Source organism: Clostridium bornimense, assembly GCF_018917145.1.
GTDB classification, from domain to species: Bacteria; Bacillota; Clostridia; order Clostridiales; family Clostridiaceae; genus Clostridium_AN; species Clostridium_AN bornimense_A.
The window spans coordinates 115,344-173,014 of sequence record NZ_JAHLOD010000001.1; the positions used below are offsets into that span (position 1 = coordinate 115,344).

A 57,671-nucleotide genomic window follows, 5' to 3' on the forward strand; every position below is an offset into this window, starting at 1 on the left:
CACGGTAATAGTTGCTATAAATACTAAAGTTAAAATTACATATGCAACTTTCTTAGTAACAGATAAAGCTTTGAATTTATCTATAAATTTTCTAAAAAAACTCTTTATCTTATCCAACTTATACACTCCTTACTATAGTTGCATTGATAATATTTCTTTATAAGCATCAACAAGTTTATTTCTAACCTCTACTGCTAATTGAAGAGATTCTTTTGCTTCCTCTGCTGAAATCATAACATTATGAATATCTTCTTCTTCACCATTAATAAAATTAATAGTTTTATTTTCTGATTCTACTATTTTATCGTTAACTGCCTGTATTTTTTCTCCTAAAACATCAGAAAAACTTACACTAGATGTATTTGTATTACTTTCTTTATTATTATTTGATGCTACACTATTTACTTTGTTTAAATACTCTGTTGGTATGTATTTATTCACTATCATTTTTTCGTATCCCCCTATTTACCGATTTCTAATGCTTTCAAATACATATTCTTTGTTGTACTTATTACTGTTGTATTTGCTTCATAAACTCTACTTGAAGCAATTAAATCCGCCATTTCATTCAATATATTCACATTAGGCATAGCTACATATCCATTTTCATCTGCATCTGGATGTGTAGGATCATACATTGTTTTTAAATCACTAGTATCATCGACAATAGCAGATACCTTTACACCATTTCCATTAAAGCTGCTCTTGTTCTTTGCCGCTTTTAAATTTTCTTCAAAAACTGCTATTTTTCTTACATAAGGACCTCCTGATTCTGTCCTCGTAGTATTTACATTTGCAACATTTGAAGCTATTGTATCCATTCTTAATCTTTCTGCCGATAATCCAGAAGAACTAATCCGTAAAGTATTAAAAACTCCTAAAGTCATATTTTCCCTCCTATAAAGTAAACTAATTTCCTCTAGCTATCTTATTCATAGCAAATCTATTATTTAACGCTGTTGTTAAAGATTCATACATCATATTATTAGCTGTTAAATTAACCATTTCTGTATCAATGTCCACATTGTTTCCATCACTTCTAGTTGATGTGCTTTTATCAGTAATAATCCTTTCATCTCCTGATTCACTACTACTTGATATATGTTTCTCACTGCTAGTCTTTAGACTAACTGATTTTATCGTATTTTGTAAAGTATCCTCAAAAGATACATATTTTCTCTTATAACCAGCTGTATTAATATTTGAAATATTATTAGCTATAACTCTATTTCTTAAAGCTGATACATTTAAATCATCTTTTAAAAGATTATACGCTACACTTGAAATATTATTAGACAATTTTACCCCTCCCTACGTTATACATTATACACTGTTTTTTTTCTCCTTTAAACAAGTTGTATCAGCGTTTGCATCTTTATATTTTTACATTTTATTGCTTTATATCAATATTCTTGAACCTTCAAAAGAATTGACTTATTTTTTAATTATTTATATAAATTTTATTATAATATATAATATTTATTTAACATATTATGTTAAACACTATTATTTTTGTCGAACGATTTATTGTTTTGTATAACGTCATCATAATTGAATTTAATAATTAAAACAAAAAAATAGTCGTAATATGCAGTAAAAAAAATCATATAAAAAGTTGGCAAGTCACTTTTTATATGATTTACATAATATATACGCTAAATATTTTTTTGAACAATATCTTTATTAAAATTATTTACTTTGCTTCTGTCAATATAATGTATAATATCAACGTATCTCAAGTCTTCTTCTTTCATATTTTCTATTACATTTTCTACAACTTGAAAATCTTCAAAAGTATCAACACAAACCCTATAATCTCTATTTAGCTCTTCTACACCTTTAACATACCCTATATTAAATAATTCTTTATTTTCATAAATAAATAATGTTACATGTTCTTTATATTTATTTATTACATTATTATATTTCTCATTAACAATATTATAAACTCTTAATAAACTCTCTTTTGTAAATACTTCAACATCAAACCCTCTAACAAAAGTATTTGGTACATCTAATCTTACATAATCATATTTATACATAATAAGTTCTGTAATTACATTATCTACAATGATAGGATCTATAAGCGGACAATCTCCAGTAATTCTTATTATAATATCTCCATTGTACTTTTCTGAACACTTAACATATCGTTCTAATACATTTTCTTCACTACCTCTAAAATAGTCTATTTTATACTCTTTGGCTACATCAACCAACTTATCATCTTGTTTTTTATCAGACGTAGCTAATATTATTTCATCTATATACCTACTTCTTTTTAATCTATTTATAGTATATCCAATAAGAGGTATCCCTTTTATTGGTTTTACAACTTTTCCAGGCAACCTTTCTGACCCCATTCTTGCCTGTATTATGCATATAATTTTCATAAATTCCTCCTAAAAAAAGAGGTATCTTATAGATTATACCTCTTAATTCTTATTAAATTCCTTGAAGTATCCTTAATACATCTTGCGGAAAATTATTTGTTTGTTGCATTATAGAAATTCCAGCAGTAACAAGTACATCATTCTTTGCTAAATTCATCATTTCTGTTGCAACATCTGCATCAACTAAAGAACTATCTGCTGCCTCTAATCTTACCGATATTTCCTGTAAATCATTATAGCAACTCTCAAATCTATTTGATACCCCTCCAAGTTTTCCTCTATGTAAGCTTAACTTATTTATAGCTTCATCTATTATAGATAATGACTTTTCCATATCATTTATATCTATATCTTGTAAATTCATATCAGAATTTTCTCCTGAAGGAAATACATCTAAATTCATATTAGTTACAGGTATTTCAATATATTCTCCTGAATTGGCTCCAGATGGTACCTTTAATGATTTTGTAATATTTCCATTAATTACATTGACATTATTCATACTGGTATTATTCACAAGATCATTAATACCTTTTTTCAACTGTTCAATTTCTTTATTAATCATCTCTTTTTCATCATCTGTCTTTGTCCCATCACCTTGAATAGTTAATTCTCTCATTCTTTGAAGGCAATTTGATACTTCATCTAGTCCACCTTCAGTTGTTTGTATTAGTGAAACACTATCCTGTGCATTTCTAGATGCCATTTGAAGGCTTCTTATTTTCATCTTTATGCTTTCAGATTTTGATAAAGCACTAGGATCATCTTTAGCTGCACTTACTTTTAATCCTGTGGAAATATTATTCATACTACTAGATTGAGCTACTAGACTTTTCTTATATGTTCGATATGTACTTAAAGACGCCATATTATGCATTAATCTCATATAATCACCCACCACTTTCAACATTTAAATAATCTATTTGATTTCATCACTTCATACTAAATTTAATATATATATTATATAGTCGATTTTTTCTCGTTTTTCTTTAGCATCATTTAGATATACTTATAAAAAAGATCTGTTGCATAATGCCACAGACCTTTTTCTATATATTATTTATTTCTTTGAACTGTTTCTAAAGAAGACTTTATACTATTTGTTCCTTCTAAAATCTCATACTCAAGAACGTCCCCTAAAAGATTATAGTCGCTATTTTCAAAAGCTTCTATAGCCAACTTTAATTTTGCATTTACATCTTCTAAATCTACTTTACTAGTTTGAAGATCTTTTGTCCCTGCTGCAACATCTATAACCCATTGTATTGCATCTAATATCTCTAATAAAAGTTTAGATCCATCTGCTATTTTATCACTTCTAAAAAGTTCTGCACCATTTGATATAGCCTTTTCTAATCTATCACAATATTCAATAGCTTTATCTACTACTTCTACTAATTCCTTGTTATCCATAATAATATCCTCCTAAGCTTCTATACTATAGTATTTAAATATCTTATCTAATGCTTTAATTACTGATATCACATCATTTTTACTCATTGATACATGTAATGGTAACGTAATTATTCTTTCATAAAATTCTTCACATACTGGGCAAATTCCTCTTTTATATCCTAATTTTCTATAGTAAGGATGAAAATAAACAGGAATATAGTGAACATTTACTCCTATATTCTCTTTAATAAGTGCACTATATATTTCTCTTCTCGTACAATTAAGTCTTTCTAAATTTAATTTTATTACATATATATGTTCAGAGTTAAACCCACCTTCTGTATCCTCTAGTAAAGTTACATACTTATTATCTTTTAAAATCTCAGAATATAATGAAGATAATTCCTTTCTCTTATCAATAAAAACATCTAACTTCTTCATTTGAGATATACCTAATGCTGCATTAATATCAGGCATTCTATAATTATATCCTAAATCAACTTGTTCATAATACCATGGATCATCTTTATTTTCCATAAGTTCAATATTTCTAGTTATTCCATGAGATCTCATTTCAATAAGTTTTCTATAAAATTCAAAATTATTAGTAGTTATTGCCCCTCCTTCACCTGTAGTAATATGTTTTACAGGATGAAAAGAAAATATCGTCATATCTGCATTATTACCAACATAACTATCTTTATACTTAGCACCTATTGCATGAGCAGCATCTTCAACAACAATTAAATTATGTTTTTTTGCAACACTCATTATTTCATCTATTTTTACTGGATTACCTCTATATGAAACCGCTATTATGGCTTTTGTCTTATCTGTTATTTTCTCTTCAATTTTGCTTACATCAATATTGCCTGTGTTTTCTTCAATATCAACAAATACCGGCGTAGCTCCCACATATAATATACAATTAGCTGAAGCAGCAAAAGTCATAGGTGTAACTAGTACTTCATCACCTTTACTTATTCCTGCCGCTAATACAGCACAATGAAGAGCTGCTGTACCACTTGTTACCGCAACAGCATATTTCGCACCTACTTTTTTTGCTAAAGATTCTTCAAAATTCTTCACATAAGGTCCTGTAGTTAAATAATCACCTTTTAATACTTCTACAACTTTAGATATATCTTCTTCATCTATATATTGCCTTCCATACTGTAAAAATGTATCTCTAACTGGAGTTCCACCATTAATAGCTAACTTTTCCCTCATTCATCTCATACCTTTCAAAAATCTATAAGTCTCTTCTATACCTTCTTCTAAGGTATACTTAGGCGACCATCCCATCAAGTTTTTAGCCTTTTCATAATTACATTTTAATTTCATAATTTCACTTTGAGGATGTATATGTTCTACATGATTTATATTAATCACATTTTTTGAAACAATAGCTGCTAATTCATTAATAGTAACATCTCTACCAGTTCCTGCATTTATTATTTCCCCATTTGTATTATTATTATAACCTGCATTTACTACAAAATCAGCACAATCTTTTACATATAGAAGGTCTCTTGTTTGTTCTCCAGTTCCATATATATTTATATCTTTTTTATCTATAAGAGCATTAACAAAAATAGCTACAACACCACCTTCTCCACCAGTTTTTTGAAAAGGTCCATATGTGTTAAATGGTCTTATAACTGTTGTAGGCAATTTATATGCATTAAAATATGACAAAACCATATTTTCTGCTGCTATCTTACTTCCTCCATAAGGTGATATTGGATTAGTTGGGTGAGCTTCATCTATTCCCTTGTCATCACATTTATCATAAACCATACAAGTACTCATAAATACAACTTTAGTATCATGAATTTCTTCATTTTCATCAATACTCCACTTTTCTCCAATCATTTTAGAATTTTTACCAAACATCTGCACTTTTGCTTTTTCTAAAATATTAAATGTTCCTACTGTATCATTATAAAAAGTAGTTCTAGGATCATCAATTGAGTCTTGTACATTTATTGATGCTGCAAGATGATAAATTATATCGTACTTTTCTTCAAACAATTCATCTAATTTCTCCAAATCCTGTATGTCGCCTTTAATAAACTTAAATCTAGGATTTTTTTCAAACTCTTCTATATTAGATAATCTTCCATTACTTAAGTTATCAAAAGCTGTAACAAAATGATTTTCTTCTAGAAGCTTTTTCACTACCCATCTTCCAATAAATCCAGCTCCACCAGTAACTAATATATTCATATGTAAAACTCCTCCATTATTTAATTAGGTTCCAACTCATAGGAGTACCTTTCTTTATATCTATCTTTGCTTCCTTTCCAATTATATCATCAATATACTTAGTTTCCATACCAAAACCAGGTCTAATACTTCTAACGTTTTCTTCTGTGAATTTTTCTCCACCCTTAATATCTTTAACTACAAAAAGAGATCTACTATGCTCTCTAGAACTTCTTTGCTTTTCTGTTAATTGGTATGTAACCTTTCCTAAAGCTTTTTCCATTTCTCTAATTCCATCTACCATAGATTTAAACTCTTCTGGTTCCATAGAAAACTTAGAATCCGGACCTCCATCTTTTCTTCTAAGAGTAAGATGCTTTTCTACTATCTTGGCACCCAATGCTACAGCTCCTAAACTTATAGTATTACTCATTGTATGATCAGACAATCCGACTACTACATCAAAAGTTTCTTTCATATTTGGTATAACCTTCAAATTTATATCTTCTAAAGGAGATGGATACGCAGAAGTACATTTTAGTAATGCAATATTGTTATTTCCAACTTTCCTACAAGCATTTACTGCTTCTTCAATATCTTTTAAAGTCGCTATGCCTGTTGATATTATTACAGGTTTACCTTTTGATGCAATGTACTCAATAAATGGTATATCATTTATTTCAAAAGATGCTATCTTATATGCTGGTACATCCATTTTTTCAAGAAAATCTACAGAAGTATAATCAAATGGTGATGAAAAACATATAAGACCTTCTTCTTCTGCAATTTTCTTTAATTTAGGTTGCCAATCCCATGGAGTATATGCTCCTTGATATAACTTATGAAGTGTAGTACCATCCCATATAGTGCCTTGTTTTATTTGAAAATACTCGTTATCGCAATCTAATGTTATGGTATCAGGAGTATATGTTTGTAACTTTATCGCATCTGCGCCCGCCCATTTTGCTGCTTTTATAATTTCTACAGCTCTATCAAAATCCTGATTATGATTAGCAGAAAGTTCTGCAATAACAAAAGTTCTATCTCCACCTATCTCTTTATTATCTATGTAAAAACTATTCATTGATACCCCTCCATACTTATTCTATAACTATTATCGTAATATAATATTTATCCTTGAAACAACTTTTTCTAATTAACAAATAAAAAGGATATTATAAGACATAAATTTTATCTTATAATATCCCCATTATTTCGCTAATAACTCTTTTATAACCGTTACCATCTATAATACTTTTACCTTTATTACTAAAAAAACATCTCTTTTCATAATCTAAACTCACGATATTCTTTTTTATATTATTAATATCAGAACTTAATATAATATTATTTTCAGATAAATATTTTCCTAGATTTACTTGATTTTCTGCTAATGTAATCCCTATAATTGGCAACCCTAACTTTAACCCTTCGTAAATAGTGCTTCCACATCCACATATAAGTATATCACTTTTTTTCATAACATCACTGATTATAGAATTCTTATGTATAACAACTTTATTACTTTCATATTTTTTTAATGATTGTTCATGGCGAAAAGCTTGTCCTATAATAATATGTATAGTAAATTCTTCATCTATTAACTGTTTTATTATTATTTCAGTTAAATTTCTATCATCACTTCCACCTAAAGTTATCATTATATTTTTCACATCACTATTTACTTCTATCGGTGTTTTCATCCTAAACTCTTCTCTAAGCAAAGTATAATCATTTCCAAGTAATAACTTAGTACCACTATTACATTTATATTTTAACTCTTTTGCATAGGCATTTTGATTTAATACTATATTTCCATAGTAAAAATCTAAAGTGCAATTATCATCAAATAAAATAACCTTATTCTGTGTTTCTAATGTTTTATAATACTCCGTATTCAAATTATATTTATCAACAATTATAATAGAATCTATTATTGTAAATATATCTTCTTCTTTTGAAATTACTTTGACTTTAAACCCTCTATTTTTTATAAACTCTATTCCATGTATGTTATTTTTATCATCTAAACATACATACGTTATCTTATATTTCTTTTTTAATTCATTTGCAAGGATCATCGTCCTCATTATGTGACCCATTCCTATTGATGATCCACCATCTGCTCTAATATAAATAACTTTTTTCTTCATCATTTTTAATCACCTGAAGTTCTACCTAAATTGTATATGATTAATTATTAATTATTTTATTTAAATCAATATAGTCGAATGAACAATTCAGAACAAAATCACTAAACTTACTTATATTTTTATTTCTTGCAATTTCTTTCCACTCGGTAAAAGAATATACATTATTACTTTTGTACTCTATATCCGTTATTATCAACTTTTTTTCAAAACTACTAGCTAATATAGTTTCAATAATATTCTTATTACTAGTTGTACATTCCAATAATATATTGTCTTTATTAATTTTTAATGTCCTTGAAATAAACTTTTCATACGCCTCATCACAAGTTTTATAATGAATAAATTGAAGTTTAATATCTTTAAGTGTTCCTACAGGATATCCTAACTTCTCATCAAATATAACTTCTAATGAATTAACATTATCCATATATTCATTAAAATTTGAAACTAGTTTCTTATAATCATTATCTTCAACTGATAACCAAATAAATGGTGAATTATATTGAATTCCTAATGTTTTATATAAATATGCCCCCCAACAATGATTGGATATAATTGTAATATCATTCCCTATAATATTACGGTTTTCTTTTATTTTTAATAAATTTAATATATTATGATATCCAAAGTAATTTATAATCTTATTTTCATCAATATTTTTTTGTAGCAATAATTTTCTTATTTCACTAGAATATTCACTACAAATAATTATATAATCATATTCTATATTCATTTCTGTTACTTGTTCTATATTCTTTACAATGTACCCATCAATATATTTCCCAACTTGATATGTATCAACTAATGCTACTATATCTATAAGTGAGCTATTAATTTCTTTAAATTTTTGATATGAACTCCCAACTCCATATAAAACAACTTTTAACATAACTATACCATCCATAAAAACTTATATTAATATATTTCAATACTTTCACTTTAATATACTTACATATATTTTTTATACAAAATATATAATAATCTACATTTATCATATAAAAGACTTTAAATAACTATATTCATTTATTCGTACTATAATGTGTTAGAATCTTTCTTAATATTCTTTCCGTTATCTTAGGCTCTTTTACATTACTTATATTATATGATGCATCCATATAACTTTTATTTAAATTTAAGGCTTTTTCAAAGTATATTACCGCTTCGTCATATTGAAGCATTAAAGATTTACAACATCCAATATTGTTTAAACTAGCTATATCTTGAGGATTCAATTCAAGGGCTTTTTTAAACTTTATTTCTGCATCTTTTATATCATTTTTTTTATACAAAATTATACCTTGGAGAAAATATTTTCTATAATCTTCAACTCTAACTTTTTGTAATACTTCATACGCATTATCCAACTTATTTAATTTCATTAACACAGTAACAAAATCTATATAGTTTTCATATTCATCTTTTTCTCTAATCATAATTTTGTCGAAAATAAATTTAATATTATATTTATTATATATAGATTGTTCATCTTTTAAAAAACCTACTATGTCTCTAGATGTGTTATTACTATGTCTTCTAATAAATACTTCTGTATTCTTATCAAAAATACATTCTCCAATCATAGATAACTTCAACCATAAATCCCAATCTTGAGAATACTTTAAATCATCATCAAAACCATTAACTTGTACTAGCTTTTCTTTATTTATTAAAACCCCTGTCGTTGATAATATAGGATTTCTTACAAAAAGATCTCCTGTAAAATTAGTACATATATCTTTATAGTAATTAATCTTATCAGAAATACTGTTTCCTTCATTATCTATTTGTACAAAACTTGGAAATATAAATGAAATATCTTTATATTGTTTTACACTAATAATCTTACTATAGTTTTTAACTAAATTTTTATCTAACATGTCATCATGATCTACAAAAAGTATCCATCTATTCTTAACTTTATTTATAGCAAAATTTCTTGCTGCTGATGGTCCTATATTTTTATCTAAAAAAAATAACTTTATACTTTTATATTTTTCCGCCATTTCAGAAACTATTTTTTTTGATTTATCTGCACTTTTATCATCAATAATAACTATTTCATCAAACTTTTCACTTTGATTTAATAAACTCTTCATTGTATCTATGATAAACTTTTCTGAATTATACATAGTAATTACTGCACTTATTTTTTCCATATTATAACCTTACCCCTAATCTCTTTTGCTACAATTCACTTTTTTACAACTTCCAAAATATTTGGCGTACATATGAAAAAATGTTCATATTCTTTAAATCCACTTCTTTCGAGGCATCTTGCAATATCAAAGTAATTGGCATAACTAAATATTAGTATAAATATATTATTTATATCTTCTTTTACTAATACATCTGGTGATAATACAAGCTTACCTTCTATCTTTGTGTTTTGAATAGATTTATTTGAATCTACTAAATAAACAATATTGTTTTTTATATAATCTGTAGAATTTATATAACAATCACCAGTTCCCCAACCAATAAGCTTTTTATCAATAATCCACTGATGATTCCACTTCTGTTGAAAATATTCACTACACTCTTCTATTGTCGCTCGTCTTATATCTCTTCTTAAAACATCACTTATCTTACCTGATGTAGTAACCCCACCACTTCTATACTTTATTAGCTTTCTATCATAAAATCCAATATTACAGCCTCTTTTTGTAAGACTTAAATATCGAGGATAATCTTCTAGATAACAATAACTCTCATCTAAGTATCCATATTTATCTATCAATTTTTTAGAAAAAGGTGTATTAGACCCTGAAATAAAAGATCCTTTACATAAACTTTCATATAAAATTTTTACATCTTTTTTCTTTAATATTTCTACTTCATTATCTCTAGGTAATGTTTTTATATACTCATTTAAATCACTATTATAAACATCTTTATATCCTGTAAAAATTAATTCTCCAGTTTCTCTAAAATAATTTACAACATCTTTTATTACGTTTTTATCATATAATACATCATCTATAGCTAAATAAAAAATATAATCTCCTTCACTTAACTTAATAGTTTTATTATAATTTTTTACTATACCCAGATTATATTCATTGATATTAATGGTGATTTTTTTTATATTATTTGACATATTAGAATATATATAATTATAGATTTCATCCCTAGGAAAATCTAAACTCCCATCGTCACTTATTACAATTTCTATATCGCTATATGTTTGACATAATATAGAGTCTATACATTCTTTATAATATTTAAAATTATTATAACAAAGTATAATTACACTTATCATCTACAAAATACCTCATAATATATTTAGCTCTTCTATTAGACTAAAATTAATAATTCTATCTTCAATATTACACTGCTCTAATTGATTGTATATATCTACAAAATACATAGATGCAATTATTATTCTATAAGATTTATATTTATCATCTGCTAAATTATCACAATTTATAATAGGAATATTATTAATCTCTTTTCCCCACAGATCAGGATTATTATCGCAGAATGCTACTACTGAAAAGCCACTTTCTTCAATATATCTTTTTACAATTCTTCCACCTTGCGATGACCCAAATATTATTATCTCTTCTTTATCTCTTAACTTCTGCTTTAAAATATTCTCTATATTTATATTAAAATTCAATTCACTTATAAACTGTAATAAAAATAAAGTCTGTATGTTTTCAAAAGATATGTTTATAAGTTTATTTTTAGGATACTTATCATTTATGTATTCTTTAGTCCTAGCTACTTCCATAAGTAAATCATTATAGTATTTTACCTTTTTTTGTTTAGTTGTGCTTTTATCATGTTGCACATAATAATAAAAAGATTCTTTAAAATTATATATACTTTTAGCACAACTAAAAGCTTTTATAATTACATAAATATCTTCATAATAACATCCTTCTTTAAAAAATATATTATTCTCTATAAAAAGTTTACGCTTAAAAATCTTATTCCAAACAGCAAAAGTATTTTTTCCTTTAATAATACTAAGTATAGCTTCTTCTGAATTTAATTGCCCAGAATCAACAATACTTATTTCTTTTATTATATTTCCATCTTCATTAACAATTTTTGTTCCACAAGTAACAATATCATAATCATTACTTATAGCTTTATAGTACATAGATGACATCATATTATAATCTATGTAATCATCTGCATCAATAAAACCTATATACTCACCTTTTGCAATTTTAATACCAAGATTTCTTGCTGCCCCTTGTCCTTTATTTTCTTGATTTATTATATAAATATTTTCAAATCTAGACTTATATCCTTCAACTATTTCTAAACTATTATCTTCTGATCCATCATTTATTATTATTACTTCTATTCCAGCTAAATCTTGCTTCATTACAGATTCCAAACACTTTTCTAAATATTTTTCACAGTTATATACAGGTACAATTAAGCTAATTTTAATACTCATTTTTTCACCTTTTATCCATTACTTAATTCTTTATATTACATCGTCTATTATTTTCTTTGATAAATAATTACCTCATAATCATATTTCCTATTATAAATTCTACTTTCTTCTATAACATATTCTTTAAATTCATCAAATTCAGAATCTTTTTCTCTTCTATTTATAAAAATTATCTTACCCATAATTTTTAATTTTTTTATAATCATTAATATGTTATCAGATTCTTCTCTACTTTCTTCATTACATTTATATACTATATAATCATATCTTCTATCAAAGGTATCACTTTCATTGAAAAAATGCCTTGATTCTATATTTATAACCTTAATCTTTGGATTTTCACCATGTAATTCACTGTTATATAAAAACTCTTTCTCACATATGCTACGAATCCACTTTTCAAAATCAACATCAATATACTTTTCGAAATATTTATAAATAAATTTATATTCCTTCTCATTTTCTATTATTAAAAAATCATCATTTGAAACTACAAAATCTATATTTTCAATATAATTCATTTCTTTCAGTTGTATCATTATATGTTTGTAATACATAGAGCATATAAAAATAAAAGGTTTGTTCTTTTTATCTTTTAACATTTTAGGAGGTATTACACTCTGTCCTCTCACTTGACTTCCCCATTTTCTCTCATCATTATCTATATACCCATTGATACAAATCTTTTTTTCTTTAAGAAATTCACTATATCGTTGTCCATATACTCCAGTTCCCCATATAAATACTTCTCTATCTTTGTCCAAACAATAATTACAATTTACTCTATTATATTCCTTGCTTCTTTCACTAATAGATTTGTATTTAGTTAAGTTCTTACTAGAAGTTCCTTCGACAACTTCCAATGTAGCTTCTAAAAACTTCCTACCATTTCGAATATCAGGCTCTAAATAACTTCCTTCTCCCCACTCATTCCATGCATTAATAAATATAATTTGTTCATCCTCAGGATATTTTTTAACTTTATCTATGCAAGAAGTCAACCATTCTTTATATAATTCACTATCTTCATTTTGTATTATCGTAGCATCTAATATCTTTCTTGCAGTTGTATCCCATGAAGGAAATATACACGGAAAAGTTCTTATTTTATTATCATACTCTTTATTAATATAATATTTTGCTACATCAACATATGAATATGTCTTAACAGTAGGAATTGCACATTCATTTGTTCGAGCAAATTCTATTTCCGGACCTGGTGTCCTATCATACACTGCATCATATCCATAATTTATAAGCTCATCACTATTAAAGCAACCCCATTCCATAGCTACTATATAAGCATCAATTAATCCATTTTTTTTAACTAATTCTCTTATTTGATTTATTCGTAGCTTTATATCACTAAAATTTCTAGGCTTATGTATTATAAATAAAGGCTTTCCATTAATTTTTATATACCTATCATCCTTAAAAAATTTCACCAACCATTGAATATGTTCTTCAGGACTATATTTATTATCATCGATTTTCATTAATACTTCACTATCTTGTCCATCCCATGTTCTACTCCAATTCTCATTAGCCCAACAAAAGCAAAATGGTTGATCTAAATCCCTACATTCTAATAATTTCATTATTGGTTCATGTAACATTAGTTCTCCATTAAACCAATAGTGATAATAGCAAAACCCATATATTCCATATTGTTTTGCTAAGTTCTGTTGCGCAAGCATACTTTCCTTTAATCTCAAATCATAAAATCCCAAATCTGATGGTATTTTAGGTTGATAATGTCCCTCATAAAGAGGTTTACCTTGTGCAACATATGACCATTCAGTAAAACCTTTTCCCCACCATAAATCATTCATTTCATTTGGAGAGTATTGTGGTAAATAAAATGTAATCGCCTTCATATTTTGCTCCTTTATTTCATCTTCTGTTAATTTAATATTGATATTAAATATAGTTCCCTATATATTTTTTAACACTTATGTTAAATACTTATTTTTTTCTTCATTATGTCATATTTCTAATATTATTAAATTTTATTCCTAAATTCATCACAGTTACCTATAACATCTATAATGTTTTTATTCTCATTGTCTAAATCGTATAATTCTTCTACTCCATCATCATATCTAACATATTTTTTATCCATAGTTGTTATAACTGTATATCCTTTTATAAATTTACTCCCCAAAGCTTCTATAAATTTTCTATCATTTAAATAAAATAATGAATGTATAGCATCTCTTTCTGATTTAACATATTCTGATTTTAACCTACTTCTCTTTTCTATATACGACTTATCAATAATACTTGAAATTAATTTTCCAAAATCTTTTTTATCAAATAAATCTTCAATAACTTCTTTATTTAAATCCTTACCATTAATTATTAATGGAGTATGTAAAACTTCATCATACCATGTAAAAGTATGTGTATACGCACTATACTCTCCTATACATTGTCCATGATCACTAGTTAAAATAGTGTATATACTATCCGATAACATATTCATATAATACCCTAATTGTGTATCTATATATTTAATAGTCTCCATGTATTGTTCTCTCATATCTATTTTTTCTTTATATATTTCATTTTGTATAACATTCATTACCTTAGCCTTTTCATAATATCCACACATATATGGAGTATGAGTTTCATTAAAATGAAATATATACATAACCTTGGAATCCATATTGCATAAATACGTTAACATTCTCCATAATTGAACAGTACAACTTTCAAAGCACTCAGTTTCTACCCTTAAATTTTTTATATTTATATTATCTGGAACTAATCTTGTCATAGATTCATTAACAATATAATATCCATTATCTAATGCACTTGATATTAGTTCACTTTCTTTATAACTTAAAACATAATTATCATTCATATATTTTTCATCATAATTAATTAATTTTCCAGCTAACATTGAATATAAAGCTGCTTTTGTATAAGTTGAATTTGCAATAGCTTTTGTATAAAATAAAGATTCATTACTTATCTTATGTAAATATTCATATTTATTGTCAAATCTTCTTATATCATTTATTTCTTTATATCTTAATGCATCACTAATTATTATTATCATATCTTCTTTATTTCTATTTTGTAGATGTATTCTAATAGTCTCAAACAAAGAATCTAATTCCTTTATAAATTCATCATATCTTTGCCCCTTATAATCATTTTCCTTGTAAATTTCTATAAAATATTTTGCGTGTATGATATCATATATATTCAAATACTTTTTGATTATAGCCTGCAATATCTTTTCTTTAATCTCTTCATCTTTTTCTTTTTCATATATATTTTTCATCAAAAATAAAAATATGCTTAAATAACTATTTTGTTGATAATCACCATCAAACTTTTCCCATATATACCATGGACAATTTTCAACATTAAATTCACTTATACTCTCATATAAATCTATATACTTATAATTTAATCTTTCTAGCTCTAATTTTATTTCTTTTTCATACTTTGGCGATGAAATTACTACAGCATCTATTTCATATTGAGATATCATATCTACAGAAACAATCTCAATATTTGATAGTTTCTTACCTTGCAGTGCAGGATTTTTATCAATCAAACATCTTACCTTTTTCTTACTGACTTCTACTATATCTAATAATTTTTCTGTATGCTCTCCAGCTCCCCATATTGCAATATTGTAATTATCATCAATACTATTCCATGTTTCTATTATATTTCTTTCAATATACTCACCAAGAATTTCATATCCATTTCCTTTAGATATCAAATCATATCTATTTAATATTTCATCATATAAAGAGCTTATATCCACTTCAATTCCTCCTATGATATACCAATATATTTCTAATTGCTATTTTATTATATAGTTATAATCTTCTTCATCATCTACTTCAGTACATATTTCATCTTTAATATATAGTGGATTTAGTTTTATATCACCTTTTTCTAACAAATTATTCAATATTTCTTCTGCATAAATTGTTACATTATTTTTTCGTACACTATCTTCTATTCCTTTTATCCATACTTCAAAAGATTCCTTATTAAATTTATATATAGGAAAGCAATTTTTAGACTTTTCAGTATATAAATTTACTGCTATCTTCATAACATTACTATTTAATATCTCACATTTAAAATCTTTACTAGATAACTGTCCATCTTTTCTAACTACTACCAAATTTTCTTTACCTTCAAGAATTCTTTTTAAAATACTTTCATGAAAAACCATATCACCATGTAATAAAATTACATCGTCTTTTATAAACTCTCTTACCTTGTATAAAGAATAAATATAATTTGTAGTTTCAAACAACTCATTAAAAACCAAATCAACATTATAATCTTTTTTATCTATATAATCTTCTAATATATCTTTTTTATATCCTGTTGTAATAAGTATGTTATCTATACCATATTTATTTAAAATCTGTATCTGTCTATCTAAAATAGTATCTACTTCATTAATCTTAACCAAACACTTTGGCTTATCTTTCGTTAACTTACCTAGTCTTGTTCCTTTTCCCGAATTTAATATAATAGCTTGCATTATTATCCCTCAATCTCTTTCATAAACATATATTTATTTTCAATAGGCGATATTGTAGGTCGTCCTAAATCTTTTCTTGATCCACTTTTTATCATAACTTCTATAAAAACTGAACCATCAAAATTATTAATATCTTTTAGAGCATTAATTAAACTTTCTTCTGTATCTACTTTTATAACTTTACTATAATTACAAGCTTTAGCTATATCACAAAAATCAATTTCATATCCTACTGTTTTTTGACCACCTACTGATTCATGACACCCATTATTTAATACAATATGTCTGAGATTATTTACTTTCATGGAATTTACAATTGATAATCCACCTAAATGCATTAATGCAGCTCCATCTCCATCTAAACAATATACGACTCTTTCTTTTTTTCTAGCTGCTATTGAAATTGCAACTTGAGAAGCATGTCCCATGGATCCTACCATTAACAAGTCCTTACTATGACATTGTTTCTTTTTTTCTCTTAACTCAAAAAGCTCTCTTGATGTCTTTCCTGTAGTTGATATAAAAATTGATTTTTTTTCACAATTACTTATTATAATGTCTATTGCATTTTCACGAGATAGTGTATAGTTACTAATTTCTATATCTTTTTTGTAGTTATATTCCTCATAACAATTCTGCTCAACTACAAACGCATAAGGGCTTTTATTTTTATTCATATACTGATATGCCTCTTTAATATACTTCTTCATATCATCACTTGTAGTGTTTGCGGTTAAAATAACATAAGGTATCTTTAAAACATTTAATAATCCTAAAGTAATTTCTCCCATAAACTTATGTTGAGGCTCATCTTTAATTCCTGGCATACCACGCCATCCAACCATAAGTAGCATAGGAATAGAGTATACTTCTTCTGCTACTAAAGATGTTATTGGATTCACAGCATTGCCCAATCCAGAATTTTGCATATAAACTACTGGTATATTACCAGTAGCTAAATAATCTCCAGTAGCTAAAGCTATAGCATTTCCTTCATTAGCTGCTATTATATTCATACTTTTACTACTTAAATAATTATTCAATTCTTTAAGTAACGAATCAGGAACTCCTGTAAAAAAATTTATAGAATATTTGCTTAATTCATTACAAAACTCATCTACTTTTATCATATTATTCTCCTCCAGGTATAAGAGTAAGAATTTCTTTTATTGGCATACATAAGTCATTTGTTTCAAAACTTCTTTCATTATCTAATATACTTTCAGCTGCTTTTACCATTGCAGGATATGCACTACGCAATAAATGATTAGCATAAACTACTATATTAACACCCATATCTTTTAATTCTTTTTCACTTATGTGATTATATGTTGTAGGTACAACTAGTAACGGCACTCTATTTTCAAATTTATTGTACTTATTACAGAACTCTTTAATTTCATCTCCTGAACTTTCTCTACTATGTATCATTATTCCATCAGAACCTGCTTCAATATATGCTTTTGCTCTTTCTAAAGCATCATCCATTCCCTTTTCTAATATTAAACTTTCAATCCTTGCAATTATCATGAAATCATCAGTAATTAATGACTTCTTAGCTAATGAAATTTTATTAGAAAACTCCTCGATGGAAGCCTGTGTTTGGGATACATCTACCCCAAATAATGAATTCTTTTTAAGTCCAACTTTATCTTCTATTACAATAGCAGATACCCCTAGTCTTTCTAATGTCTTCACTGTAAATTTTAAATGTTCTGCTTCTCCACCAGTATCTCCATCAACAATAATTGGCTTAGTAGTAACCTCCATAATATCATTTATTGTATTTGTTCTCGATGTAAAGTCTACCAATTCAATATCTGGTTTCCCTTTAGCTGTAGAGTCGCATAAACTACTAACCCACATACCACCAAATTCCTTAACTTCATTATCTCGACGTATTTTAGTCTTTTCTACTATTAACCCTGTAAGACCATTATGTGCCTCTAAAATTCTTATGAATCCTTCTTCTTTAATAATTCTCTTTAGAGCTTTTCTTCTTGTTTCTGGCATTATACCTTTGCTGATATTTTCTTCAACTCTAACATTATCTTTTATCATTAGTTTATTCCTCCAAAACTTATTTAATTTTATATATTATATTTTTTGTTTCATCATTTGTAATTTTTATAGGATTATTATCACTTCTTCCTATAACATTAGCATTTTTGCAAATTTCATCTATATCATCAACCTTAAATCCATAATAATCTAAGTTTGTCTCTATTTTACATAAGTCACATATATCTTTTATCCATATTTTTAATTCACTACTATCCATATTTCCTAACACAGTTTTTAACTTTTCTATCTCCTCAATGTGATGATAATTTAATTCATATACATGTGGTAATATTATTCCCACTGCAAGCCCATGTGGAATATCGTATTTCATAGTTAATATGTAGGAAATGGCATGTCCTAAAGTAGTTCTAGACTTACTTATACTTTTACCAGCAAACATGCTTGCAATAAGCAATTTTTCTTTATATCTAACATCTTCTGGATTCTTTATAGCTAATTCTAAATTTTTAATAATTAACTCTATGGATATAAGGGAATATATTCTTGAAATATCATTTCCTCTTTTAGCCCAATATCCTTCAACGCCATGACTTAATGCATCTAAAGCTGTTATTACTACTTGAGCCTTTGGTAACGACATTATTAAGTTAACATCCAATAATGCTATATCAGGATATAAACTTATATCATCAACAGAATATTTTTTCTTATTATTTTTATCCCATACCACTGCGAAAGGTGTAACTTCAGATCCTGTTCCTACAGTTGTTGGTATCGCTATTAATTTATATCTTTTTCTATTTTCTTTGTACTTACCTTCCAAAATGTACTTATCAAACTCATCTCTACTTAATAAATCTACATTTCTAGTTATAGAAAAGATTTTTGCTGTATCTAATACACTTCCTCCGCCAATAGCAATAATTACTTCAAATTTAAACTTTTTAATTATATTATAACCATCATAAATTTCATCAATAGATGGATTACTATTATTTACTCTATAAACAAATACATTATATTCAGCAAGCTTTTCATGTATTATAGAATAATATTTACTTTTCTCAAATGACTTCTTACCTATAACCAAAAGTACACTTTTTGTTTCAGAAAAAGTATCCTGTAATATAGTTCCTATATCCATTACTCCACCCTGTTTAATCAAAACTTTCACAGGATTATAATATTCCATTTTTTCACCTCTACTCTATTTTGTCATCTCTTCTTTAAGCATAATTTCTTTTAAAGAGTATATTACTTTATCAACATCAGAATATTTAGATTTTACTCCCATATGATCTCCGTACTCTCTAATAATCCTTATTGTATTAAATCCTACTTTTTTAGCCCCAATAAAATCTTTATTAGGATTATCTCCTACGTATATAGCTTCTTCTCCATCAATTTCAAAATGCTTAATCATCTCTTTGTAAGCTCTTGTATGTGGTTTCCAAAACTCTCTTCCAAAATCGTCTGTTACAATTATCTTATCTACCATTTCCTCTAACTTAAGAGCCTTTATTTTACTCCATTGAACAGCACTCATTCCATCTGTTATAATTCCAGTTCTTATGTTATTTTCTTTACACCACTTAAGAATTTCTATAGCATCATCATATAATTCTATTTGTGGCTTATAAAATCTATATTTATCTATCAGAGTATTTATATCTTCTTGCAAATTATATATATCTATAATTCTATTGAATATTTTACCTCTACCTTCTCTATAAAATATATCTAAAATCTTTTTATATACATCATTCTCACTTAAATTATACTTTTTCGAAAAATACAACGATACGGCTTTAAAACCGCCAAATACAAAATCGTACTCCTTATATAAAGTATCATCCATATCAAAAATTATTGCTTTTATCATTTTATCACTGACCTATCATATCTAATTACTAACTTTTCATCAAAATCCCCTATTATTGGTTCCAACTTTTCTTTTTTCAAGATACTTTTTATCATAAAGCTATAATCAATTCCTGAATAAATGCTTGCTGTAACACCACCACCAAATCTTGGGTTTATTTCAATGAAGAATATATTCCCATCGTCGTCTTTTATACATTGTATAGTTATAGGTCCAAAAAACTTTATTTTCTTAGTTATAGCAATTACTTCTTTAATAATATCCATATCCTTCACTGTCGATGTTTTAGAAACTTCACCACTTCTTACCTCTATTCTTTTTCTTGGTATAACTGTAATTGCGCCTCCATCTATATCACAGAATAAATCTACTGTATATTCCTCTCCGTTAATAAACTTTTGAGCTATAGGATTCTCAACATATTTATAAAAAAACTTACCTTCTTCCTTATTATTGGCTTTAAAAACACCCCTACTTCCCATACCATCTCTTGGCTTTATAATAACAGGATAAATAGATTCTTCTTCTAAATCATCTTCTGTATACTTCTGAGGAGTCTTTATATTATTATCTAAAAAGAACTTGTCCGTATTTTCCTTATCATTAAATGTTCTTATCGTCTTCTCATTACTTAAAATGAGTTCCACATTATTCTCTCTTAGAATCTCTCTATTCTTATTCAAAATATCAAATTCTTTCTCAAATAAAGGTATTATTCCTTGCACCTTTTCTTTTTTGCAAATTTCCAACAAAGAACTTAAGTAATTATTACTGTCAAATTTGGGTACTATATAAAATTTATCTACAAATTCCTTCGCCGCTACATTATTATTTATATCAACGCCTATTACATACAAAGATTTCCTTAAATGCTCTACAAGCTCTACTCTTCTTCCAATAGCAGTAATCAAAATTTTCATATATATACCTCCAACTTAATATTATCTATACTTCTTCATCAAATATATATATATCCATTCATTTTCATAAAATCTAATTATATTCGTACTATAGTTAATATGGTTTATTAAATTGAGAAAAATTTCTTTTTCATAGGTAAAACTTGATATAATAACTTTATCAAAGTTATATCTATTTATATTAGATACATTAATTACCTTTCTATTCAAATATTCTTCACATTCATTTTTACTCTTACTACTATCTATAAAAATAATCTTTGCTTGTACTCTGCCCATGTATCTCTCATACGCTTTAATTAAATTTATTGTATGATTTCCTATTCCATATATACCAATTAATTTATCCTTATTATTTAAATCTAATTCTTTAAAAAGCTCTATATACTTTTCATTTAAAATATTCTCTATTTTTCTCTCTAAATATTCAAATTTTATATTCTTTCTTGTACACATTTTAATAATTTTATTAATTTGTATATATTCACTTATATAATTGCTTTCAAAAATAGAAAAATAGTATTTAAAATATTTCTTAAATTTATAACCCCAATATTCTTCGTTTATATATCCCTTAAAATTAAAAATAGCTAATGTCAAAAGTTCCATACGCATACATATATATTTTTTCATTGCTAATAAAAGTTCTTTATTACCTTCATGTTGATTCAATACTTCTTTACAATATTCAAATTTGCTTTCCAATACATATTTTAAAGAATTTATTGTTTTTTCACTAACTTCTGATGTAGTAATACTATTCTCTCTTCTTCTATATGTATATAACTTTTGCGGAATATATTTTACTCTATTAGCTTTCATGAGAATCTTTAAAAGAAGATCAACATCTTCATATACAATATCTTCATTAAATTTAAAATTATTATCTACAAATAAACTTCTTTTGTATATTTTATTCCACATATAACTACGTAAAACACTATTTCTAATAACTTGCGACGTGATTTCAATACCTGTATATATTTTGCTTGAATCTATAAATTGCTGCATATCAGTATCAATAGTTTTATTACCTTTTTCTATATTTAAATAATCTATAATTGAAGCAGAAAACCATAATATATCTAATTTATCTCTCTCACATATTTCATAACAAACTTCAATTAAATTTTTCTCTATATAATCATCAGAATCACAAAAATATAAATATTCTCCTTTAGCAAGATCAATACCTACATTTCTACTTTTAGATACACCACTATTTTTTTGATTCACTACAGTTATATTAGTATACTTACTTTGATATCTCTCTAAAATTAATCTACTATTATCAGTTGACCCATCATTTATTGCTATAATTTCACAATCATCTATTGTTTGATTCACTAGACTTTCTAAACATTCTTCTAAATAATTTTCCACATTATAAACCGGTAAAATAACTGTAACCTTCATGTATACTCTCCCAAACTAAAAATACCTTATACTTTTATAATAATTCCTTTATTAATAATCTTACTTCTTCCTTTTTTATCGGTTCAATATCATTTGAAGAATAGCACCCTATACTACACCTTTCATATTCCTTATAAATCTCATTAAAATATTCCTTACCGTAAGTTGTAGGAAAAACTACATACATATCTCCTAAATCTCTTCCATAATGAGATTCTTCCTCTGTCATAAGTTCTTCATACAGTCTTTCTCCTGGTTTTATCCCAATAATCTCTCTAGATATATCCTCTTCCTGTTTATTACTCTTTCTACAAGTTTCTTCTATTACTACTTCAACTAAATCTCTTAAATTTATTACGGGCATCTTTAATACAAAAAGTTCCCCACCTTTTCCTATTTCACAAGCCTTCATCATAAGTTTTACCGCTTCTATCGACTTCATCATAAATCTACTCATATTAGGATCTGTTACCGTTACTCTATTTTCATTAATAATCTGTTTCTTAAATAAAGGAATCACTGAGCCACGAGATCCCATAACATTTCCGAATCTCACTGCTAAAAACTTGGTTCTTACATCTCCTTTAGAATAATTTGCTGATTGTACTAATTTTTCTGCTAGCATTTTTGTAGCTCCATATGTATTGGTGGGATTAATAGCTTTATCCGATGAAGTAAAAACAACAGCCTCAATATTATGTTTTATTGCTGCTTTTATAACATTATTCATACCATCTACATTGGTTTTAATAGCTTCTGTAGGATTATATTCGCATGAGCCTACATGTTTCATAGCTGCTAAATTAAATACTATATCTATTCCATTCATAGCTCTTTCTACTCTTTCATAATCCCTTACATCACCTATCAAAAATCTAAAATTTCCATACACGTTGACTATCCCAGAATGTTGCATCTTAAACTGTTTATATTCATCTCTGCTGAATATTCTTATAACCTTTGGCTTGCATTTTATAAGTTCTTCAACAAGTTTTTTCCCGATAGTTCCTGTACCACCTATAATAAGAATTGCTTTATCCTTAAAGTAGTTCATTTATATATCTCCTTCTAATTCCTCTAATGCATTTTCTACAATTTTAATACTTTCTCTTATTATTTTCCTAAGTTCTGTATATAAAAAATTATTTCTATTATAATACTTTTCAACCCTCACAATTTCTTCTTCCTTAGAATCAATAATATAATCTTCGTTATTAGCTAATTGATATGTTATTGGATATATAACATCATTTATAAGTTCTACTTTAAAACAAGTTTCCTCTAAAACTTTATCAATTAAATTTAATTTTTTTATATCCTTGTCTATTTTTTTCCCTAGCTTCACATTATTATAGAATTCCTCTAATAACACTATGCCTTTATTGCAATTATCTATAATAATATTAAAATTACTTATATATTCTCTTAAGAACTTTTTTATTTTATCCTTTCGTTCTTTTACATTTACATCTTCAAGCTCTATATTATTATTTATCTTATTTTTTCCATACTTACATAAGACATCTTTTAATGGCATCTCTATAGTCCCTTCAATTCTTGCCCCACCTTCTGTAGCATTAATAAATACTACATCTTTATTTTCATATACAATTGTCTCCATATATCTTCTGAATCCATCTAATACAATGCTAGTTCTAACTAATCCACCATCCACTGAAGGTACATAAGAATCCCCTACATCTACTTTCATCTTACCTACATATTCGCCATTATGATAAACCTCATCAGCATGAAGTTTATCTCCTGTATATGCGCAATCTTGTCCTATAAATATTATTGGGTTACATCCCATTTTCAAAGCAAACATTGTAGAAATATGAGCTACTGATCCTCCTGATGATAAATTTCCTATATCCTTGTTTAATACTCTATTTAATTCTTCTTGTTGTGTAAATAATATTTTTTCACCTTTATGCTTTTTAAGCACCTTTTTATTAGTACCTTCATAACATACTAAAGGAGTATCAATTTTCTCAATTACATCTTCCACCAAAGTATAAGATATTTCCCCTGGATCAACTACTGTTAAAAAGCTTGGTTCTACGCCTATCTCCATAAGATGTTTTACAGTCCTTCCTCCTGGTAATATAAGAAAGTTACTGTCAACTTTTTGTAACTCATTTATATTCTTTGATAATGATGGTCCCGCTGAAACTATTATTGCTGGTACATTTTTATATTTATCTTTATAATCATTTACAAAATGTTCTGTAGCAAAAAATTTTAAACCTAACATCAAAGAATTGAACCACGTTTTCCCAAATTCTAATCTAGTATTTTTTTGCACATTTTTATCTAGTAATAATGACTTATATACTTCATAAAATTCATCAATTTCTTTTCTAAAAATAGAAGCATAGTTTGCATATACTTGCACTACCACTCCATTAATATCTCTCTCAGAAAAAAAAGCATTTAATTCTTTATAAATTTCTTTTTTGTTAAAGCGCACTATCTTAATATTATTATTTTTTAAAATATTAGTAAAATCATAATCTTTATCCATTAATTCTACAATAGATTCACAAGGCTCTACAATAAGTATATCTATATCCGAAGAATTTCTTTTAATTATTTCTCTTATATGCTCTCCTGCAGCTAATCCAAAAATAATAAGTTTTTTTGTATTTTTTTGTTCTTCTATCTTTTTTATAAAATTATCTATATCTCTTTGAACATTATATTTAGATCCTATGTATATTTTTTTATCATCTTTTTCTATTCTTAATATCTTTCTACTATCCTTACTATCTTCTAAACTTAAACTTTTAATATTACTCATAATTCCACTCCATTTTATAATCTACTACTTATTATCGTTTATAAAATAAGCAACTTAAAGGAAAACCAAACATATTATATGCTTGATTTTCCTTTAAGTATTATATATTTTCATCTGCTAATATATCTAAAATATATCTAGCTCTATGTATATATGTATGATTATTAATTATAATATTATATAATTCTTCTGTTATTTCACGTCTTTCCTTCTCATGAGTTAAATAATACTCACCTTTTTCTCCTAACTCATTTAAATTTTTAAACGTTATCTCTTTATAATGATCTGGAAATATAACTTCCATATCTTTTTTATAGTCGCTTAAAAGAAAAGATTTACTTCCAAAGCAATCAAATGGTCTATTATTTATTGAAGTTTCTAATTGTAAAGTAGATAAATTTAAGTTCATATCATAAGAATTATATACCCTACATAATTCATGTCCATATTCAACCTCTTCTTTTACATATATATTACTTTTTTTTAGTTCACATTCTCCATATATATATATATCCACATCGTCTATTATTGATGAAATAAATGTTCTATATCTAGTTCCACCTGATACATGAATCTTTGAATATATACCTCTCCAAAATTGATATGGTTTCTTATTATATAAATCCTCTACTATTCTATATTCGTCAACATTATTGTATAGATAGTCACAAATCTCTAACACAGGTATATCTATATTATCAATCTTAAGATTTATAACATCTTCTATAAATCTATCACAAGTTTCATTACCTGTTGAAAAATCATCTAATGATTTTGGCATTGATCCAACCATTGATATTGCATTTTTTTTAGTAATATCCATTGGATAAAATTTTTCCCTATCTAAAGCTAGTAAAATTTTATGTCCATTAGGTAAATTTCTTTTGTTATATATATCCAAATACACCTCATCCCAAATAAAGGAATAATAATACTCTGGAAAAGACTCCATTTCTTTTATCATATCATCGTCTAAAAATAGAAATGGATTATCATAAAACAATGATATTACCGGTATTTTGAAAATTCTAAAAGCAAAGCCTTCACTTCCCTTTAACATTGCACAAGTTCCATAGCCTATTACAAAATCTGGTTTAAAATTAGCAATATCTATAATATCTCTTGTGTCTAATCCTCCCATATTGGATTTTGTAATTACTCTACATCCTAATCTTTCAAAAGCCTTTTTATAACTTTTTAATATTTCATCTAATAATCTCATTCCGTGACTAATAATTGCAATTTTCATGATATCTAAATTCTAACTCCTTAAACATTAATTTCTACAAAACATTATTATAATACTATTACTATTATTAACAATTTACTAAAATCATTTATGATTTCACTAAATTATTAATCTCATCACTTATATATATTTAAAAAAGCTACTCTTTTTGAGTAGCTTTTAAATTTTATTATTGTAATAAACTTAAAACACCTTGTGGTGCAGAGTTAGCTTGTGCTAGCATTGATTGTGCTGCTTGTGCTAAAATATTATTTTTTGAGAAATTCATCATTTCTTTAGCCATATCTACATCTCTTATTCTTGATTCTGCTGCTTGTAAGTTTTCTGCAGTATTATCTGTTGAATTTATAGCTGATTCTAATCTATTTTGTACTGAACCAAATATTGATCTTTGTTCAGATACTGCTGTAATAGCTTTATCTATGCTAGAAATAGCTGCTTTTGCACCATTTTGTGTTGATATTTCTGCACCACTAATAGATAATCCTTTTGTACTCATATCTGCCATATTAATATCGATTGTTTGATCTGCATTTGCCCCAACTTGGAAACTTACTTTTTTAGTACCTGCTAATAAAGATTGTTTATTGAATTGAGTATCTTTTGAAATTCTATCAACTTCTTTTGATAATTGTTCAAATTCTTTATGTATAAGTGCTCTATCTTCATCAATATTTGTACCATTTGTTGATTGTACTGATAATTCTCTCATTCTTTGAAGAATGGAGTGAGTTTCGTTTAAAGCACCTTCAGCAGTTTGGATTAATGAAATACCATCTTGTGCATTTCTTGAACTTTGTTGTAAACCTCTAATTTGTCCTCTCATTTTTTCTGAAATTGAAAGACCAGCTGCATCATCTCCAGCTCTGTTTATTCTTAAACCTGAGCTTAATTTTTCAATTGACTTTCCTTGGCTTGTGTTGTTGATTCCCATTTGTCTGTTTGCGTTCATCGCATTTAAATTGTGATTAATAATCATTTGTATATTCCTCCCTGATTTTAACTTAATGGACTTCCCTGTCCTATTATTATTATCGACACAATATATTATAACTTTACAACTTTTTTATATTTTTTTATTGAAATGTTATAAAAAAATAAGCTTATGGCTTAAATACCATAAACTTATTCTTTTAAATCAAATTATTGTAATAATTGAAGAACACCTTGTGGTGCTGAATTAGCTTGTGCAAGCATTGATTGTGCTGCTTGTGCTAAGATATTAGTTTTAGAATAATTCATCATTTCTTCAGCCATATCTACGTCTCTTATTCTTGATTCTGCTGCTTGTAAGTTTTCTGCAGTATTATCTGTAGAAGTGATTGCTGATTCTAATCTATTTTGTACTGAACCAAATTCTGATCTTTGTGATGATACAGTCTTGATTGCTTCATCTAAAGCTGTTATTGCAGAATTAGCATTAGTTTTATTTTTGATATCTAAAGAACCTATTGATAATCCAGTAGAACTCATATCTGCTAATTGGATTGATATAGTTTGACCTGCATTTGCCCCTACTTGGAATGCTAATGCATCACCGCTTGCTGCATTTGATGATAATAAAGATTGCTTATTAAATTGAGTTTGGCTTGCAATTCTGTCAACTTCTTTTGATAATTGTTGGAACTCTTTATCTATAAGTTCTCTATCTTCAGATATGTTTGTATCATTAGCTGATTGTACTGATAATTCTCTCATTCTTTGAAGAATTGAGTGAGTTTCATTTAAAGCTCCTTCTGCTGTTTGGATTAATGAAATACCATCTTGAGCATTTCTTGATCCTTGTTCTAATCCTCTGATTTGTCCTCTCATTTTTTCTGAGATTGAAAGTCCTGCTGCATCATCTCCAGCTCTGTTTATTCTTAAACCTGAGCTTAACTTTTCAATTGACTTTCCTTGATTTGTGTTGTTGATTCCCATTTGTCTGTTTGCGTTCATCGCATTCATATTGTGATTAATTATCATTTTATATTCCTCCATGACTTTAAAATATTAATAGACTTCCCTGTCTATTAATATTTTCGTTACATCTTACTATAACTTTACATATTTTTATATAATTTTACTGGGTTTTTTTGTAACATTTTTCGACAACTTTTTTTCTATTTTTAATTTATACTTTATAAGAAAATGACTCAAAGCAAATTTTATCTTGCTTTGAGTCATTAATACTATTATATTATATTCTTTTATTCAACATACTAACATTAGTAGAACTAATATTACCATAAGCTCCTACTGCACTTTTATTAATAGCTGTACTTTTTATTTTTTCTTTAATTTCTTTCTGCTTTTCCCTGATAATCCTCTCTAATTGATTTTCTACATTAATCAAATCAATTTCTTGAGCATATTTCTTAAATTCATCCAAAGTATAATTAAGATTATCTATCTTCTCAATAATAACATCTTTTTCTTCTAATAAGATATTTAACTTCTCAACATCATCTTTTTCAACTGCTTCTATGGAATCAATATTTAATTGATTATATTTCTCTAATAATTCTTTAAGCATTATGATCCACTACTAAATTGTTGAGTTAACCAAGATTGTTGAGAATTTAACTTTGACATTGCCGTTTCTAATGATGCGAATTTATTATAATACTTATTTTCTGCATCTGTCAGTTTTTCTAATAATGTATCTATATTTTCTTGAATTTTAACAAGATTTTTAGATAATGTATTAGTTGAATCTCCTTCAAATCCTGCTATATCAACAAGATATCCTTTATTCCCACTAGTACTTCTAGTTGTTCTAAGAGCATCATTAAGAGCATCACTTATTCTATGGAATATACCACAATTATTCATTCTATCTTTTCTCTCATCCGCTGTTAGATCAGATGTATATACTGAAGCTTCCGCATTATTTTGTGTAAATAAACTAACTACTGCATCACCATTTTCTTCTAATGCTGCTTTTAATTTCTCTTCATCAAGTACTATTGTTGGCGCACTAGTATAATCACTTGTAAATGAAATTCCAACTTGACTCATACTAATACCTGCCCCTTCTACAGGAGTATTTACAGCAGTTCTTAATGCTGAACTTAGCTTATTTAAATATGTATCATTTCTTAATAACCCTTGCTTTGCTTTAGTTTCCCAAAGTTCTATTTCCTTTTCTGTCATTTCTTCTTTTTGTTCATCAGTTAATGGCTCATATGATGAAAGTTTCTTTTCACTGGTTAATGTATACATTTTTGTAATTAAAGAATTATACCCATCAATTACTTCCTTTATATTTTTAACAGCTTCATCTACATTTCCTTCTACAGTAAAAGTTTCTGTGTAAGGTGTCTTTTCTGGGTCCTTAACTAAATTTATTTCTATTCCATCTATAGTGAAGTTATTTTTATTTTTTTGTAATGTTTGTTGTCCATTAGGAGTTTTCATAATTATTTCTGCATCTTTACCTTCTATAGTTTTATCCATTTTACTACCATTAGCAAATAAAGCGCCTAAAAAGTTTCCATTTGTATCCTTCATGGTTATATTTGCATCAGAACCAGTATTTTTAGAAGCTATAGTAAATGATTTTGTAACTTCTGAATATGATACATTAACACCAGCTTCATTTGAAATATCTTTAGTAATTTGACTAATAGTCTTATTTGCATCTGCTCCATCAAAATCATATTCAAATTTAACATCATTGATTTCAAATGATACTTTTTTATCTGTAACTCCAATACCTTCAAGAATATCTGACATCTTAGAAGAAGTATTTCCTTTTACCTCAAATCTACTATCAAGACCTAAGGTACTTGTTGCATTTCCTGTTAGGATTACTTGTTTATCACTTTTAGATGTTACAGAAAGTTTTCCTCCATTGTTGCTAAATGAAATCTCATCATTATTTCCTAATTTACTATTCAAATCTGATACTAGAGATTCCATAATCTCATCATCACTCATACCATCAAAATTTTGTTCACTCAATTTTATATCTATTGTTTTTTGTTCGTCACCATTACCAATACTTATTTTAAATGTATCATTAACACCACTTACTATTTGTGGCGCATATTTTTTTGTACTAGTAATATTTTTAGAATAATTAGTTTCTCCAACTTTTACATCATCTTTATTAATTACTATATCGCCATCATCATTTAAGGCTACTTTTAAATTCTTTAAATTTTCATTTTCACTTAAACTACTATCATCCTTTATTGCTTTATCTAATGCACTTTGAATCTTGCTCTTAAGCTCACTAGCAGTATAATTTCCTTCTTCTAATTCAATTTCTATTGATTCTCCTGAATTTAATTGTATAGTTTCTTTATGATCTGCACCAATTGCGATCTTTTTTTCAATTTCTATTGAATTTGTATCACTATTAACAGTTGCTATATATTTGTCCTTTAATGATTCATCACTAGATATTGCTTTATTATAAGCTGATGCTACATCAGATAAATTACTATAAGCTTTGTTATCAATATTAACATTTTTTCCTTCAATACTTATAGTATTATTTGAATCAGTTATATTCACAGGTATCTTACTAGCACCACCTGTAGCAAAAGCTATCTTTTTCTCACCAGTTAGTGTCGCTTCCTTAGCAAGATTATTAACAGTAATAGAATATGTACCTTTAACAGACCCTACTCCTGGTTTAACACTTATACCTGAAGTGCTACTTAATCCAGTTGCTTTAAATGTAGATAAGTTTTTCGAACTTAACATATTACTTGAACTAGTTACATTGAAATACTTATTCTTAAAGTCATTAGCTTCTGTCATTAAATCTCTATATAGAGTTTGTTTCCATGTTACAGTTTGCAAATTTTTCTTTGCTTTATCTACTCTATTTTGTTGAACAGATACCATACTTTTTACTAATGAATCAACATCTAATCCAGTTGCTAATCCTGTTACTCTAGTCATGTTTACGCCTCCTTTATACTCTTATCATAAGCCTCATGCCATAAGTTTCTAACATCAATCACAAGTGCTAATACTTTTTCCATTTCTTCTTTAGATTTAGTCATATTAGCTTTTACCAAAGATTCAACAATAAATCCATATACATTTCTTAAATTTCTTGCCCATTCTCCTCCAGCTTCAACATCTAAAGTCACTATAAGCTCATTAAATATATTCTGTGTTTTTATAAGATTTTCGTGAGCTAATGATATATTATTTTCTTCTATTCCTTTCAATGCTAACTTCGAAAATTTTACTGCTCCATCTACTAACATTAATAATAATTGATTTTTAGATGCATAGTTTACAGAATTATTTTTATAAGCATTATATCCCCCTAAGTTTTGCATAAATATCCTCCTATTCTACAATATCAAGAAATTTCTTATCCTCTTCTTCATTGGTTCCTTTAACTGCTGTAACTATATAAGTATCCCTGTTGTTATTATTACTATTTTTATCTTTATCATCTCTCTTGTATGCTTTTATATTATAGGAATTTAATTTATGAACTTTATCTACTTTAGTTACTTGTACAATTTTTTCTCTTGTACTTCGACTAATCTTGTTCAAAACATATTCCATCAAATCACATCCTAGACCTTTTTATCCATAAAAATTCCAGCTCTTTCACACATTTTAGCAACCATATCTAGTATCTTTTCTGGTGGATATTCTACTATAACTTCATCAGTTTCCTTATCATGTATTTTTATCATTACACTACCTAGTTCATCATGAACTTTATATTCAGCATATGTATCTTTTTCATCTATGTATTTATTTAGTTCTTCTACAACTTTTTTTGCATCATTCCGACTTAAAGTTAATTCTGCCTCTGTATTGTTACCTTTATTTTCCTTATATAAAGAAACTTCATAAGTTGAACCAGATAATTCTAAGGTAACTTGTTCCCCTTGATGAATTATGTTTACATCCATATCCACCATTCCTTCCTTATTATTTCTTTAAGATACTAAGTAAATCTTTCTTGCTACTTATTGCCTTCTTATTTTCTTCTTTTACTTCTGCTACTAATTCTTTTCTAAGAATAGTAACATCATTTGGTGCTTTTATCGCAAGTTTTACTACACCGTCTTTAGAACTAACTACAGTTACTTCAATATCATCACCTATTAAAATTGTTTCTTCTTTCTTACGAGTTATAACTAGCATGAGTTACTCCTTAAAAATTTTTTCTTTTATTTTATATTTAGAATCATTAAGTATAACTTGTTTACCTCTACTATTAGCTACATTTATGATTAATGGAGCCATAAGATTTGATGTAAAATCTTCTCTATTTTTACCTAATGTAACTGTATTAACTACTAATACTTCATCTTCTTTTTTTATTTCTAATTCTTCTATAAGTTTATCATCTAACTTTATTTCATAATCTTCTTTAAATATAAAAGGATTTGTAACAATAATACCTAATTGTTCATCCTCTAAATTTTGTAGCAAATAAAATACTCCATTTTCTTCTATTTCCTCAATAACATATGTTTTATATTCTTCTAAACCTAAAAGACCATCTTGGAAAAATATGTTCTTGTTAAATATACCGTCTATACTCGCCATGAAAACCTCCATAATTATACGTAGTCAATTAACGTTGGTTGCAATACCTTTGCAGAAACTTGAAGTGATGCTTGATAAACAGACTGTAGTGTCATAAGATTTATTACTGTCTCTGCAAAGTCTATATCTTCAGTTTCAGATAATATTTCAGTCATATTATAAGTTTCATCTTCATTTTTAGACTGTGCATCCTCCATTCTATTTTGCATAGCTCCAACTTGAGATCTTGTTTTCAATACATGATTTTGAAAGTCTTGAATATCAGTAAGACATTCCCCTGTTAGCTTCTCTAAATCATCGGCATTCCCTGATGCTAAAGTTGTCATTATATTATCCATAATATCTCTTATATCTTTTGATTCACCTTTGCTATTTGTAAAAGAAAACAGATCTGTTACTGAATTTGTATATTCTAACGTAACGCCTTGTGATACTTCAACCACTAGCTTTGTATCTAATTGATCTTTAACATTAGGATCAGTAACATTAGCTATGGTAAGTTTATTAGTTCCATCTGCATCTTTTACTATTTCTACAGGCTTATCTCCTGTTCGAGTTCCACCAAAAATATATTTTCCATCAAAATTTGTATTTAAAATTTGACCCATATGCCCAATTTGCTCATTAATAGTATTTCTTATAGCTTCTCTTTCTTCAGTTGAATACGCACCATTTCCTGCTGCCATTATATTTTCATTTATGCTTTTTAAAACTTCATTTAATTGCCCAAGTGCTGTATCTGCTGTGTCTAAATAATTTATAGTAGAAGCTATATTCTTGTTATATTGTTCATTTGCTTTCAAATCTCTATTAAGTTGCATTATTCTTGAAACTTTAAGTGGATTATCTGATGCTTTATTTACCGTTTTTCCACTAGTTAACTGTTTCTGAATAGTTTGCATATTACCTAAATTGTTTTGTGTATCTCTCATAAATTGATTCACTAGCATACTATTTGTTACTCTCATTTAACTCACCCTTATCTCTTTAATCCATTTATTAATACATCTAATAATTCATCAACTGTTGATATAATTTTAGCATTAGCACCATATGCATGTTGAAATTGTATTAAATTAACCATTTCTTCATCCAATGATACTCCTGACACTTCCAATCTTTGATTTTCAAAATCACTAAGAAGTGCCGTTTGATTAGTAACAACTCTCTTAGCTTCTTGAGTTTGAACTCCTAACTTGTTTATTATATCTTTATAATAACTTTCAACTTTCATTCCTTTTTTGTCTGAAGTTATTGTTAAAACACCATATTCATTTTCTGTTAAGTTACCCACAAATTCTTCTCTTGTAGTACTGGAATTCATATTTTGTATCATCATCATGGTATCCATAATTTGTGCTATAGCAAGAGCTCTTTTCCCATCACCCACACCACTATTCTCATCTTTTCCTGCATTAATTTTCATAACATCAGCAAGAATTTCTTTATTGATGCTTATATTTCCTGCAGTTATATCCTTTTCAGCAGCTAATACCTCATCAAGATTTGTTAATTTTCCACTTGAATCATACTTAGCTACATCACTATTAACAAAGAACGGCATAGTATCCTTGTTAGCATCTGCTGAAGCACTATGTACAGCATTAACTGCTAACGCCATAGATTTTGCCACATTATTTATTTGCACTATATATTCATCCAATTGTGCTTGAACATCTTGATGTCCTTTTAACTCTCCTGAACTTGGTTTAAATATATTAAGATTTGAAAAATTTACAACTTCATTTTCAGAAATTGTTTCACATCCATTTTTTATTGCGTCTCCATCTTTATCTGCCCAAAGAACTCTTGTTTGTGATAGTTCCTTTGCTTCTTCTTCAGTCATATTAACTTTTATGGTTCTTGCATTAGTGTTACTTGTCATATCTCCATGTCTATAGTAAGTAACTTCATAAGTATAGGTACCATCAGCATTAACAGTACCTGTCTTATCTATATTTGCCACATAAGAAAAAGACTTCACTTCTTTATTAAATACTGATTTAACAAGTGTTGGATCTATAACACCATTACTATCTGCTGGTGATACATTTTCTCCATTAAAGTTCTGATTTCTATCCACACTTATATTCATCTTTTCACTTAATTGATCTAAAAGCAAATCTCTTCTATCCATTAAATCATTTGGAGATTGCCCAGCAACAGATACTTGAATTATTTCTTGATTAATAGTATCTAACTGATTTAATATTGAACTAACATCAAAAACTGTTTGTTTTATACTTTCACAAGCATCTTCTTGCATCTTAGTTAATTGATTATAATAACTATTCAATGCTCCTGTTAATGCATCAGTTTTTTGAGCTAATACAGTTCTTGCATTAGAATCAGCTGGACTATTAGAAACATCTTGCCATGCCTTAAAAAAATCAGACATAATACTAGTTAGTCCACTATCACTTGGTTCATTTAATATTCCTTCTACTTTACTAAGTGTTTCATATTTTATTTGATATTCACCTTGCTTTGAAGTTTCGTTTCTTACTTGATAATCTAAAAAGTGATTTCTTACTCTAGTAACAGACGCTACTTCTACCCCTGTTCCAAATTGACCTGGTCCTGCCATCGATGAAAAACTTGGAGCTGAAAATGGTGTTGTAGTTTGAAGTTTCGCTACTTGTCTTGAATACCCTTCTGTATTAGCATTTGATATATTGTGAGATGTAACATTTATATTTGCTTGTGTAGCATTCATTCCTGACTTTGCCGTATTTAATGTACTCATTAACCCTAACATAATTTCACCTACCTATTTAACCTTCCGTTCCCATTATATACATTTACTTCCCTATTTGGATTTATAAAACTCAACATTTTATTTGTAAACATAAGATTTTGTTTTATCAATGCATCATTAGTTCCTCTTTGCAAATCACAAAGATGTATTGTGGAATCTAACTTATAATAAATCTCTCTTCCCTCATTATCTAGCATTTCAAACATTTCTTTCTTTCCCATACCTACAAATAAATTTCTTCTCTTCTTCTCTACTTTAGCTACTTCTACTGAAGCATCTTTAATAAGCTCTGCATCTTTTTCTAATAATAATGGATCTTTCCCAAATAAATGCTTATGTTGATCTTCTAAAACCTTAAGTAAGTTTTCCACTGCATTAATTTCTTCCATCATTATAGCTTTTAGAGTTTCTTTCATTATATATCTGTTCCTTTCATAAAGTCTTTCATACTCTTAGCTAATTCTTTAGTATCAACTTTATAAGTGCCATCATTGATAGCTTTCTTAATTGCCTCTATATCCTTATTCATATATTGATTATTATCTTCGCTAATAGATCTGATTTTCTTAGCATCTTCTGATATTTCTATACGATCACCTTTTTTACTAATTTCTTTTTCTTCTATATTATTTTTAGTATTATTTTTATATAATCTATCTATATTAACTACTGTTAATCTATCTATTTTCATTTCACACATCTCCTATCATCTTGCATATTTATATTATCGAACCGATACTACTTTTATTTAGCACATTTTAAGTGTAGTTTTTATGTAGAATCACATTCTACAAAATATATTATTTCTTAAATAAAATATAATTTTTCATAATATATAAAAAAGCTGCAGTAAAGCAATCTCTTGCTTTACTGCAGCTTTTTTAGTTTCTCAAAGTTATACGTTTATTTCTACTGATACTCCATCTAAAAATTCTTTATTATCTTCCAATAAAGGATTTACAGTTCCCTCAATAAAATCAACTACTTGTGATGGTGCTCTTCCTATAAAGTTCTTAGCATCCATAACAGCATTAAGTTCATCTAAAGTAAGTCCAAAATCTTTATCACTTGCTATTTTTTCAAGTAAATTATTATTTAACCCTTCTGATTTAACTCTGAATGAAGCCTCATGAGAGTATACTCTTATCTTTTCATGTAACTCTTGTCTATCTCCTCCAGCTTTAACACCTTCCATAATTATGTTCTCTGTAGCCATAAATGGTAATTCTGCATTAATATGAGTTTCAATAACCTTTGGATATACAACAAGGTTTTCTGAAATATTTATATAAAGATTTAATACTCCATCTAAAACTAAAAATGCTTCTGCAACAGATAATCTCTTATTTGCTGAATCATCTAAAGTTCTTTCAAACCATTGTGTTCCTGCAGTTATAGCTGGATTTATACTATTTGCAATAACATGTCTTGAAAGTGCTGAAATTCTTTCACTTCTCATTGGATTTCTCTTATATGCCATTGCAGATGAACCTATTTGATTTTTTTCAAATGGTTCTTCCATCTCTTTCATATGTTGAAGTAATCTCATATCATTTGAGAACTTATATGCACTTTGAGCCACTTCGCTTAAAGTATTTAATATTATTGAATCAACTTTTCTAGTGTAAGTTTGACCAGTAACCCAGTAACTTTCACTAAAGTTCATTTTAGAACAAACTAACTTATCTAACTCTCTTACTTTTTCTTCATCACCATTAAATAAATCCATAAATGATGCTTGAGTTCCAGTTGTTCCCTTAACTCCTCTAAATCTTAACTTTTCTATAACAAAATCTATATTTTCTAAATCTAACACTAAATCTTGAATCCATAATGTAGCTCTTTTTCCTACTGTAGTTAACTGAGCTGGTTGAAGATGTGTAAATCCAAGAGTTGGCATGTCTTTATATTCCATTGCAAAATCTGATAGATTTTTTATTACTTTTAATACTTTTTTCTTAATAAGATATAGTGCTTCTCTCATTATTATAAGATCTGTATTATCTCCTACGTAACAAGAAGTAGCTCCTAAATGAATTATACCTTTAGCTTTTGGACATTGTAATCCATACGCATATACATGACTCATAACATCATGTCTAGTTTCTTTTTCTCTCTTTTTAGCATCTTCATAATTTATATTATCAACATTAGCTTTTAGCTCTGCAATTTGTTCTTCTGTTATGTTTAATCCTAGTTCTCTTTCACTTTCAGCTAAAGCTACCCAAAGCTTTCTCCATGTAGTAAACTTCTTATCATCTGAAAATATAAATGACATCTCTTTTGAAGCATATCTACTATTTAGTGGTGTACTATATAAATCTCTCATAACTACCTCCGTACATTTATATATTAGAAATTTCATCCGTTTATGATTATACCATATATTATTATTCAAAGTAACATCTTTGTTCGGAATTAATTAACTTTCATATTTATTTTTTTTATGAATATACTTAACTATATCAATTAATAAAGGAGATTTCTTATTGTTTAAATTATCTACCTATATGAAAATTGCTATTTTCTTTGTACTTATAGGCTCTATCAACTGGGGCATCATAGGCATTATAAATATTGATATCCTTGCTACAATTTTTGGTGTATACTCTTATATTTCTAGAATAATATATATTCTTATAGGTTTAAGCGGAATCTATATTTCCTACTTTATCTTAAATTACATATTTCAAAAGAAATCATGAAAAAGGAGCCGCAAGCACAAATAATTGTGCAACGGCCCCTATGTTTTGAAGATTATTCTTCGATTGATTCTATTAATTTAGCTACTGCTTCAGCTGCTGCAGCTTCATCATCTCCGCTAGCTGAAACTTTAATGTTAGCTCCGCTAGTTACTGCTAATGATAAAACTCCAATTAAGCTCTTAGCATTTGCTTTTTTACCATTGAATTCTAAGCTTACATCTGATTTAAATCCTGATGCTTCCTTTACTAATAATGTAGCTGGTCTTGCATGTAATCCTGTTGCGCTTTTTACAGTTACTTCTTTAACTACCATTTTTTCTCCCACCTTTATCATAGTATCTTTAAATATCTACTTTAGTTTATCATATTGCCTCTAGATTTTAAAGACTTTTTATAAATTTTTCGATTCTTCTTATACCTTCTTCTATATTTTCCATAGAAGTTGCATATGAAAGTCTTATATAATTATCATTTCCAAATGCTATTCCTGGTATAACCGCAACCTTTTCTTTATCTAATATAGCTTTTGAAAAGTCCATAGAACCTTTTATTACTTTACCATTATATTCTTTTCCAAATATTTTACTTATGTCTACCATTACATAAAAAGCTCCATTTGGATGTAATGTTTCTAACAAATCAATATTGTTTATTGATTCTACCATGTAATTTTTTCTTCTTTCAAATTCTTTTACCATAAGTTTTATCTCATCATCTTTACCTTCTAATGCTGCTAATGCTGCATATTGCGCTATAGCGTTTGCATTAGATGTAGTATGACTTTGTATATTCACCATTAACTTATTTATTTCTCTAGGTGCTGCTGAATATCCTATTCTCCATCCTGTCATTGCATAAGTTTTTGATACACCATTAATTACTATAGTTCTATTAAAAGCATCTTCACTTAAACTTGCAATGCTTATATGTTTTTTATTATCATATATCAATTTTTCATATATTTCATCTGATACAATAATCAAATCTTTCTTTTTTGCAAATTCAGCTATATCTCTTAACTCTTCTTCACTATAAACTGAACCTGTTGGATTATTAGGAGAATTTATTAAAATTGCTTTAGTTCTATCTGTACAATTTTCTTCTAATTCTTTTAAAGTAAACTTAAAAGAATTTTCCTTCTTAGTTTCAATAAAAACAGGTACTCCTCCATTTAACTTCACTAACTCTGGATAAGTAACCCAATATGGTATATTTATTAGGACTTCATCTCCGTCATTTAATATTGCTGCAAACACATTTGCTAATGACTGTTTAGCACCAGTAGAAACTAATATTTGATCTTCACTATATTCTAATCCATTATCTTTTTTAAATTTATTTACAATTGCCTTTTTTAATTCTGATATTCCTGATGTAGCTGTATATCTTGTATGATTATCATTTATAGCCTTTATCGCAGCCTCTTTAATATAATTTGGAGTATTAAAATCTGGTTCCCCAGCACCAAATGACACTACATCTATACCTTGTTTTTTCATTTCATTAGCCTTTGCTGTTATTTCTAATGTCAATGAGGCTGCTAATGCCTCAGCTTTTTTTGATAACTTCAATGCTATTACCCCCTCTTAATGTCTTTATTATAATAAAAGGACTTGTATTAAACAAGTCCCTTAGTAACATTTTTATCTTGGTTGAACTATAAGTTTTATTGCAGTTCTTTCTTCACCATCAATTTCAATATCTGTAAATGCAGGAATTACTACTAATTCAATTCCAGATGGTGCCATAAATCCTCTTGCTATTGCTACAGCTTTTATTGATTGATTAATTGCTCCTGCTCCTATCGCCTGTATTTCTGCCCCATTTTTCTCTCTAACGATTCCCGCTAAAGCCCCTGCTACTGAGTTTGGATTTGATTTTGCTGAAACTTTTAATACTTCCATAATTACCCTCCTAAAAATAAATTCAAAAAATAAATTCAAAATATACTATTATAAATAAACTGCGTATATATTACAATTCTACAAAAAATCTAAAATTCCTTCAAAAGATTTTTATTTAATCTCTTGAAGGAAATTTTTTTCTCATTTATTATTTTGCATATTCAATTGCTCTAGTTTCTCTTATAACATTTATCTTAATTTGACCAGGATATTCTAATTCATCTTCTATTTTCTTTACAATATCTCTAGCCATTTGAACTGATGATAAATCATCAACAACTTCTGGTTTAACCATAATTCTGACTTCTCTTCCAGCTTGAATAGCATATGACTTTTCTACACCCTCATATGAATTTGCTATTTCTTCTAAATGCTCAAGTCTCTTAATATATGCTTCTAAAGTTTCTCTTCTAGCTCCAGGTCTAGCTGCAGAAATTGCATCTGCCGCTTGAACAAGAATAGCTTCTATAGACTCTTGTTCCATATCTCCATGATGAGATCCAATAGCATTAACTATTATTGAAGATTCATGATACTTTTTAGCTAGTTCAGCTCCGATAACAGCATGTGGTCCTTCCACTTCGTGATCTACAGCCTTCCCTATATCATGCAACAGCCCAGCTCTTTTTGCTAAAGTAGGATCCATCCCTAATTCTGAAGCCATAAATCCTGCAAGATAAGCCACTTCTATAGAGTGTTTTAAAACGTTTTGACCATAAGAAGTTCTATACTTAAGTCTTCCTAAAACTTTTGTTATCTCTGGATGTAACCCATGAACTCCTGTTTCAAAAGATGCTTGTTCTCCTTCTTCTTTAATGTTGTTTTCAACCTCTTTCTTGGCTTTTTCCACCATCTCTTCAATTCTAGTTGGGTGAATTCTACCATCTAATATTAACTTTTCCAATGCAATTCTAGCTACTTCTCTCCTTATAGGATCAAATCCAGATAAAATTACCGCTTCTGGTGTATCGTCTATAATTAAATCTATACCAGTTAGCGTTTCAATAGCTCGAATATTTCTTCCTTCTCTACCAATAATTCTACCTTTCATCTCATCATTTGGAAGAGCAACTACATGAACTGTAGACTCAGCTACATGATCAGCTGCACATCTTTGAATAGCCATAGTAATAATTTCTCTTGCTCTTTTATCTGCTTCTTCCTTAGACTTTTGTTCAGCATCTTTTATAAGCATTGCTGACTCATGTTTTAATTCTTTTCTAAGTTTTCCAAGAATCTCTTCTTTTGCCTCATCACTAGTAAGACCTGATATTCTTTCTAATTCCTTTGATTGTTGTAGATATGTTTCTTCTACCTTCTCTTCTTTCTCAGCAACTTGAGATAACTTTTTCGCTAAAACATCCTCTTTTTTCTCTAAGCTTTCACTCTTTCTATCTAGAGATTCTTCCTTTTGAAGGTTTCTTCTTTCAAGTCTTTGAATTTCATTCCTTCTTTCTCTAAGTTCTCTATCTAAATCAGCTCTTAACTTATGAACTTCTTCTTTTGCACTTAAAATAGCTTCTTTTTTACTAGAATCTGCTTCTTTTAAAGCATCTTCAATAATCTTTTTTGCTTTTTCATCAGCATTGGATAACTTATCCATTGCTGTACTCTTTTTAATCTGAATGTCAATTAATATAGCGATACCAGCAATAACTATTGCTATTACTGCAAATACAACATATTTCATTTCCATTGCCGAACACCTCCTTGCTTATTTGTACAAATTTGAGAGCCGAAAAGGTGTCATATTTATTCATTTGGCAATAATACTTATATGATAAACCAGTATTTGTATTTAATTTTATATTAAATACAGTCTACTGTCAAGATTTAAGAAGTTTAACTATTAAAATATTTATTTATTTACTCAGAAAATAGGTGAATTTATACATTAAAGTAATTTCTATCATATTTCTTTATTGTATTTCGTTATATTTTGTATTTTTTTCTGTTACTTTTTATTATTTTTTCATAAATTACTTTTTTATACAATAAATTAAAGTAGAGTATTAACTCTACTTTAATTTTCAAATATATATTAAACTTTTATTATTCTTCTCCGTCGTCTTCAATAGCATTAGTTGCTAACGGTAAATTATATTTTCCTCTAATTTTGTTTTCAATCTCTAATGCTATTTCAGGATTTTCAGTTAAAAATACTTTTGAATTCTCTCTTCCTTGACCTAATCTAGTATCTCCATAAGAGAACCATGCACCACTTTTTTGTACAATTTCTTCTTTTACACCGATATCTAGTATATTACCTTCTCTTGAAATTCCTTCATTATACATAATATCAAATTCTGCTTGTTTAAATGGAGGTGCTACCTTATTCTTAACAACCTTAACTCTAGCTCTTGAACCTAAAACTTCATCACCTTGTTTTATAGTATCTATTTTTCTGATATCTAATCTAACAGAAGCATAGAATTTTAATGCTCTTCCTCCAGTAGTTGTTTCTGGATTTCCAAACATAACACCAACTTTTTCTCTTAATTGGTTAATGAATACTATTATACATTTAGATTTATTTATTGAACCTGTTAATTTTCTTAATGCTTGAGACATTAATCTAGCTTGTAGTCCTACATGAGAATCTCCCATTTCACCTTCAATTTCAGCCTTTGGTACTAATGCTGCAACAGAGTCCACTATTATAATATCAATAGCTCCAGATCTAACTAAAGCTTCTGTTATTTCTAAAGCTTGTTCTCCGGTATCTGGTTGTGAAACTATAAGACTTTCTGTATCTACTCCTAATTTTCTTGCATAAGAAGGATCTAAAGCATGTTCTGCATCAATAAATGCTGCTGCTCCTCCTGCTTTTTGTGCTTCTGCTACCATATGCAAAGCTACGGTAGTTTTACCTGATGATTCTGGTCCATATATTTCTATTATTCTTCCTTTTGGTACTCCACCGATTCCTAATGCAAGATCTAAAGAAAGACATCCTGTAGATATGCAATCTACATCTAATGTTGAATTTTCTCCTAGTGTCATTACTGAACCTTTACCAAATTGTTTTTCTATCTGAGACATCGCTACTTGTATTGCTTGTAATTTATCATTATTCATAAGCCCTTTTCAGGTCACTCTCCTTTCAAGAACATTTGTTCTATTTGATTATATATCATTTAACTATTTCAGTCAATAATATAGATAAAAGTTCCTATTTTAAGGAACCTTTATTCATATTTTATCCATTTTATTTTATTTTTAATCACATACTACCCTTGAAAACGCCAGAGTTTTTCCAGAAATACTCAACCCCTGATATTATTGTCATAATTACAGCAGCAAACATAGCTACATTACAAAATACTCCTAGAGAGCTATTTTGCACCCCTAATTGTATCAATGATGCTATAAGTGCAATCATTTGAAGTACTGTTTTTGTTTTTCCAAGTTTATTTGCAGCAATAACTATCCCTTCCGATGCAGCTACAGTTCTTAAACCTGTAACAGCAAATTCTCTAGCTATTATTATAACTGCTGCCCACGAAGACAATCCTCCTACTTGGACTAAAGCAACTAATGCAGAACTTACTAGCAATTTATCAGCTAAAGGATCCATAAATTTACCAAAGTTTGTTACTTGATTTCTACTTCTTGCTATGTATCCATCTAATTGATCTGTTATTGATGCTATAATAAAAATTCCTGTAGCTATAAAACTACCATATGGTATATTTTCACTAGCAATAAACACCATAAAGATTGGTACTAAAATTACTCTTAGCACCGTTAACTTATTAGCTAAATTCATTTCGCACAACTCCTATTAAATCATATTCTTCTGTATCAACAATCTCTACCTCATAAAATCTTCCTTTGGTTAATATTGTATCACATTTAATTAAAATTGCACCATCAATATCTGGCGCCATGGCATAATTTCTTCCTATAGCTATATTGCTTTCGATATTTTCTACTAAAACTTTATACTTCTTGCCTATTTTACTCTTATTTTTATTAAAGAAAATCTTACTTTGTAATGTCATTATTATTCTCTTTCTCTTTTCTTTAATATCCTCATCTACTTGATTATCTAATTCTGCTGCTACAGTATCTTCTTCTTTTGAATAAGTAAATACACCTAAATTATCGATTTTATATTCTTTTACAAAATCAACCAATTCATTAAAATCTTCTTCTGTTTCTCCAGGGAAACCTACTATTAAAGATGTTCTAAGAGCAATATCAGGTACTCTTCTTCTTAATTCATCAATCTTAGCTGTTATTGTTTCCTTTTTAGTTCTTCTTCTCATAGCTTTTAATATATTATTACTAATATGTTGTATAGGTATATCTAAATATTTTACAACCTTAGGATTATTAGCTATTTCATAGATTAATCCATCATATAATTCTTCTGGATAGCAATATAATACTCTTATCCATTCAATACCTTCAATTTTAGATATTTCTTGTAATAAAACATGTAATCTTTTTTCATTATAAATATCAGTTCCATATCTTGTAGTGTCTTGTGCTACTAATATTAATTCTTTTACACCTTGCATAGCTAAATCTTTAGCTTCTTTTAAAACACTTTCAATAGTTCTACTTCTATACTTTCCTCTTATCTTAGGTATAATGCAATATGTACAAGCATTATTACATCCTTCTGCTATTCTAATATAAGCGCTGGCTGTACCAGTGGTTAATATTCTCTTACCTTCATTTATACCAGTATCACTATATTCAACTTCATAGTTAAGTTCCTTATTATTTAACTTACTTTCTAAAAGTTTTAGTAAATCGCCATAACCATTTACCCCTAATATAAAGTCTAATTCCGGCATAAGTTCTAATAGCTCTTTTCCATATCTTTGAGTTAAACATCCTGTAGCTACTAACACCTTACAATTATATTTAGTTTTATATTCACTCATCTCAAGAATCGTATCAATTGATTCTTGCTTTGAAGATTCTATAAATCCACAAGTATTTACTATTATTATATCGGCTTTTTTTGGTTCATTAGTAATTTCATAATTTTCACTTAAGTTTCCTAATACTATCTCTGAATCTATTCTATTCTTATCACAACCAAGACTAACTAATCCTACTTTATACTTCTTCACTTTATTTCCTCCTAGGTCAAAACTCTTATTATATTTTAAATTACGATTATATCATTTACAAGAAATTTATTGTGTTTTATCTATATTCTTTACCAAAATAATTATTTTATCATTAATATATATATAGAACTTATTCCTATTTTTCTACTGTTCTTCTGTACCTCTTTTTAATACTGTTCTTGGTTTACTTCCATCTTTTCCTGATATTATTCCTTTTTCCTCCATAGAGTCTATCATCCTTGCAGCTCTATTATATCCTACTCTCATTCGTCTTTGTAACATTGATGCAGATGCTTGTCCTTCTTCCGTTACAATTTTTATAGCTTCTCCTAAAAGTTCATCATCTTCACTACTATCAGTAGAAGTTCCTTTTGTATGTGCACTATTTATAGCTTCAATAATTTCTTCTTTATAATCAACACTCTCTCCTTGAGACTTAATATATCCAACAACTTTTTCAACTTCTTCCTCTGTTATAAATGCGCCTTGAACTCTTATAGGTTTTGATTCACCTACTGGATAATATAACATATCACCTTTACCTAATAACTTTTCTGCTCCTGATGAGTCTAATATTGTTCTAGAATCTATTTGCGATGATACTGCAAAAGATATTCTTGATGGTATATTAGCTTTAATAACACCAGTTATTACATCTACAGATGGTCTTTGAGTTGCTATAACTAAATGCATTCCTGCTGCTCTCGCCATTTGCGCAAGTCTTGCTATATAATCCTCAACATCTCCTGGACAAACCATCATAAGATCTGCCAACTCATCAATGATTATAACTATCCATTGCATTTTATTTTCTACTTTGCCTTTTTCATATAGTTCATTATATCCCTCTATATTTCTTACACCAGTTTCAGCAAATATATTATATCTCTTTGTCATCTCATTTACTGCCCAATTTAATGCTCCAGCAGCTTTCTTAGGATTTGTAACTACCGGTATTAACAAATGCGGAATTCCATTGTATATATTTAATTCTACAACTTTTGGATCTACCATAAGAAGTTTAACATCATTAGGTGAATATTTATATAAAATAGATATTATAAGAGTATTAATACATACTGATTTTCCTGATCCAGTAGCACCAGCAATAAGTAAATGTGGCATTTTAGTAAGATCTGCTACAACACAATTTCCACTTATATCTTTTCCTAAAGCGAAAGCTAATTTACTTTTACTATTTTTAAATACATCTGAATCTAATACTTCTCTTAAAAATACTGCTGATGTTACTTGATTTGGTATCTCAATTCCCACAGCAGACTTTCCTGGTATCGGAGCTTCTATTCTTACCCCTTTTGCAGCTAGATTTAGAGCTATATCATCACTAAGATTTATTATCTTAGATACCTTTACTCCAGCACTAGGTTGTAACTCATATCTTGTTACCGAAGGACCTTTTGAAACTTCTATAACTTTAGCATTTACTCCAAAACTCTTAAGAGTCTCTTCCAATTTTGCTGCACTATCAAGCAACTCTTTTTTATCATGCTTGTTCATTTTTACAGCAGCATTTTCTTTTAAAAAATTAGTATCAGGAAGCTTGTACTCTTCTTCAAGATAATTATTTATTTTAGTTTCTAATTCAACTGTAATATCTTCTGCTGATTCTTCACTGTCCTTTGAACCCTTAGAACTTTCCTCACCTTTAGACTCCTCGAAATTTTTTATCTTTATCCTATCAGTTTTATCTATACTATTGTTATTATTTTTAACTTCTTTATCTTTAACAATTTCTTTTTCTTCTTCTACCCATTTCTCACTTCTCTCAGGCTTTTTAGAAATTATATAACCTAATACTTCTTTTATGCTTGTATCAAACATAACAAGATAAGAAATGAAATATAATAATATTAAAAGTATGTAACTACCTACCTCACCGATAAATGATCTAATTGGTGTCATTAGAGTATACGCTATCATTCCTCCATGAAAAAAAGATGTAGTACTAATAAAAGCTCTTATTCCTCCAGCTCTATAAAAACTTTCATAGCTTATATCTGCAAATAATAATAGTGTAGTTGCAAAAAACATCATAAGTCCAATAAATCTTTTTGTAAAAACAACTCTTCCTTTACTTTTAATATATGTATACCCTATAATGGATAACAAAAAAGGTAATACGAATATCCCCAGCCCAAATAAAGACCTAGTTATATTCATCGATACCCTTCCAAGGAAACCTGTAAAACTAGTATTTATGTATGTAACAAGTAAAAATATACCTACTGCTATTAGTGTAATTCCTAGTATGTCACTGTTTATCTTTTTCTGTTGCTGTTTCTTCTTTTTACTATTTTTACTCTGAACTTTTTTCTTTGACATATCATCACCCCATTTTATAATTTTACACTATAAGTGAATTACTGTGAACTACTCTCCACTTATAAAATTTAAAGCTTCGGGAGTACCAATAACCAATAACTTCTACATCAAGAATATTCTTTTTAAAGACGATTCCTTATAATGAAATATTCCATATTTTAATCATGAATTTCTCATTATATCCTATTCTATTTTTTCCACTATCGTCAAGTAGCAGCGCTTACTTTAAAGGTTAAAAAACTCCTCTACTATATCCCCGAAAATAAAATACTTAAAATTCAATAAAAAGCTTTATACTTAACTATTCTATACTCTTACTTCTGAACATTACATCATCATAATTGTTATTTACGATTATTTCTATATCAAATGTTACTAATTTAAAAAAACAGGTATATTATATACTGAAAACTTAACCATCTATAATACACCCCCATACCCATACCTTGTAAAAGTTCTCTATTTTTCCTTATCATCCTTCATATCAATTAAACTTTCTAGTTTATTTAAAGCATCATTTATTCCACCAACCTGATCTATTAATCCTAACTCTACCGCTTGTTCTCCTATAAGTATAGTTCCCATATCATTTAGTAATTCATCTGTTTGCATCATAAGTTTTTTCAAAGTATCTTTATCCATTTTTGATGTTCGTACAATAAAATCTGATATTCTTTCTTGCATTTTATTAAAATATTCAAAAGTTTGAGGTGCTCCTATTACAAGTCCATTCATTCTAACAGGATGTATAATCATAGTAGCTGAAGGAGAAATAAATGAATAGTTAGCTGCTGTTGCTAAAGGAACTCCAATTGAATGACTTCCCCCTATTACAAGAGATACTGTAGGTTTGCTTATACTTCTTATCATTTCTGCTATAGCAAGACCTGCTTCCACATCTCCTCCAACAGTATTTAATATAATAAAGACTCCTTCAATTTTATCATTAGTTTCTATAGATACTAATTGTGGTATACAATGTTCATACTTTGTACTTTTAGTTTGTGGTGGCAATACATTATGTCCTTCAACTTGACCAATAATAGTAATAAGAGCTATTCTATCTGACATTGAAGGTATTTTATCTGTACCATACTCTTTTACACTTTCTTCTGTCTTTTTTTCCTCAGCTAACTGAAGCTCTTTTTCTTTTTCATCCATAAACAAAAACCTCCTAAAGGTATTATTCCAACCTTAAGAGGTTTTATACAATTAAAATTCTTCTCTATCTAAATTAAATTCTCTATGAAGACAATTAATAGCTTTAATTAAATCACAATCTCTTACAAGACACCAAATAGTCATATGAGAATCTGCAGTCTGTAATACTTCAACTTCATTATCGGAAAGAATAGCAATTATTTTTGCCATTACTCCCGGCACTCCTCTCATTCTACTTCCAATAATAGAAATCTTAGAACAAGATGCTACTATATTATACTCAAGATTTTCATTTTCTAAAATCTCTTCAATCTTTTTCTGATCCTTCATATCTATAGTAAATATACTTCTTGAAGGAAAAATATTTATAAGATCTAATGAAATATTATTTGCAGCTATCTCGTTAAATAGCTTATCCCAATGACCACTACTATCTTCTACCGTTACTTGAATTCTATCTTTCATATGAGTTATTCCAGATATAATACCTTTTTTACTCTCATCTACTGTAGCTTTTATAACCGTTCCCTTACATTCTACAAGAGTATTCTTTATTATAAGAGGTATTCCTGCTTTCATAGCTACTTCTACAGCCCTAGGATGTATAACCTTGGCCCCTTGTTCAGCTAACTGAAACACCTCATTATATGAAATTTCATCAATTAAAGATGCTTTTTTAACAATTCTAGGATCTGCAGTCATTATACCATCAACATCTGTATATATTTCTACTTTTTCCGCTTTTAGGGCTGCCCCTATTATTGCAGCAGAAGTATCACTTCCACCTCTACCTAAAGTAGTAAAATATCCTTCCTTTGTTGCCCCTTGGAATCCAGCAATTACAGGAATCTTTCCATTTTCTAATTGTTCTAAAATAAGTTTAGTGTCTACTTCTAAAACTCTACTATCATTAAATTTGTCAGTAGTTAATAAACCTGCTTGTCCTCCTGTTAATGGAATAGCTTCTATTCCTTCTTCTAACAAATCATTACTCATTACTACTGTTGATATTATTTCACCTGTACACATTAATAAATCTGTAGCTAATTTATTTTCTTCTTTAAATCCTTCAGTTACTAATGATAATAAAGTATCTGTAGCATACGGTTCACCTTTTCTTCCCATTGCAGAAACTACTACTACCGGTGAAAATCCTTCTTTTATAGCTTCTTTGATGTTTTTTATAACACTCTTTCGTCTCTCTTTTGTGGAAACAGATGTACCACCAAACTTCTGTACAACAATTTTCATACTCATGCCATCCTCTTCTATATCGAAATTACTTTATAATTGTATAATATGATATTACACGAAATTACTATACTTTTCTATACAAAAAAATAAAAAGGCTTTCGCCCTTTTACTACTTATTATCTTCTTGATTCTTTTCATTATCTGAATCTGCAAGTGCATCTTTTCTTGAAAGATTAATTCTTCCTTGACTATCTATTTCTGTTACTTTAACTAATATTTCATCATCCACAGAAACGACATCTTCAACTTTGTTTACCCTATTAACATCTAACTTAGAAATATGTACTAAGCCTTCTTTTCCAGGTAATATTTCTACAAAAGCACCGAAAGTAGTGATCTTTATAACTTTACCTAAGTAAATTTCACCAACTTCTACATCTCTTGTTAAGTCATCAATCATCTTATAAGCTTTATTAGCTCCTTCTGCTTCTGGTGAAGTAATAAATACTTTTCCATCTTCTTTAATATCTATCTTTACACCTGTATCAGCAATAATCTTATTAATAACTTTTCCACCTGGTCCTATAACATCTCTTATCTTTTCAGGATCTATGCTCATAGTAAGAGTTCTAGGTGCATATTTTGAAAGTTCTTTACGTGGTTCAGGTATACATTCTCTAATTTTATCTAATATGAATAATCTAGCTTTTCTTGCATCAGTAATAGCTGTTCTTATTACATATGGTGATAAACCAGCAATCTTAGTATCAACTTGGATTGATGTAATACCTTTTTCAGTACCTGCAACCTTAAAGTCCATGTCTCCAAAGAAATCTTCTATACCTTGAATATCAGTTAAAACTTCTTCATCAGTTAAATCTTCATTTGTAATAAGTCCCATAGCAATACCTGCTGCTGGTCTCTTGATAGGTACTCCAGCATCTAATAATGCTAATGTACTACCACAAACTGAAGCTTGAGAAGTTGATCCATTTGAACTTAATACTTCTGAAACTAGTCTTATAGTATATGGGAATTCTTCTTCACTAGGTATTAATGGTGCTAATGCTTTTTCTGCTAAAGCTCCATGACCTATTTCTCTTCTTCCTGGTCCTCTAAGTGGTCTAACTTCACCAACTGAGTATGCTGGGAAATTATAATGATGCATATATCTCTTAGATTCTTCTTCTCCAAGTCCATCAATAACTTGAACATCTCCAATAGCACCTAATGTTGCTACTGTCATAACTTGAGTTAATCCTCTATTAAATAAACCAGTTCCGTGTGTTCTAGGTAATAATCCAACTTCACAAGAAATTTTTCTTATTTCATCAAACGCTCTTCCGTCTGGTCTTCTTTTATCTACAAGCATCATGTGACGTACTATTTTCTTTTGAGTGTTATAAATAACTTCACCAATATCCGCTATATTATCTGGATATTTTTCGTTAAACTCTTCAGCTATTTTAGCTTTAATTTCTTCTAGCTTAGCATTTCTTTCATCTCTATCTGTTATGTACATAGCTTCTTTAAGCATATCAAAAGAAAAATCTACTACTTCTTTTTCAAGATCTTCATCAACTTTATAAAGTTTAGGAACATCTTTTTCTTTTCCAAACTTTTGCATAGCTTCTTCTTGGAAATCTATTATTTTTTGTGCTTCTTTAAATCCATAATCAATAGCGCTGATCATAGTTTCTTCATCAATTTCATTACCACCAGCTTCTATCATCATAACTCTTTCTCTAGTAGCACATACTGTTAAGTCAAGAATACTTTCTTTTCTTTCTTCAGCCTTAGGATTTAAAATGAATTTTCCATCTATTAACCCTACTGATACTGTACCTACTGGTGTAGTAAAAGGTATGCTTGATAAGCATAGTGTAAGAGAAGCAGCATTCATTGCTAATATATTAGGTGCATTATCTTGTTCTACTGATAAAACCGTACATACTACTTGAACATCATTTCTATATCCTTTTGGAAATAATGGTCTTATAGGTCTATCAATAGCTCTAGCATTTAAAATAGATCTTTCTGAAGGTCTTCCTTCTCTTTTTATAAATCCACCTGGTATCTTACCTACTGAATAGAATCTTTCTTCATACTCTATAGATAATGGAAAAAAGTCAATCCCGTCTCTTGGTTCCTCTGATGCATTAGCATTTACCATAATCACAGTGTCACCGTAACTAACCATTGTTGCAGCATTAGAAAGCATACCAATTTTTCCAAATTCAACTTTCATTTTTCTTCCTGCGATTTCAGTTTCTAATATGTGATTCATATTTACCCTCCTTCCAAAGGAACAATTTAGTATTTTTTGATATTTTTTAAAATAATAGAGCGGATTTCACCGCTCTTATTATAATTACTTTCTTAAGTTTAAAGCTTTAATGATAGCTCTGTATCTTTCGATATCAACTTCCATTAAGTAGTTTAATAAACCTCTTCTTTGACCAACCATCTTTAAAAGACCTCTTCTTGAGTGGTGATCTTTTTTATGAGTTTTTAAATGATCATTTAAGTGGTTTATTCTTTCAGTTAATAAAGCTATTTGAACTTCTGGACATCCAGTGTCTCCTTCATGTTTTCCGTAAGCTTTTATTATCTCTTCTTTTCTTGCTTTATCCATTGTATAAAACACCTCCAAAATTTATCCCCTTACTCTGAAGGACAACGTCGGTTACTCGTATACCTTCGAATAGGTTCGTATTAATTATAGCAGAATAAAATATAGTTGTAAATTATATTTATCAGTATATTACTTCTTTATCTGCAAATTTATAGTCTAATTTTAATCTTTCTTTTAATTCATCTATAGAGTCAAATTTCTTTTCACTTCTTATTCTTTTAATAAAGTATAATTTTATCTTTTCGCCATATATTTCTTTATCAAAACCAAGAATATGTGTCTCCACAGTTAGATTATTACCATTTACCGTAGGATTATACCCTATATTAGTTATACCTTTGTAAATTTCTTTACCTACTTTTACCTTTGTAAAATATACTCCACCTTTAGGAATAATTTTTTCTTCATTTATGGTTATATTAGCAGTAGGAAATCCTATAGTTCTACCTATTTTCCTACCTTCAACAACAACACCTTCAATAGAATATGGTCTATCTAAGTAATTAATGATCTCTTCCACTTCTCCATTATCTAATTTATTTCTTATTAATGTAGATGATATCACTTCATTGTTATATGTAACTCCATCTATTACTATAACCTCAAAGCCATATTTACTACCTAACTGTTTTAATAAATTAGTGTCTCCAGTATTTTTATATCCAAATCTATTATTAAAACCTACAACAATACCTTTCATATTATAATGTTCTACTAATTTCTTAATAAAATCTTCCGGCATAATCTTCATATAATCTTTATCAAAAGTTGCAAAATTTACTATGTCTATTCCTAATTCCTCCAACATAGAAATCTTACTCTCTACCGTCATAATTTTTTTAGTATTACTTTTTTCTTTAATTATATCTCTAGGATGATTTTTAAAAGTATATACCATAGAAGTCATATTACACTTATCACTAAGTTCGTTTAATGTATTAATAATTTTTTTATGACCTTTATGTATACCATCAAAACTACCTAAAGCTATAAATGTAGGTTCTTTAAGATACTGAGAAAAGTTATCATACATAACTTTCATACTATAACCCCCTTTAGAGAAAAAGCTTCTCTATTTTAAACCCTATTGAATCCTTTATTCCTAACCCTATAAATGAATCTTCTACATAAACTCTATATAATATTCCCTCTTTTACATTTCCAATTAATTTTGGATTACCTATTTTCACTCCATTAACAAGAAGTTTTTCAGCTTCTTTGTTAAATCTTTTCTCAGGGTATTTTTTAAGGGAATCTTCTATTGATATAATTTTATCTTCTATTGATTTTTCGATTTCTTCAAGAGTATATGCATTGGAAATATTAAAAGCTTCTCCACTTTCAACCCTTTCCAAGCTAGTCATTATAGCTCCTGTTTTTAATCCTTCACCTATATCATCAATTAAAGTCCTAATATATGTTCCTTTTGAACATTTAACTTTAAATCTAACGTAAGGTATTTCAATACTTTCTATATCAATATCATATATAGTAATAGTTCTACCTTCTCTATGAACTTCTTTTCCTTCTCTTGCTAATTCATAAAGTCTTTTACCATTTACTTTAAGAGCAGAATACATTGGTGGAACTTGAACGATTTCTCCTATAAACTTTTTAAATTCGCTTCTTATATCATCTTCGCTACAATTTACAGGTCTCTCAGATAAAATCTTTCCTTCAATATCTAAAGTATCACTTTTTAATCCTAATTTCATTTCTGCTCTATAGACTTTATAATCACCCATTATATAGTCTACTAATTTAGTACCTTTACCAATACAAACAGGAAGTACCCCTGTTGCCATTGGATCTAATGTTCCAGTATGCCCTACCTTACCAGTTGCCGCTATTTTTTTTATTTTTCTTACTACATCAAAAGAAGTCATTCCTGACTCCTTATATACATTTATTACACCATTTATCATATTTTTAACTCTTCTTCTATAATTTTTAGTAACAGTTCTTCAGATTCATCAATAGACTTCATTATTCTTGCCCCTGATGCTCTTACGTGTCCACCACCACCAAAATTTTCTGCAACTTTTCTAACATCAACTATATTCTTAGATCTAAGAGATACTTTTGTACCCTCTTCACCTTCTTTCAGAAGAATCATTACATCTACTGATCCTATCTTCATTCCAATATTAACAATATCAGATGTATCTTTATCTTCAATACCAAAGTCTTCAAAATCTTTATCTCTGATTTTTATTACTCCAACTTTTCCATCTAAAGTTAGCTTCAATGATTCTATAGCTCTTCCCATAAACTTAACTCTATTAAATTCTTTGTTATCAAATATTTGTCTATGAATTTCTGAAAAATCTATACCTGTATCTAATAATTTTCCAGCTATATTATGAGTTCGACTTGTTGTATTGGAATGTCTGAAAGAACCGGTATCAGTAAGGATTGATGTATACATACATTTTGCCATATCTTTAGTTACTTCTATATTCATAGCTTCAAGAATTATAAATACTATTTCTCCCATACTAGAAGCCTTAGTATCTACATAATTTAAATCACCATACAAATCATTTGACATATGATGATCTATATTAATTAAAGTGTAATCTCTTTCACTTAATTCTGAATTTGTATTTACTCTTTCTAGATTACCACAATCTAAAACTATAAAAATATCAGTACCTTCTTTAACAACATCGCAACTGTTAATTATTTCATTAGAATATGGTAAAAATTTAAATGTCTTCGGCATATCTTCTTTGCATACTATATATACTTCTTTTCCAAGAGTTCTTAACCCTTGTAAAAAAGCCAGTGATGACCCTAATGAGTCACCATCTGGAGATGTATGAAAGCTCAAAGCAATTTTTGAGCTTTCATTTATTTTTTCTATAATTTTATTCATGGTTTTCCTTCTCCTTTATTTTTGAAAGTAACGAATCAATATGCAATGCTCTATTAATTGAGTTATCTAATTCAAAAATAAGTTCTGGAGTATTTCTAAGGTTTACTGCTGAGCTAACTTCTTTTCTAATAAATCCAGCAGATTTCTTTATAACCTTTAATGCTTCTATAGTTTCTTCTTCTGATCCAAAGATAGAAACAAATACCTTTGCATACTTAAGATCCTTAGTTACTTCTACCGCTGTGACAGAAATCATTAAATTCTTAAGTCTTGGATCCCACATCTTATTCATAATTATGTTAGAGATTTCTTTTTTCATCTCTTCATTAATTCTTCCGCCTCTATATTTTGCCATATTTTATCCCTCCTATAGTGAAGAAGGTTTTATTTCTTCCATTGTATAGGCTTCAATAATATCTCCTTCTTTTATATCATTGAACTTATCAATAGTTAAACCACACTCATAATTTTGAGCAACTTCTTTAGCATCATCTTTGAATCTCTTAAGTGATGATAAAGCTCCGTCAAAGATTACTATTCCATCTCTTACTACTCTTACAGATTCATTTCTAACTACTTTACCACTAGTTACATAACATCCTGCAACAGTACCAACAGAAGATATCTTATAAGTCTGTCTAACTTCTGCTGTTCCAAGAACAACTTCCTTATATTCTGGTTCTAACATACCAATCATAGCTGATTTTACATCTTCAATAGCATCGTAGATAATTCTATATGTTTCCATATCTACTTTTTCTTTTTCAGCCATTGCTACAGCATTATTATCTGGTCTTACATTAAATCCTATTATTATAGCATTTGATGCTGCTGCTAAAGTTACATCAGTTTCAGTTATAGCTCCAACTGCACCATGAATAACTCTTACTTTAACTGCATCTGTAGATAATTTTTCTAATGATTGAGTAAGTGCTTGAACTGATCCTTGTACATCAGCTTTAACAATAATTGATAATTCCTTAACTTTACCTTCTTGAATTTGGCTATATAAATCTTCAAGAGATACCTTATTTGTATTTAAGTAAGCACTCTTAGCTGCTTCTTTTCTTTCTTCAGCAATATTTCTAGCTGTTTTTTCAT

At 28.1% G+C, this 57,671-nt stretch carries 57 protein-coding genes and 3 pseudogenes (2 of these 60 cut by a window edge); 1 reads left to right on the forward strand and 59 read right to left on the reverse strand.

All coding sequences use genetic code 11. The features are described from left to right. From fliF to purB, 41 genes and pseudogenes are all read right to left on the reverse strand, one after another. A protein-coding gene (gene fliF, locus KQI30_RS00555) for a flagellar basal-body MS-ring/collar protein FliF (protein ID WP_216461212.1) crosses the window boundary here: on the reverse strand, nt 1–117 show its beginning. 1,464 nt of this gene lie to the left of the window's left edge; the window shows 117 of its 1,581 coding nt (coding positions 1–117); its start codon is at nt 115–117; its stop codon lies off the left edge, out of view. 15 nt (nt 118–132) lie between these two features. Continuing rightward, nucleotides 133–447, reverse strand: coding sequence for a flagellar hook-basal body complex protein FliE (gene fliE, locus KQI30_RS00560; RefSeq protein ID WP_216461213.1), 315 nt, complete (start codon nt 445–447; stop codon nt 133–135). Between the two features lie 14 nt (nt 448–461). After that, the gene (gene flgC, locus KQI30_RS00565) at nt 462–887 is read right to left on the reverse strand and encodes a flagellar basal body rod protein FlgC (protein WP_216461214.1); all 426 of its coding nucleotides are present in this window, start codon (nt 885–887) and stop codon (nt 462–464) included. A 22-nt stretch (nt 888–909) separates the two neighbouring features. Then, on the reverse strand, nt 910–1,299 hold the full coding sequence (gene flgB, locus KQI30_RS00570) for a flagellar basal body rod protein FlgB (protein ID WP_216461215.1): 390 nt from the start codon (nt 1,297–1,299) through the stop codon (nt 910–912). Between the two features lie 356 nt (nt 1,300–1,655). Next, nucleotides 1,656–2,393: a cytidylyltransferase domain-containing protein gene (locus KQI30_RS00575; RefSeq protein ID WP_216461216.1), complete on the reverse strand. Its 738-nt coding sequence runs from the start codon at nt 2,391–2,393 to the stop codon at nt 1,656–1,658. Between the two features lie 52 nt (nt 2,394–2,445). Next, nucleotides 2,446–3,279 carry a flagellin gene (locus KQI30_RS00580; RefSeq protein ID WP_216461217.1) on the reverse strand — a complete coding sequence of 278 codons (834 nt, stop codon included), beginning with the start codon at nt 3,277–3,279 and terminating at the stop codon, nt 2,446–2,448. A gap of 170 nt (nt 3,280–3,449) precedes the next feature. After that, on the reverse strand, nt 3,450–3,806 hold the full coding sequence (locus KQI30_RS00585) for a hypothetical protein (protein ID WP_216461218.1): 357 nt from the start codon (nt 3,804–3,806) through the stop codon (nt 3,450–3,452). A 12-nt stretch (nt 3,807–3,818) separates the two neighbouring features. Continuing rightward, complete coding sequence (gene pseC, locus KQI30_RS00590; RefSeq protein WP_216461219.1) at nt 3,819–5,018, reverse strand: UDP-4-amino-4,6-dideoxy-N-acetyl-beta-L-altrosamine transaminase; 1,200 nt, start codon at nt 5,016–5,018, stop codon at nt 3,819–3,821. After that, nucleotides 5,019–6,017: a dTDP-glucose 4,6-dehydratase gene (locus KQI30_RS00595; protein WP_216461220.1), complete on the reverse strand. Its 999-nt coding sequence runs from the start codon at nt 6,015–6,017 to the stop codon at nt 5,019–5,021. A 16-nt stretch (nt 6,018–6,033) separates the two neighbouring features. Continuing rightward, nucleotides 6,034–7,080, reverse strand: coding sequence for a pseudaminic acid synthase (pseI, locus tag KQI30_RS00600; protein ID WP_216461221.1), 1,047 nt, complete (start codon nt 7,078–7,080; stop codon nt 6,034–6,036). 112 nt (nt 7,081–7,192) lie between these two features. Next, a complete protein-coding gene (gene pseG, locus KQI30_RS00605) occupies nt 7,193–8,152 on the reverse strand; it encodes a UDP-2,4-diacetamido-2,4,6-trideoxy-beta-L-altropyranose hydrolase (protein WP_216461222.1) in 960 nt (319 codons plus the stop codon). 37 nt (nt 8,153–8,189) lie between these two features. Continuing rightward, nucleotides 8,190–9,038 (reverse strand): DUF1919 domain-containing protein, encoded by an 849-nt coding sequence (locus KQI30_RS00610; RefSeq protein ID WP_216461223.1) that lies wholly within the window; start codon nt 9,036–9,038, stop codon nt 8,190–8,192. Between the two features lie 130 nt (nt 9,039–9,168). Then, nucleotides 9,169–10,305 (reverse strand): glycosyltransferase, encoded by a 1,137-nt coding sequence (locus tag KQI30_RS00615; protein ID WP_216461224.1) that lies wholly within the window; start codon nt 10,303–10,305, stop codon nt 9,169–9,171. Between the two features lie 35 nt (nt 10,306–10,340). Next, nucleotides 10,341–11,408, reverse strand: a complete 1,068-nt coding sequence (locus tag KQI30_RS00620) for a glycosyltransferase (RefSeq protein ID WP_216461225.1) — start codon at nt 11,406–11,408, stop codon at nt 10,341–10,343. 12 nt (nt 11,409–11,420) lie between these two features. Further along, nucleotides 11,421–12,563 (reverse strand): glycosyltransferase, encoded by a 1,143-nt coding sequence (locus tag KQI30_RS00625; RefSeq protein WP_216461226.1) that lies wholly within the window; start codon nt 12,561–12,563, stop codon nt 11,421–11,423. A 47-nt stretch (nt 12,564–12,610) separates the two neighbouring features. Further along, nucleotides 12,611–14,440 carry a glycosyltransferase WbsX family protein gene (locus tag KQI30_RS00630; protein ID WP_216461227.1) on the reverse strand — a complete coding sequence of 610 codons (1,830 nt, stop codon included), beginning with the start codon at nt 14,438–14,440 and terminating at the stop codon, nt 12,611–12,613. Nucleotides 14,441–14,565: 125 nt separating this feature from the next. Then, nucleotides 14,566–16,350: a sulfatase-like hydrolase/transferase gene (locus tag KQI30_RS17470; protein WP_216461228.1), complete on the reverse strand. Its 1,785-nt coding sequence runs from the start codon at nt 16,348–16,350 to the stop codon at nt 14,566–14,568. Between the two features lie 39 nt (nt 16,351–16,389). Then, complete coding sequence (locus KQI30_RS00640; RefSeq protein WP_216461229.1) at nt 16,390–17,088, reverse strand: sugar phosphate nucleotidyltransferase; 699 nt, start codon at nt 17,086–17,088, stop codon at nt 16,390–16,392. A 2-nt stretch (nt 17,089–17,090) separates the two neighbouring features. After that, nucleotides 17,091–18,218 (reverse strand): phosphonopyruvate decarboxylase, encoded by a 1,128-nt coding sequence (gene aepY, locus KQI30_RS00645; protein WP_216461230.1) that lies wholly within the window; start codon nt 18,216–18,218, stop codon nt 17,091–17,093. Between the two features lies 1 nt (nt 18,219). Then, nucleotides 18,220–19,125: pseudogene (aepX, locus tag KQI30_RS00650) on the reverse strand (phosphoenolpyruvate mutase); the annotation flags it as partial. 43 nt (nt 19,126–19,168) lie between these two features. Then, the gene (locus KQI30_RS00655; protein WP_216461232.1) at nt 19,169–20,305 is read right to left on the reverse strand and encodes a phosphonoacetaldehyde reductase; all 1,137 of its coding nucleotides are present in this window, start codon (nt 20,303–20,305) and stop codon (nt 19,169–19,171) included. A gap of 15 nt (nt 20,306–20,320) precedes the next feature. Next, nucleotides 20,321–20,995, reverse strand: coding sequence for an HAD family hydrolase (locus tag KQI30_RS00660; protein ID WP_216461233.1), 675 nt, complete (start codon nt 20,993–20,995; stop codon nt 20,321–20,323). Further along, nucleotides 20,992–21,915 (reverse strand): ATP-grasp domain-containing protein, encoded by a 924-nt coding sequence (locus KQI30_RS00665; RefSeq protein WP_216461234.1) that lies wholly within the window; start codon nt 21,913–21,915, stop codon nt 20,992–20,994. The genes KQI30_RS00660 and KQI30_RS00665 overlap by 4 nt, the downstream gene beginning before the upstream one ends. A 21-nt stretch (nt 21,916–21,936) precedes the next feature. Beyond that, a complete protein-coding gene (locus KQI30_RS00670; protein ID WP_216461235.1) occupies nt 21,937–23,331 on the reverse strand; it encodes a glycosyltransferase in 1,395 nt (464 codons plus the stop codon). Between the two features lie 34 nt (nt 23,332–23,365). After that, complete coding sequence (locus KQI30_RS00675) at nt 23,366–24,385, reverse strand: SDR family NAD(P)-dependent oxidoreductase (RefSeq protein ID WP_216461236.1); 1,020 nt, start codon at nt 24,383–24,385, stop codon at nt 23,366–23,368. Next, the gene (locus KQI30_RS00680; protein ID WP_216461237.1) at nt 24,386–26,134 is read right to left on the reverse strand and encodes a motility associated factor glycosyltransferase family protein; all 1,749 of its coding nucleotides are present in this window, start codon (nt 26,132–26,134) and stop codon (nt 24,386–24,388) included. Nucleotides 26,135–26,234: 100 nt separating this feature from the next. Continuing rightward, a complete protein-coding gene (locus KQI30_RS00685; protein ID WP_216461238.1) occupies nt 26,235–27,383 on the reverse strand; it encodes a glycosyltransferase family protein in 1,149 nt (382 codons plus the stop codon). A 169-nt stretch (nt 27,384–27,552) separates the two neighbouring features. Next, the gene (locus tag KQI30_RS00690) at nt 27,553–28,362 is read right to left on the reverse strand and encodes a flagellin (RefSeq protein WP_216461239.1); all 810 of its coding nucleotides are present in this window, start codon (nt 28,360–28,362) and stop codon (nt 27,553–27,555) included. Between the two features lie 164 nt (nt 28,363–28,526). Beyond that, nucleotides 28,527–29,348 (reverse strand): flagellin, encoded by an 822-nt coding sequence (locus KQI30_RS00695; protein WP_216461240.1) that lies wholly within the window; start codon nt 29,346–29,348, stop codon nt 28,527–28,529. Nucleotides 29,349–29,562: 214 nt separating this feature from the next. Next, nucleotides 29,563–29,898: a hypothetical protein gene (locus KQI30_RS00700; RefSeq protein WP_216461241.1), complete on the reverse strand. Its 336-nt coding sequence runs from the start codon at nt 29,896–29,898 to the stop codon at nt 29,563–29,565. Further along, a complete protein-coding gene (gene fliD / locus KQI30_RS00705) occupies nt 29,898–32,279 on the reverse strand; it encodes a flagellar filament capping protein FliD (protein WP_216461242.1) in 2,382 nt (793 codons plus the stop codon). The genes KQI30_RS00700 and fliD overlap by 1 nt, the downstream gene beginning before the upstream one ends. Before the next feature lie 2 nt (nt 32,280–32,281). Continuing rightward, nucleotides 32,282–32,668 (reverse strand): flagellar export chaperone FliS, encoded by a 387-nt coding sequence (gene fliS / locus KQI30_RS00710; protein WP_216461243.1) that lies wholly within the window; start codon nt 32,666–32,668, stop codon nt 32,282–32,284. A gap of 10 nt (nt 32,669–32,678) precedes the next feature. Continuing rightward, nucleotides 32,679–32,903, reverse strand: a complete 225-nt coding sequence (locus KQI30_RS00715; RefSeq protein WP_216461244.1) for a hypothetical protein — start codon at nt 32,901–32,903, stop codon at nt 32,679–32,681. An 11-nt stretch (nt 32,904–32,914) separates the two neighbouring features. Further along, nucleotides 32,915–33,259: a flagellar protein FlaG gene (locus KQI30_RS00720; RefSeq protein WP_216461245.1), complete on the reverse strand. Its 345-nt coding sequence runs from the start codon at nt 33,257–33,259 to the stop codon at nt 32,915–32,917. 19 nt (nt 33,260–33,278) lie between these two features. Continuing rightward, on the reverse strand, nt 33,279–33,494 hold the full coding sequence (gene csrA / locus KQI30_RS00725; protein ID WP_216461246.1) for a carbon storage regulator CsrA: 216 nt from the start codon (nt 33,492–33,494) through the stop codon (nt 33,279–33,281). 3 nt (nt 33,495–33,497) lie between these two features. After that, the gene (fliW, locus tag KQI30_RS00730; protein ID WP_216461247.1) at nt 33,498–33,902 is read right to left on the reverse strand and encodes a flagellar assembly protein FliW; all 405 of its coding nucleotides are present in this window, start codon (nt 33,900–33,902) and stop codon (nt 33,498–33,500) included. Between the two features lie 14 nt (nt 33,903–33,916). Continuing rightward, nucleotides 33,917–34,870, reverse strand: a complete 954-nt coding sequence (gene flgL / locus KQI30_RS00735; RefSeq protein WP_216461248.1) for a flagellar hook-associated protein FlgL — start codon at nt 34,868–34,870, stop codon at nt 33,917–33,919. A gap of 11 nt (nt 34,871–34,881) precedes the next feature. Then, the gene (gene flgK, locus KQI30_RS00740) at nt 34,882–36,660 is read right to left on the reverse strand and encodes a flagellar hook-associated protein FlgK (RefSeq protein WP_216461249.1); all 1,779 of its coding nucleotides are present in this window, start codon (nt 36,658–36,660) and stop codon (nt 34,882–34,884) included. 8 nt (nt 36,661–36,668) lie between these two features. Next, on the reverse strand, nt 36,669–37,076 hold the full coding sequence (locus KQI30_RS00745; RefSeq protein ID WP_216461250.1) for a flagellar protein FlgN: 408 nt from the start codon (nt 37,074–37,076) through the stop codon (nt 36,669–36,671). Continuing rightward, nucleotides 37,076–37,351 carry a flagellar biosynthesis anti-sigma factor FlgM gene (flgM, locus tag KQI30_RS00750; RefSeq protein WP_216461251.1) on the reverse strand — a complete coding sequence of 92 codons (276 nt, stop codon included), beginning with the start codon at nt 37,349–37,351 and terminating at the stop codon, nt 37,076–37,078. The genes KQI30_RS00745 and flgM overlap by 1 nt, the downstream gene beginning before the upstream one ends. 204 nt (nt 37,352–37,555) lie before the next feature. Continuing rightward, the gene (gene purB / locus KQI30_RS00755; RefSeq protein WP_216461252.1) at nt 37,556–38,989 is read right to left on the reverse strand and encodes an adenylosuccinate lyase; all 1,434 of its coding nucleotides are present in this window, start codon (nt 38,987–38,989) and stop codon (nt 37,556–37,558) included. Nucleotides 38,990–39,170: 181 nt separating this feature from the next. Between purB and KQI30_RS00760 the strand changes: the two genes are divergently transcribed. Continuing rightward, the gene (locus KQI30_RS00760; RefSeq protein WP_216461278.1) at nt 39,171–39,365 is read left to right on the forward strand and encodes a DUF378 domain-containing protein; all 195 of its coding nucleotides are present in this window, start codon (nt 39,171–39,173) and stop codon (nt 39,363–39,365) included. A 52-nt stretch (nt 39,366–39,417) separates the two neighbouring features. On the opposite strand, the gene KQI30_RS00765 is transcribed toward KQI30_RS00760, so the two are convergent. The 18 genes and pseudogenes from KQI30_RS00765 to infB form a co-directional block, all read right to left on the reverse strand. Then, nucleotides 39,418–39,678 (reverse strand): HPr family phosphocarrier protein, encoded by a 261-nt coding sequence (locus KQI30_RS00765; RefSeq protein ID WP_216461253.1) that lies wholly within the window; start codon nt 39,676–39,678, stop codon nt 39,418–39,420. A 67-nt stretch (nt 39,679–39,745) separates the two neighbouring features. Then, complete coding sequence (locus KQI30_RS00770; RefSeq protein WP_216461254.1) at nt 39,746–40,936, reverse strand: pyridoxal phosphate-dependent aminotransferase; 1,191 nt, start codon at nt 40,934–40,936, stop codon at nt 39,746–39,748. Nucleotides 40,937–41,008: 72 nt separating this feature from the next. Continuing rightward, complete coding sequence (locus tag KQI30_RS00775; RefSeq protein WP_044038292.1) at nt 41,009–41,269, reverse strand: stage V sporulation protein S; 261 nt, start codon at nt 41,267–41,269, stop codon at nt 41,009–41,011. Between the two features lie 148 nt (nt 41,270–41,417). Then, nucleotides 41,418–42,965 carry a ribonuclease Y gene (gene rny / locus KQI30_RS00780; protein ID WP_216461255.1) on the reverse strand — a complete coding sequence of 516 codons (1,548 nt, stop codon included), beginning with the start codon at nt 42,963–42,965 and terminating at the stop codon, nt 41,418–41,420. 356 nt (nt 42,966–43,321) lie between these two features. Beyond that, entirely contained in the window at nt 43,322–44,347 is a 1,026-nt protein-coding gene (gene recA, locus KQI30_RS00785; RefSeq protein ID WP_216461256.1) for a recombinase RecA, read from the reverse strand. 145 nt (nt 44,348–44,492) lie between these two features. After that, nucleotides 44,493–45,038 carry a CDP-diacylglycerol--glycerol-3-phosphate 3-phosphatidyltransferase gene (pgsA, locus tag KQI30_RS00790; RefSeq protein ID WP_216461257.1) on the reverse strand — a complete coding sequence of 182 codons (546 nt, stop codon included), beginning with the start codon at nt 45,036–45,038 and terminating at the stop codon, nt 44,493–44,495. Further along, nucleotides 45,025–46,359 carry a 30S ribosomal protein S12 methylthiotransferase RimO gene (gene rimO / locus KQI30_RS00795; RefSeq protein ID WP_216461258.1) on the reverse strand — a complete coding sequence of 445 codons (1,335 nt, stop codon included), beginning with the start codon at nt 46,357–46,359 and terminating at the stop codon, nt 45,025–45,027. The genes pgsA and rimO overlap by 14 nt, the downstream gene beginning before the upstream one ends. Nucleotides 46,360–46,503: 144 nt before the next feature. Beyond that, nucleotides 46,504–47,964 (reverse strand): annotated as a pseudogene (locus KQI30_RS00800) (DNA translocase FtsK); the annotation flags it as partial. 219 nt (nt 47,965–48,183) lie between these two features. Further along, a pseudogene (locus KQI30_RS17665) lies at nt 48,184–48,702 on the reverse strand (DNA translocase FtsK 4TM domain-containing protein); the annotation flags it as partial. Between the two features lie 459 nt (nt 48,703–49,161). Beyond that, complete coding sequence (locus KQI30_RS00805; RefSeq protein ID WP_216461260.1) at nt 49,162–49,863, reverse strand: ClpP family protease; 702 nt, start codon at nt 49,861–49,863, stop codon at nt 49,162–49,164. A gap of 51 nt (nt 49,864–49,914) precedes the next feature. After that, nucleotides 49,915–51,114 carry an aspartate kinase gene (dapG, locus tag KQI30_RS00810; RefSeq protein WP_216461261.1) on the reverse strand — a complete coding sequence of 400 codons (1,200 nt, stop codon included), beginning with the start codon at nt 51,112–51,114 and terminating at the stop codon, nt 49,915–49,917. A 112-nt stretch (nt 51,115–51,226) separates the two neighbouring features. Beyond that, the gene (locus KQI30_RS00815; protein ID WP_216461262.1) at nt 51,227–53,344 is read right to left on the reverse strand and encodes a polyribonucleotide nucleotidyltransferase; all 2,118 of its coding nucleotides are present in this window, start codon (nt 53,342–53,344) and stop codon (nt 51,227–51,229) included. A gap of 84 nt (nt 53,345–53,428) precedes the next feature. Continuing rightward, nucleotides 53,429–53,692, reverse strand: a complete 264-nt coding sequence (rpsO, locus tag KQI30_RS00820) for a 30S ribosomal protein S15 (protein ID WP_216461263.1) — start codon at nt 53,690–53,692, stop codon at nt 53,429–53,431. A 121-nt stretch (nt 53,693–53,813) separates the two neighbouring features. Beyond that, nucleotides 53,814–54,734 carry a bifunctional riboflavin kinase/FAD synthetase gene (locus KQI30_RS00825; RefSeq protein WP_216461264.1) on the reverse strand — a complete coding sequence of 307 codons (921 nt, stop codon included), beginning with the start codon at nt 54,732–54,734 and terminating at the stop codon, nt 53,814–53,816. Nucleotides 54,735–54,747: 13 nt separating this feature from the next. Then, nucleotides 54,748–55,614 (reverse strand): tRNA pseudouridine(55) synthase TruB, encoded by an 867-nt coding sequence (truB, locus tag KQI30_RS00830; RefSeq protein WP_216461279.1) that lies wholly within the window; start codon nt 55,612–55,614, stop codon nt 54,748–54,750. Then, nucleotides 55,614–56,570, reverse strand: a complete 957-nt coding sequence (locus KQI30_RS00835; protein WP_216461265.1) for a DHH family phosphoesterase — start codon at nt 56,568–56,570, stop codon at nt 55,614–55,616. Before KQI30_RS00835 ends, truB begins: the two co-directional genes overlap by 1 nt. After that, nucleotides 56,563–56,925: a 30S ribosome-binding factor RbfA gene (gene rbfA, locus KQI30_RS00840; RefSeq protein ID WP_216461266.1), complete on the reverse strand. Its 363-nt coding sequence runs from the start codon at nt 56,923–56,925 to the stop codon at nt 56,563–56,565. The genes KQI30_RS00835 and rbfA overlap by 8 nt, the downstream gene beginning before the upstream one ends. A 12-nt stretch (nt 56,926–56,937) precedes the next feature. Beyond that, nucleotides 56,938–57,671: the final stretch of a translation initiation factor IF-2 gene (infB, locus tag KQI30_RS00845; protein ID WP_216461267.1), read on the reverse strand. It continues 1,333 nt past the right edge of the window; the window shows 734 of its 2,067 coding nt (coding positions 1,334–2,067); its start codon lies off the right edge, out of view; it ends in the stop codon at nt 56,938–56,940.

Excerpts from the sequence above, each read along its gene's own strand:
- KQI30_RS00585 (WP_216461218.1), bottom strand. The coding sequence starts at position 3,806 with ATGGATAACAAGGAATTAGTAGAAGTAGTAGATAAAGCTATTGAATAT.
- rny (WP_216461255.1), bottom strand. The coding sequence starts at position 42,965 with ATGGAAATGAAATATGTTGTATTTGCAGTAATAGCAATAGTTATTGCT.
- flgK (WP_216461249.1), bottom strand. The coding sequence starts at position 36,660 with ATGTTAGGGTTAATGAGTACATTAAATACGGCAAAGTCAGGAATGAAT.
- KQI30_RS00670 (WP_216461235.1), bottom strand. The coding sequence starts at position 23,331 with ATGAAGGTTACAGTTATTTTACCGGTTTATAATGTGGAAAATTATTTA.
- KQI30_RS00615 (WP_216461224.1), bottom strand. The coding sequence starts at position 10,305 with ATGGAAAAAATAAGTGCAGTAATTACTATGTATAATTCAGAAAAGTTT.
- fliE (WP_216461213.1), bottom strand. The coding sequence starts at position 447 with ATGATAGTGAATAAATACATACCAACAGAGTATTTAAACAAAGTAAAT.
- KQI30_RS00640 (WP_216461229.1), bottom strand. The coding sequence starts at position 17,088 with ATGCAAGCTATTATATTAAATTCGGGAAAAGGAACAAGACTAGGTAAG.
- KQI30_RS00630 (WP_216461227.1), bottom strand. The coding sequence starts at position 14,440 with ATGAAGGCGATTACATTTTATTTACCACAATACTCTCCAAATGAAATG.
- KQI30_RS00625 (WP_216461226.1), bottom strand. The coding sequence starts at position 12,563 with ATGAGTATTAAAATTAGCTTAATTGTACCTGTATATAACTGTGAAAAA.
- flgM (WP_216461251.1), bottom strand. The coding sequence starts at position 37,351 with ATGAAAATAGATAGATTAACAGTAGTTAATATAGATAGATTATATAAA.
- pseC (WP_216461219.1), bottom strand. The coding sequence starts at position 5,018 with ATGAGGGAAAAGTTAGCTATTAATGGTGGAACTCCAGTTAGAGATACA.
- KQI30_RS00575 (WP_216461216.1), bottom strand. The coding sequence starts at position 2,393 with ATGAAAATTATATGCATAATACAGGCAAGAATGGGGTCAGAAAGGTTG.
- KQI30_RS00690 (WP_216461239.1), bottom strand. The coding sequence starts at position 28,362 with ATGATTATTAATCACAATTTAAATGCGATGAACGCAAACAGACAAATG.
- KQI30_RS00685 (WP_216461238.1), bottom strand. The coding sequence starts at position 27,383 with ATGAAAATTGCAATTATTAGTCACGGAATGAGATTATTAGATGAAATA.
- flgC (WP_216461214.1), bottom strand. The coding sequence starts at position 887 with ATGACTTTAGGAGTTTTTAATACTTTACGGATTAGTTCTTCTGGATTA.
- KQI30_RS00715 (WP_216461244.1), bottom strand. The coding sequence starts at position 32,903 with ATGGAATATGTTTTGAACAAGATTAGTCGAAGTACAAGAGAAAAAATT.
- KQI30_RS00760 (WP_216461278.1), top strand. The coding sequence starts at position 39,171 with ATGAAAATTGCTATTTTCTTTGTACTTATAGGCTCTATCAACTGGGGC.
- KQI30_RS00700 (WP_216461241.1), bottom strand. The coding sequence starts at position 29,898 with ATGCTTAAAGAATTATTAGAGAAATATAATCAATTAAATATTGATTCC.
- KQI30_RS00620 (WP_216461225.1), bottom strand. The coding sequence starts at position 11,408 with ATGATAAGTGTAATTATACTTTGTTATAATAATTTTAAATATTATAAA.
- fliS (WP_216461243.1), bottom strand. The coding sequence starts at position 32,668 with ATGCAAAACTTAGGGGGATATAATGCTTATAAAAATAATTCTGTAAAC.
- pgsA (WP_216461257.1), bottom strand. The coding sequence starts at position 45,038 with ATGAATTTAGCTAATAAGTTAACGGTGCTAAGAGTAATTTTAGTACCA.
- fliW (WP_216461247.1), bottom strand. The coding sequence starts at position 33,902 with ATGGCGAGTATAGACGGTATATTTAACAAGAACATATTTTTCCAAGAT.
- rbfA (WP_216461266.1), bottom strand. The coding sequence starts at position 56,925 with ATGGCAAAATATAGAGGCGGAAGAATTAATGAAGAGATGAAAAAAGAA.
- KQI30_RS00745 (WP_216461250.1), bottom strand. The coding sequence starts at position 37,076 with ATGAAAGAAACTCTAAAAGCTATAATGATGGAAGAAATTAATGCAGTG.
- KQI30_RS00825 (WP_216461264.1), bottom strand. The coding sequence starts at position 54,734 with ATGAAAGTTATGTATGATAACTTTTCTCAGTATCTTAAAGAACCTACA.
- csrA (WP_216461246.1), bottom strand. The coding sequence starts at position 33,494 with ATGCTAGTTATAACTCGTAAGAAAGAAGAAACAATTTTAATAGGTGAT.
- KQI30_RS00695 (WP_216461240.1), bottom strand. The coding sequence starts at position 29,348 with ATGATAATTAATCACAATATGAATGCGATGAACGCAAACAGACAAATG.
- KQI30_RS00835 (WP_216461265.1), bottom strand. The coding sequence starts at position 56,570 with ATGAATAAAATTATAGAAAAAATAAATGAAAGCTCAAAAATTGCTTTG.
- KQI30_RS00680 (WP_216461237.1), bottom strand. The coding sequence starts at position 26,134 with ATGAGTAATATTAAAAGTTTAAGTTTAGAAGATAGTAAGGATAGTAGA.
- rpsO (WP_216461263.1), bottom strand. The coding sequence starts at position 53,692 with ATGGATAAAGCAAGAAAAGAAGAGATAATAAAAGCTTACGGAAAACAT.
- KQI30_RS00675 (WP_216461236.1), bottom strand. The coding sequence starts at position 24,385 with ATGAACTACTTTAAGGATAAAGCAATTCTTATTATAGGTGGTACAGGA.
- pseI (WP_216461221.1), bottom strand. The coding sequence starts at position 7,080 with ATGAATAGTTTTTACATAGATAATAAAGAGATAGGTGGAGATAGAACT.
- KQI30_RS00720 (WP_216461245.1), bottom strand. The coding sequence starts at position 33,259 with ATGGATGTAAACATAATTCATCAAGGGGAACAAGTTACCTTAGAATTA.
- purB (WP_216461252.1), bottom strand. The coding sequence starts at position 38,989 with ATGAGAGATTTATATAGTACACCACTAAATAGTAGATATGCTTCAAAA.
- KQI30_RS00665 (WP_216461234.1), bottom strand. The coding sequence starts at position 21,915 with ATGAAAATTTTGATTACTGCTATTGGAAGAAGAGTAGAGCTTGTAGAG.
- KQI30_RS00660 (WP_216461233.1), bottom strand. The coding sequence starts at position 20,995 with ATGATAAAAGCAATAATTTTTGATATGGATGATACTTTATATAAGGAG.
- KQI30_RS00765 (WP_216461253.1), bottom strand. The coding sequence starts at position 39,678 with ATGGTAGTTAAAGAAGTAACTGTAAAAAGCGCAACAGGATTACATGCA.
- KQI30_RS00805 (WP_216461260.1), bottom strand. The coding sequence starts at position 49,863 with ATGGATGAAAAAGAAAAAGAGCTTCAGTTAGCTGAGGAAAAAAAGACA.
- KQI30_RS00580 (WP_216461217.1), bottom strand. The coding sequence starts at position 3,279 with ATGAGATTAATGCATAATATGGCGTCTTTAAGTACATATCGAACATAT.
- flgL (WP_216461248.1), bottom strand. The coding sequence starts at position 34,870 with ATGAGAGTAACAAATAGTATGCTAGTGAATCAATTTATGAGAGATACA.
- KQI30_RS00775 (WP_044038292.1), bottom strand. The coding sequence starts at position 41,269 with ATGGAAGTATTAAAAGTTTCAGCAAAATCAAATCCAAACTCAGTAGCA.
- recA (WP_216461256.1), bottom strand. The coding sequence starts at position 44,347 with ATGAATAATGATAAATTACAAGCAATACAAGTAGCGATGTCTCAGATA.
- aepY (WP_216461230.1), bottom strand. The coding sequence starts at position 18,218 with ATGATAAAAGTAGATGAGTTTTGTAATGAATTAAGCAAATATTCTATA.
- KQI30_RS00595 (WP_216461220.1), bottom strand. The coding sequence starts at position 6,017 with ATGAATATATTAGTTACTGGTGGAGCTGGATTTATTGGAAGATGGGTA.
- KQI30_RS00610 (WP_216461223.1), bottom strand. The coding sequence starts at position 9,038 with ATGTTAAAAGTTGTTTTATATGGAGTTGGGAGTTCATATCAAAAATTT.
- KQI30_RS00815 (WP_216461262.1), bottom strand. The coding sequence starts at position 53,344 with ATGAATCACATATTAGAAACTGAAATCGCAGGAAGAAAAATGAAAGTT.
- dapG (WP_216461261.1), bottom strand. The coding sequence starts at position 51,114 with ATGAAAATTGTTGTACAGAAGTTTGGTGGTACATCTGTTTCCACAAAA.
- fliD (WP_216461242.1), bottom strand. The coding sequence starts at position 32,279 with ATGACTAGAGTAACAGGATTAGCAACTGGATTAGATGTTGATTCATTA.
- pseG (WP_216461222.1), bottom strand. The coding sequence starts at position 8,152 with ATGATGAAGAAAAAAGTTATTTATATTAGAGCAGATGGTGGATCATCA.
- KQI30_RS00655 (WP_216461232.1), bottom strand. The coding sequence starts at position 20,305 with ATGGAATATTATAATCCTGTGAAAGTTTTGATTAAACAGGGTGGAGTA.